We start from the raw sequence: 57,671 nt of genomic DNA, 5'->3' as shown, positions 1-57,671 counted from the left end.
GATTGCAACCCGGACATTGGCGTCCTGGGCATCATAGCCAAGCCGGAGCGCGACCAGGTCGGGTCGGCGATCGGCCAATGTTGTCAGATCGACACGGATCGTGGCGGGATTGAACGGAGGCAGATCGATCGTGGCCTCCAGCGGAACAACGGCATCGGGCACGAGGCCGAGCAGTGCATTGAGCTGATGCCGGAGCGAGAGTTGCCGCTGATCGAGCGTTTGCAAGGCGGTCCGCGCCGATTGCAAGGCGACGAGTGTGGGTGCCGCCGTGACCAGAGTGACGTTGCCGGCAGCGAGCGCTTGCTGGAGAACGGCATTGCGGCGGGAGAGCAGGTCGAAAGCCTCGGTCAACATGGGCCGACTTTGCTCACCTGCGATTAACTCTACCGCGAGTTGCCGCGCCTGCCCGGCGATCTGCCATTCCTGCCAGATGATTTCGGCATCGATTTGTTGGGCAGCAAAGCCGGCAGCCCGCCGCCGCGCCCGGTAGGTGATGAGCGATTTGATATCCTGGGTCAGGCCGACATTCCACGCCGTCACGGTGCCGGCTCCCGAGATCAGCGGGAGTAACGCGCCGGCAAACGAAGGGTTCGGCAGGATGCCGGATTGCAGGAGTTGTGCTTGCGCGAGGCCGTGCCGTGCGCGCGCTGCGCGCAGATCAGGATTGTTTTGAAGCGCGAGCGCGGTGACTTTAGCGACACTAAGCGGCGCTCCCGGCACGAAACCGGGGAGCGCCGCTACCGAAGGCGCCAGAGGGGGCGTCTGCACCAACGGGAGGGAGGAATAATGCGCGCAGCCCGCCACCACCAATGGGGCAAATACTAGCAGGGAGCGCGCTAGAGCGGCCCGGTTCGTCGGCAGTGGCAGTGACATTGGTCCTCCCGTTCAGCGCCGTGCCTTCGACCCGGGCCTCGCAGCGTGCAATGCTGCGATCAGCTATAAGGTGTGCTCATTCGGGGTGCGCACCTTCGGCCTGGTTCTCCAGGACCCTGCCGGTTGTCGCATCGACGCCGACTTCATAGGTCTTGCCATGGCTCACCACATCGAAGGAGTAACGCAGACCCGTGCCGCCCGCTTCCTTTTCCAGCTCCTGGTCCGTGATCCTGCCGGGCCGCGCGTGGAGCGCTGTTGCCCGCGCCGTCGCCAAGGACACCTTCGCCGTCGACATAAGCTCGGACCCTGCCATGTGCCTGGGCGCCGCCTGCGCGCCGCTCGCAACCAGCGTGGTAGCGGCCAGCGCGATGAGATAGTTACGCATCGTCATTCTCCTGAGGCTTCATTGCCTCTGTGATCCGGACTACACCCTTCTACATTCGCGGAAGCTCAATTGGACATTAGGAATTCCTAACTTGTGCGGCGAAGATTCATTAGCACCATAGGCGCACTCGCTTAAGGAAGGCGGCCCTGACGATGAAGCTGCTGTTACTCGAGGATGACGATGCGACACGTTCGCATATTGAGAAGGCTCTGACCGCGGCCGGCCATGTCGTCGATATATGTTTGACCGGACTGGATGCAGTATTTCTTGCGAGTAGCAACGAATACTCGGTCATCATTCTTGACCGCATGGTGCCAGAACTTGATGGCCTCTCCGCGTTGAAGCAGCTGCGCGCTCAAGGCGTCTCCACGCCTGCCATCCTGCTGACCGGAATGGACGGCATCAGGGATCGGGTCGAAGGCCTCGAGGGCGGAGCTGATGATTATCTGGTGAAGCCCTTTGCGACCACCGAACTTGTCGCCCGCGTGGCGGCGCTCGCCCGGCGCCCGCCCTCTGTCGATGCCATCACGATGCTGAGGGTGGGAGACCTGGAGCTGGACCTCCTGAAAAGGACGGTAAGCCGCGCGGGACGCCGCATCGAGTTACAGGCCCAGGAGATGAAGCTCCTCGAATATCTCTTACGCCACAAGGGCGAAGTCGTGACCCGAACGATGATGCTTGAAAATGTGTGGTCGTTTCACTTCGACCCACAGACGAATCTTATCGAGAGCCACATGAGCCGTTTGCGGGCGAAGATCGATCGCGGGTTTGGCGCGGACCTCATTCACACGGTTCGCGGCTCCGGTTACCGGATCGAAGCGTCGCCGCCATGAAAAAATCAAGCTCCTTCAACAGCGCCGCTTTTCGCTTTGCTTTGCTGATTGCAGGCCTGTTCGCTGTGGGGTCGATCGTCTTGCTGACGATCGTCGAACATTCGCTTCGCGCCTATGCGGCCGAGGCGACGGCAGTTGGGCTTCGATCTGAAACAGCCATTCTGACCGAGGATTGGCCAGATGGTGGCAAGCAGGAGGTGATCGATAGCATCCGCCGTCGCCAGCGATCAGCTTTCGAGCAACCGTTTCACTTTCTGCTTCTAGACGCGGGCAACAAGCATCTGGCGGGGGATTTGCCTTTGACGGCCGCCCGGAAGGGTTGGGGGCAGGTGACTTTTGTGGACGACAAGCCTCAACCTGGTGAGTCGGGCGATCCCGAGACGTTCCAGACCCTAGGGACGCGGCTGTCGGACGGTTCGCTGCTGGTGGTGGCAACCGATACATTCGACGTACAGCGGGTTCGGCAGCGCCTTGTTGCATTCACGATCGGATCGAGCATCGCCTTGACCGTCCTGGCGCTGATCGGCGGCTATTTTATCGGGCTGATGTTCCTGCGCCGGCTTGATCGCGTTAACGGCGCGGTGGCCCGGATCATGTCGGGAGACATGGCCGAACGCTTGCCCGCGATCGGCATGAGTGCCGAGTTCGATCACTTGTCCACGAACCTCAATGCGATGCTGGACCGGATCGCCGCGTTGATGGAAGGGCTTCAGCAGGTATCGACTGATGTCGCCCATGACCTGCGGACGCCGCTTACCCGCCTTCAACAGCGCCTGGAGGCGATGCAGGGCAATAATTCCGAGGCTGCCTACGAGGCTGGCATCGCGGGGGCTTTAGCTCAGATCGACGAGATACATGTCATATTCAGGGCCTTGCTTCGAATTGGCCAGATTGAAGGCGGTGAGCGACGCGACCTTGCTCATATTGATCTTTCCGAATTGTTGGGTCGAATATCTGAAGCGTACCAGCCCGTCGCCGAGGACGCAGGCAAGTCGTTGCGAGCCTCGATTGATGAGGGTGTTGCGGTCCTCGGTGACGCCGAATTGCTTGCCCAGCTGCTCACCAACCTGATCGACAACGCGCTTGTCCACACGCCCCAAGGCACGAATATCACGATCGCTCTTCACCAGGAGGCTGCGTGTGCGGTTGTTACCGTCGCGGACAATGGGCCGGGCGTACCTGCCGATCAGCGTGGCAAGATTCTCCGGCGATTCTATCGCCTCGACCAAAGCAGGCATACGCCTGGCGCGGGCCTGGGACTGGCGTTGGTCGCTTCAATCGCCGCGTTGCACGGCGCAGAGCTGATGATCGAGGACAACGAACCCGGGTTGCGGGTTCGGCTACGGTTCGCCGCCGTCGCGTGACCATACAAGTAAATTCGACTGTCAGGGTACAAGGAGCCATTGCGTGAAATCTTCGATCATCGCCGTCGTGTTTGCCGCAACCGCGCTGGCTGGGGCCGCCCATGCCGATGCGGTTTTGGACTATTCGTTGACGAACAGCATCGCGCTCGGGTCTCCAGACCGGTGGGATTATGCCGTGTTCGATGGTCCTACGAAGCGGGTCTACGTGGCGCACGGCGATTGGCTCACCGTTCTCGATGCGCAGACAGGAGTGGTTATCGGACAGGTTGAGGGGATAGCGGGCGGCACCCATGGCACCGCTATATCGGCGCGCGATGGCTTCGGCTTTACGGACGACGGCGAGAAGGGGGAGGCTGTCGCGTTCAACCTCAAAACGTTGAAGGTAATTGGCCGTATCCCCGCGGGGGCGGATGCCGATGGCATGGTCCGTGATCCCGCTACCGGGCATATATTCGTGATCGAGGGCGACCCAGGTACCGTAACCGTGATCGATCCGGTGCAGCAGAAAGCGATTGCGACGATTAACGCAGGCGAAAAGATGGAATATGCCGCTGCGGACGATCAAGGTCACGTCTTCGTGGCGGGCGAAGCCAACAGCGACGTTCTTGAGATTGATGCGCGCACCAATAAGATCGCGGCGCGCTGGCCGACGCCGAATTGCAAGAGCCCGCATGGTCTTGCGCTGGACAAGGCAGGGCAGCGCCTGTTCATGGGGTGCGCTAACGCCCGGATGATGGTGGTCGATGCGCATACCGGGCATGTCGTTGCGGATCTTGCTATTGGCGCAGGAAGCGACGCGGTTGCCTTCGATCCCGTACGGATGCGGGTGTTCAGTTCAAACGGACGCGATGGGACGGTCACTATCTACCAGCAAACCTCCGCTGACGAATATACTGCGCGCGCGCCGATACATACGGCAGTGAGCGGCAGGACGATGACCCTCGACCCGGCGACAGGACGGCTGTTCGTTATCGCCGCCGAGACCGATCCCAGCGCGACACCGGGTGGCCGCCCGCATGTGCGGCCGGGAACCGTTCGCGCGCTCATCTATGATCCAGTTAAGTAAGCATGGATCAGCCTGCCACGAAGGAGCCACATGGCATGGCGAACCAAACCGACGCGCAAATTGCCTTGAGCAAGGTACCAGAAGTCACACTGACTTTCTGGATGATCAAAATCTTGGCAACGACGCTTGGTGAGACCGGCGGCGACACGGTGAGCATGACCATGAAGCTCGGCTATCTGGTCGGGACTGCGATATTCGCGACGCTTTTGGTTGTCTTTGTCGTGTGGCAGATCAAGGCGACACGTTTCCATCCCGCTCTTTATTGGGCGACCATCATAACCTCCACCACTGCGGGAACGACGATGGCCGACTTTGCCGATCGGTCTCTGGGCATCGGCTATCCCGGTGGTGCGACTCTGCTCCTCATCTGTGTGTTGGGCTCGCTCGCGGTCTGGCATTTCACGCTCGGATCGGTCTCGGTGGACACGGTTCGGACGCCGAAGGCGGAGATTTTCTACTGGGTCACCATCACCTTCTCCCAGACGCTCGGCACCGCTCTGGGCGACTGGATCGCTGACGCCGGGCTCGGTTACGAGGGTGGGGCGGTGGTGTTTGCCGCCGGGCTGCTGCTGCTCGTTGCCGCCAATTATTGGACAACCGTGTCTCGGGTTTTTCTCTTCTGGGCAGCGTTCATTCTTACCCGGCCGCTTGGCGCGACCGTGGGTGATTTGCTCGATAAGCCCCTCAACCAAGGCGGGCTTGCGTTCAGTCGTCCGCTCGCGTCAGCTGTCCTCGCCATTGTCATTGTCGGGTGTATCCTGCTGCTCCCGCAAAGGGCGGGGCGCCACCCCGGCGAAGAGCGAAAGACAGGCTCGTAAGCACTTCGCTGCCCAGTCCATCGGTGGCAACACTTGGCCTGGAAGCTCACCTTCAAGAGGCGGTGTCGTTTCCCATAGTGCTGGCGCTATTGCTCCCAATTGGAGTTCTAATCATGATCAGGCCGTACGAAATTCGAGACTTTTTTGTGATTTCAATACTTGCGATGACTCTTACAGGGTGCGTTACAGCAGCGGCTCATGATGACGCCATCCGGTTGGTATCAAATGCAGATATAGTAGTCGTGCGCGCGACCGCTCACCGCAAAAAGGACGGCATTCTAATTGGCGGAGACGTGCGCAGGACAAATGGTTATGCGGGAGCGGTGCCCGGTCATCTTGAAGTAATAGCACGTGACCGATCCGGGAGCATCATCGCGGCCGTGAAAGCGACTTGGGGAGAATTCATGACCCGCCGTTTTCGGTTGGCATATTTCTCGGCGTTTTTGAGAGTCAGTGATCCATCGGCAATAGCGACAATCAGCATCGAGCCTGTCACAGCGCGACCTGAATGACAGGGGCCCCTGGTGCGGGGCGCTACTGGACAAATCCTGGTGGTGTTTGGGCACGCATCCCAGCGTGGGTGCCCGCTCTCCGGTGTACGCCATCCGACGATGCTGAAGTCGCCGTGGTACGATGTCCCTCCTCATTCTCAAGCATGCGCATGACCGGCAGATCACAGGGAATCGGTTTCCGTTGCCATGTGCGAGTTCACGCAGTGGTGCGGGTGGGAGGTAGCGCTTTCATTCTGCGATCCGCAGCACCACTGGCAGGATGCCATGCATATTGGAGGCTGCAGTGACACTTAGGCCGCGGTCAAAGCGATATTAAAGCATCCTTTTGTTCGTGGTATAGATAGGGTAGGTAGGTATCCTATGGGACATCTGGTAACTAGCAATGACGAACTTCTGAAGCGGGTCCGCCGGATCGCAGGCCAGGTCAAAGCGATCGAGAAAGCGCTGGCGGCAGGCACGGATTGCTCGACGACGCTGCATCTCGTCGCAGCGACACGGGGCGCCATGAACGGTCTCATGGACGAGATTATTGAAGAGCATGTCCGAGCTCATGTAGCGGACCCTGACCTCTCTCCCGAGGATCGCTCTGCCGGCGCAGAAGAATTGATCGCGGTCATACGCCGCTACGCCAAATAAGGCTCAGATATTGACGACGACCCGCGACATTGATGCCTTTACGCACGACCATGGGGTCGGTACATAGAACAGACCCAAATATACGCTAAGCGCCGACAGCCCCGCTCCGGGTGTCGGGAAACACCCGTTTGTCGCGCATCTGCGATGGCGATAGGGTTTTCCGTCATCCCTGGTGCCTAGCGACGACTTTTGGGACAAAGCCGTCGTAGCAAGCTCAGCCACATTGAGTCGATCTACGGGAAAGGCTGTCTTGCACTCGGCGCCTCTTGCGCGACGGCATGGCGATCGCTCCCCCCGTCTAGAAAGGGATAGGCTATCGAAAGAGTCTGGGTGACATCGTCCAGCCAAACGATCAATTTCGCTATTGATTTCATCATGGTAGGCCGCTTGCATGACCGCATCCGATCGCGCCGAACAGAATCTAATCCTCCGCTGTCCGGAGCCGCTCAATGCGGAAACGCCTCCGGATAAACTGATCACGTCCTTCCTGACGCCGCAGGCGAATTTCTACATCCGCAGTCACGGACCTACGCCGGAGCTGGCCGACGATCATCGTATAGCGCTGGACGGCTTGGTCGACCGCCCGCGCTCCTACACGGTCGCCGAACTTCAAACGGCATTTGCGACCCGGACAGTGACCGCGACCATGCAGTGCGCCGGCAATCGTCGGGCACATCTTCAAGACGTGGAAAAGACTTCGGGCGATCCCTGGGACGTGGGCGCGATCGGCAATGCGGCTTGGACCGGCGTCGCACTGTGCGACGTACTCGCCGCGGCCGGCATCCAAGATGGCGCGTCGTTCGTCGGCACTACGGGGGCCGACGACGTGGATGTCGATGGTGAGACGGCGCCGTTCGGTGCCTCGATCTCGATCGCCAAGGCGCTAGAGCCGGACGTGCTCATCGCCTGGGGCATGAACGGCGAGGTGCTGGCCCCCGAACATGGCGCACCGCTGCGGCTCGTCGTGCCGGGCTATGCGGGCGTTCGTAGCGCCAAGTGGCTGACGCGCATCGAGGTGCGCGATCGCCCGTCCGATGCGCCGATCCAGGCCAAGGACTACAAGCTCTTTCCGGCGTCGGTAGCGAAGGAGGACGCGGATTGGGACCGGGGCCTGACGATCGAGGAGATGCCGCTCAACGCTGCGATCTGCGCCCCCGTGGACGGCGCGCATATCGGCGCCGGCGCATGCGAAATCGCGGGCTATGCGGTCGCCTTCGGCCGAGCGGTCTCGCGCGTCGAGGTCTCCGTCAATGACGGCACCGACTGGCTGCAGGCGGAACTGACCAGCCAACCGGATTCACCCTGGAGCTGGACGCAGTGGCACGTCACGGTCGATCTCTCGCCCGGGCTCCACGTCCTGGTCGTGCGCGCCGTCGACGGTGCCGGGCAGATGCAGCCCGAACGGCCCGAAGCGATCTGGAACTTCGCCGGCTATCTCTCGACGGCTTGGCATCGCATCACCGTCACCGCCGGCTGATGGACGCGCCGCACGACGCCGATCGGGCCCATGCGAAGCTGGCGGAGAGCGCGAGCACGCTGAAGGACAGCGCAGTCCAGCAGGTGGACAGCGCTGATCGTCGCACGGAGCTTGCCGCAGACCGCACAATCCTCGCCGGTGAACGCACCTATGCCGCCTGGGTGCGTACCGGACTGGCGGCGCTCGCTTCCGGGATCGGCGCGCGCGCGCTGCTCAAGGACGTCGTGTTCCCGTGGCTGGCGACGGCGACCGGGACCATGCTGATCCTGTTCAGCGCCTTTTGCTTTGTCGCCGCGGTGTGGCGCGAGATGGGTGCCGGCGCCCCGCCGCCACGACCCGACATCAAGCGCCTGCCAGCGGCGTTGCTCCTGGTAATGAACGGGTTTCTTATGCTCGTGTCGCTGGCCGCGCTCGTCGGCATCTGGACGGCGCGCTCGTAGCGCAGCAGCGCTAACCACGCTACGGGCCGATCAGACCCGGCAGCGCATCGGCGGCTTTCGTGCGGTATCGCCCCTTGTGACGCAGCCCGAAAACGACGCGCGGGTCGAAACCGATCGGTCCCGCATGTAGCGTACCCGGGTCGGTCCATATAACGGGCTCAGATAGACCCTGGCGACTGACAGGTCCGAGCATTTGCCCGACCAACATGCCCATTGACGGTTGGGGCCAACGTCTCATACATCGACCTCGGCAATGGATTTCTGCCGGGCAATTTGGCCGAACCGCTCTGACATGAGCTGATGATTCCTACTTGGCGCCGTCAGGCAGCAAGGAGGAATTGTGCGCGCTACCTTTCGCAATCTGGTCGACACGCTGAACGTTGCGGCATTTGTGCGCGATCGTCACGACCATGCGATCTCTGTCCTGCGCTGGGCGCTGATCCTGCTGCCCATGGCGGCACTCGTCGGGACGCTATGTGCGGCGTTCCTGTTGAGCCTCGATACCGTTACGCGACTGCGGTTCGCATCGCCCTGGCTGCTCTATCTGCTGCCGGTGGGCGGGTTCGTGGTCGGATTGCTCTACCATCTCACCGGGCGCTCGGTGGAGGGCGGCAACAACCTGATCGTCGAGCAGATCCACGAGCCGGGCGGCGGTGTGCCGCTGCGGATGGCGCCGCTCATCTTCTTCGGCACAGTGGTGACGCATCTTTTCGGTGGCTCGGCCGGACGTGAAGGCACCGCCGTCCAATTAGGCGGAAGCCTTGCCAGCGGTTTCGGCCGCGCGCTCCACCTCGATGCGGGCGGCACGCGCATCCTGTTGAAGACGGGGATCGCAGCCGGGTTCGGCGCGGTCTTCGGCACGCCGATCGCAGGAGCGGTCTTCGCGCTCGAAGTGCTGGCGATCGGCCGCGTTGAATATTCCGCGCTGGTGCCTTGCCTTGTTGCAGCGCTGGTCGGCGATTGGACGTGCCTCGCCTGGGGTATCCATCACGGTGTCTACCCGATCGGTGCGTTGATACCCGTCGATGCGCTGCTCGTGACGAAGGCAGGTGTTGCGGGGATCATATTCGGACTGGTCGGTCTGGCCTTCGCCGAAGCCAACCACGTGGTCGGGGGATGGCTCAAGCGGATCGTTCCCTATGGTCCACTACGTCCAGTGATCGGCGGGGCCGTCGTTATCGCGCTCGTCTTCCTATTCGGCACGCGCGACTATCTGGGCCTGGGTGTCCTGGCAGCGGGGCCCGACAGCCTTACCATCGCCAGCTTCTTCGGACCGGACACGCATCCGTGGAGTTGGGCGATCAAGCTGCTGTTTACCGTCGTCACGCTCGGCGCGGGTTTCAAAGGCGGTGAAGTCACGCCGTTGTTCTTCATCGGCGCAGCGCTCGGTAACGCGCTGGCGCCTTTCTTGGGCGTGCCGACGGGCCTGTTCGCCGCGATCGGCTTTGTCGCGGTGTTTGCCGGGGCCGCCAATACCCCGCTCGCCTGCACCTTCATGGGAATCGAACTGTTCGGCGCCGCCTATGCGGTGCCGATCGCCGTCGCCTGTTTCGTGGCCTATCTCTGCTCGGGCCACAACGGCATCTACCTGTCGCAGCGCGTTGCGATACCCAAGGTGCCGGCAGACGGTCTGGCGCCCGATGCGACACTGCGCGAGACACGTACACGCCGCACAGCACTTCGCGCGCAAAACCGCGTGTCGTGAGTTGATGGCTTAACCTGATCCTCCAGATACGTCGGGCGCAGCCTTCGGATCGGGGTCCTGTGCCTTGCCCTTCGCGGCGCCCGGCTGCTTCGTGCTCATGGCAGTCAGATAGGCGACGATCGCCGGTACGTCGGCTGCGGCGACGGGTGCCTTGTAGACCTCGCGCATCTTGGTGACCTCCGCGGTCCACTGGTCGCCAGAGAGTGGTGGCTGGTTCAGCGCCATGCTCGCCGAATGACACGACGTGCAGTTGGCATTGATGACATCGGCATGCGGGCCGGCGGGATATTGACCTTCGTCGGTCGGAAGATCGACCGAGGTGGACGCCAGCGAAAAGCCGCGCGCCGAGACGCTTGGCGGCGGTGGTGCAGTCGGGGCCGCAGGCGGCGGGGCGACACGGCTGTTCGGGGAACCGATCGCAAGCAGCAGAACGACGGTCGCGCCGACGAACCCGAACGACAGCGTGCCGATGGAAGGCGTTTTCACAGGCGTTGCTCCTCAGCCGACGACGATGTTGGTGGTTTCGATGTTGCCGCGCATGAAACCGCCCGGGTTCCAGATCGGCGTCATCGGCTGCGCGAGGCCGGCGGTGTTCCAGCAGCGCGACATCAGCCTGGTCGGGCCCGCATGGGTGAGCGGAACCTGCGCATCCCAGCGGCGGAAACTGTATTTGCCGTGATCGGGGCCGAGCGTCGTCTTGTACCAGGTCTTGCCGTTGTCGGTCGACACATCGACCTTGGCGACGCCGCAATCGCCCCCCATCGCAATGCCGCCCAGCGGGATCGAGCGGTCGAACGCGATCGCCTGCCCTTCGTCGAGGCTCGTGACCCAACTGCGCGGGATCATCTTGTTGATCGGAACGGCCGGGAAATCCTTCTGGCCCGGCCGCACGTTCGCGCCTGGAGTGTCAGGGATTTTGTAAGCCTTGGCCATCCAGTAACCGTCGTCGGGTGCGGCGAGCACCTCGATGTCGTTCAGCATCTTGACCCAATAGGTCGAATACCAGCCGGGTACGATCAGCCGGACCGGGAAGCCATTGAGGAGCGGCATCTGCTCGCCGTTCATTCCGAACGCCAGCATCACTTCGCCGTCGCGTGCGTGGTCGATCGACAGCGACTTGGCGAAATCCGGTGCGCCCGTGACCACCGGCTGGTCGAGCGCACCGAACCGTACCGCGACCGCGCCCGGCTTCACGCCGGCGATGTCGAGCACGTCGCGTAAGCGAACGCCGAGCCATTTGGCGTTGCCCATCGCCCCGTGACGCCACTGCGCACCCGCCACCGGAGGCTGGAACAACGCCCGCGAATTGCCCGAGCATTGGTTGATTGCCGCCAACTCGACGCGCGGCAGCTTCAGCAGTTGCGCGAGCGAGATCGACAGCGGACGCGTGACCGCGCCGTACACCTTGATCCGGAACGCCTCGACATCGATCGCGGTCGGGATGTCGGCCCAGTGCCAGCGGACGAAGAACTGGTCGTTCGGCGTGAAGACGTCGCCATTGAACACGCTCATCGGCGTTTCCAGCAACGGCGGGTGGATACGCTGGAGGATCATGTTGCCCTTGCCGGGGAACGCGTTGGTCATGGGCCGTTCCGATGGGCCACCTGGCAGATGCAGATCGACCATGCTCTGCGCCAGCGCGGGTGCGGCGATCAGCGCGCCGCTACCGATCGCGGCTTCTGAGAGAAAGCGACGGCGGTTCATCGCCTGCGCCAATTTCATATCCAGGCTGTCCACCAGCATTCTCCCTTCGATGTCATGCTTTTATGCGCGACCCGTCCGCCGGTCTACCCGGTACGGGTCGATCGGATGCGACGGTTCGATCCGACAGGACGATCAGTTCGGCCCATCAATTGGCTTGGGCGATGCAGGGCGACACGAACAGGTTCCCGCGCCAGCCGCCCGCGACCGTCTTGGCGCCGACCAGCAGCCACATTGCTGCGAGCGCCACTGTGAGGACAGTGCCGACGATCCCGAAAAAGCCGAGCTGAAGCGTCGTGCCGAGCTTGAAGGTGGCGACCGTGTAGACGCCAAGCGGGAAGGTATAGCCCCACCAGCCGAGGTTGAACGGAATGCCCGCGCGCCAGTAGCGGATCGTGATCAGCGTCGCGAGCGCCAGCCACCACAGACCGAAACCCCAGAGCAGCAGCCCGGCAATCGTGCCAATCCCCTGCGCTACCGCGCCGATCTGCCCCAGGCCGTTGGCGGCGAGGATCGCGGGCGCGTTGCTGCCGAGCACCAGCATCCCAAGCGCGCCGGTGCCAATCGGACCGAGCGCGAGCCAGCTCGAGGCGGCCATGCTCTCGTGCGGCAGCTTGTGCAGTGCCATCCGCAGGATCAGGATCGCGAGGATGCCGAACGCGACCGGCACTGAATAAGCCCAGAGCACATACGACGTTGCGAGCACGACGAACTGGTGATGCGCGTCCGCCAGATGCGGGGCGAGCAGGCCGCCGCTCGCACCTGCGACCTCCGCCGCGACCACCGGCAGCAGCCACACCGCGGTCATGCCGTCGAGCGAATGTTCGTGCCGCGTGAACATGAGGTAGGGGATCGCCACACCGCAGGCGAGCGACATCGCGACGTCGATCCACCACAATGTCTCGGCGATCGGGATCACGCCGGCGCCGAACCGCGGCAGGCCGAACGCCAGGAACCCGTTGATGATCGTCGCGAGGCCCATCGGGATCGTACCGATGAACATCGATACGGTGTTGTGCCCGAAGATCCGCCGCGCCTCGTGCCCGAAAATCGTCCAGCGCGCGGTGTAGAGCCCGGCGAACAGCGTGAAGAGCGCGATGTTGAAATACCACAACACCTCGCCGACCGGGTGCAGCGATGCGCCGACGCCCGGCACCTGCGGCAAGGCGAGCGCGAGAATGCCGGTGCCCATCGTAGCGGCGAACCAGTTGGGGGTGAACTGCCGGATCATCTCGCGCGGGGAGTCGAGCCGGCTGAGGGGCTTCAGGCCATCGAAAACGGGTTTCAGATCGGCGGTCACTTGCCAGTCTCCTTGATGAGATCGGTCAGCGCATCGGCCGCCCGCGTTCGATACCGCTCTTTATGGCGCAGCGCGTAGAACGGACGCCGCGGCAGACCGAGCGGTAGATCGTGCAACGTGCCGGCCGCGATTGCAGGTGCGACGACATGCTGCGACAGCACCGCGACGCCCGCCCCGGCCTCGACCGCGCTACGTACCGCCTCGTTCGATGGTAGCATCAGCGCCACGGTGAGGTCCGACGGATCGACGCCGCGCTGGCGCAGCACCTCCTCGAACGACCAGCGCGTGCCCGATCCCTGCTCGCGGACGATCCAGCGTGCGGCGCGGATCCAGTCCTCGTCGATCGTGTCGGCTGCGCGGTCGCTTACCAGCACCATGCGGTCGTTCGCGACCGTCCAATGCGCGAGCGCGGGCTCGTCGATCACACCCTCGACGAAGCCGAGCTCGACCGCACCGTCGAGCACGCGCGCCGCGGCCCCCTCGGTGTTGTCGATCGCCAGTTCGATTGAGATCGCGGGGTAGCGCGCATGGAACGCGGCCAGCTGGCGGGGCAGCCAATAGCCCGCGATCGTCTGGCTTGCGACTAGCCGCAGAGTGCCGCGCTCCAGTCCTGCATATTCGGCCAGTGCAAGTTCCGCGCTGGCGGCACGGCCAAGCACTGCGCGTGCGTCGACCAGAAACATGCGGCCCGCTTCGGACAGTTCGATCCCACGGCCGACCCGGTGGAACAGCGGCACGCCGTGCCGGGCTTCCAGCGCGGCGATGGCAGCGCTTGCGGCTGACTGCGTCACATTGAGCGCTTCGGCCGCGCGCGTCATGTGCTCGCGCTCAGCGACACCGACGAAAATCCTGAGTTGTTCCAGGGTCATGCCCGATCTCCTTGCCCCAATGATAGGGAAAGGAGATCAATCGCACCAACCAAAGATTACGGTCATTCCAATCAGATATACCGATCGGTCATTTCAGAATGTCGATAACCGCCTCACGTTCATCGACCAGTTCGGCAATCGTGCGATCAAGCATCGTTCGCTGGAATGGATCGAGGATCAGTCCTTCGATACGCGCATACCCACCGCTTTTGCAGTGCACCGGCACGCCGCACACCAGCCCTTGCGGGATACCGTAGGAGCCATCTGACACCACGCCCATCGACACCCAATTGTCGCCTGCGCCGTGCACCCAATCGCGCAGATGGTCGATCGCCGCATTTGCTGCCGACGCGGCCGAGGACGCACCCCGTGCTTCGATGATCGCGGTTCCGCGCTGCGCAACGGTGGGGATCAGGGTCTCGCGGTACCAGGCCTCGTTTCCGATACGGTCGGCAAGCTTTTGGCCATCGAGTTCGGCATTCCCCCAGTCGGCAAACATCGTCGGCGAATGGTTTCCCCAGACGACGAGCTTTGTAATCGCATCGACACCGACACCCGCCTTGGCCGCAAGCTGTCCCTGCGCGCGGTTGTGATCGAGGCGGATCATCGACGTGATGTTTTCGGCAGGGAAACCCGGTGCGCTTTGCGCAATGATCCAGGCATTTGTGTTGGCGGGATTACCGACGACCAGGATCTTGGCGTCGCGTTTGGCCACTGCGTCCAGCGCTGCGCCCTGCGTCTTGAAGATCGCTGCGTTGGCAGCGAGCAAATCACGGCGCTCCATGCCCTTCGAGCGGGGACGAGACCCGACCAGCATGGCCGCATCGATGTCCTTGAAAGCCACCATCGGATCATCAGTAATGATCACATCTGCCAGCAGCGGGAACGCGCAATCCTCCAGTTCCATGACCACGCCGCGTACTGCGTCCAGCGCCTGCGGCACGTCGAGCAGTTGAAGGATAACGGGCTGGTCCGGTCCGAACACGTCACCCTGCGCGACCCGGAAGAGCAGCGAATAGCAAATTTGTCCTGCGGCACCGCTGATCGCGATCCTGACGGGGGGCTTGGTCATTTTGGAAAGGGCTTTCGTTGGGAGATTACAGACGGTGTGAGACCGATCAACGCGCCGTCAGGGCAAGCGCCGCATCGCGCCCGGATGGCACCAGATTGGCGAGACCTTTTCCTGATCTTACGGCACCAGGAACGTAGATCAGGCTCTGCGCATCCGTACTGATCGGGATCGTCGACACGGTGGTGTACGTCAGCGTGTCGATCCCAGCGACCTTGTTGGTTCCGGCCAGGCTGGCATAGATCCTCGTACCATCGCCCGACGGCCAAACCGCACTCGGAGCCGCTTGTAGCGGGACGGTTGCCACAGCCTCCAGGCTGTCGGTTCTATAGACCTTGATTGCAGGTTGATCGCCGCCAACGCTGACATAGGCAAAGGAATCGTCTGCGCGCTGGGCGAAGTTGACCGCGCCCGTTGCTGGACCAGTGTTTATCACTTCGCGTACCGCAAACGGCGGTTTGGCAGCAAAGACCGTGGTCGTGCCGCTCTCGCGGCGTGTTGCCCAGATCTGTTTGCCATCTGGCGAGACCGCGATTGCTCCCGCACCTGCACCGTTGCTGGCAACGTGTCCGACGACGCGCCGATGCTCGACGTCGACAACCAGGATGGACGGCCTTTCAGTAAGCGATACAAAGGCATAGCGTCCGTTTGGCGACAGGATGGTCGCGCCCGCTCCGCCACTTGCTGGTACGCGGGTGATCTCCCGCGCTGTCTTAGGATCCACGACCGCGATGGCATGTTCATCGCCGAGCGAAACCCAGAGTTCGTGCCCATTGGGCGTAAACGCGACGGCGGTAGGCGACGTCTGGAACACGGTCCGGCCTCGTTCCGTGTTCGTGGCCAGATCTACGAGCGTCACACTGTGCTGCGCTAATGCCGATACCGCCAGGGTCCGCCCGTCACGCGTTGCAGCCAGGTGCTGGACTTTGGGGCTGGAAAAGCTGGGCTCAGCTATCGCGCTTTTGGCGAGGTCGATCCGTCCCAGTTCGTTGCCCGCTGCAGGATCGATGACAACGATCTTCGTCGATGTAGGGTCAGACACATAGATCCGGTCATGATGGCTGAGGTCGATATCAGCCTTCGACCACGGTGCCTGAACCGCCTTGATATCGTAGGGAAAGTCGTCCGCCGCAGGTGCAGCCCAATAGGCCTGAGCGATCGCCGGGACTGGCGCTACGGAGGCCAACATCGCGGCAACCAGAACGATCGCAGCTTTCATCGTTTGATCCTTATCACGGACCCGGCGGGTGATCGTGCCGGTCCGATGCCGCTAGATCGACCGATATGTCCCTCGCGTCCAACGCATGGTCGCGATGATTTCAATACGAAAACGCGATTATAGATCGCCGACCGTTCCTGTTAAATGATTGGAATGACCGTGGTTATGCGTTGGACCGACCGCCCCGCCGCAATCATCTATCCTGTCACGCTCGGCATTCATCGAGACGCGCGGAGACTTCCTCATGGCAACACAGCCGATCTACGATCTCGCTACCGAGACACTCGTTGCTCCTAAGCCTGTGCGTCGACATCTCGCAATCGTGCCGGATGCAGGCAATTATGACGAGCTGGAAAGAACGGCTCCAGGCATCGCATCGCGCGGCGTCCATCCTGCCACGTTGGGCTTGCTCGTCGGCGTGTATGCAGCAATGTTGCTGACTTTCTGGACCTTCTTCGCACGTGATGCAGCTACTGCGCTCGTCCTGACGGTCGTGTCGGTCTTCATGATCCTGTATTTCGGTCTGATTGCTGGCGGCATCGTACTCAGCGATACTCCCGCCCCCGGCGAACCCCTCCGTTCGTTCTCGGAGTTCATCAAGGGCCCGGTCGATATCTTGACGGGCACGATCACAGGGCGCGAAGCGGCTATACAGATGCTCTTTCTCCCGGCCTGCATGGCCGTGCTAGCAACGATTATCGGCATCATCGCTCGCGTGTCGTAAACAGGAAAACTAGGGACAGGACGATGAGATCACGCATGACCTTGCTGATGGCGATAGGCTTGTCCGTATCGACCGCTGCTATCGCGCAAACGGACGGCTTCGCGTCCGCGATGGATGCGGCGATGACGCGGATGCACGGCGCGATGATGACCGGCTATTCAAACGATCCCGATCGCGACTTCGCAAGGATGATGATCCCGCATCATCAAGGTGCGATCGACATGGCTGAGATCGAGCTGCGTTACGGCAAGGACGAACGCCTGCGCCGGCTTGCGCAAGGGATCATCGTCGAACAGCGTCAGGAAATCGCGGTGATGCAGGGCATCCTATCCGAAGGCGGCGCGTTGCCACGTCACACCGGACCGACCGCGACTGGTCACCCCCATCACGGAGACCGTCCATGAAGCGTTTCACCCTAACCGCCTGCACCGCCTTGTGCTTTTCAGGCCCTGCGTTTGCCCAGCAAGTGCCCAATGCGACCCCCGACATCCCTGTCAGCGCGCAGGACCGGTTCTACACGTCGGACCAGTTCTCCAACACCGTGTCGGTGATCGACCCATCAACCAACACGCTGCTCGGCGTCATCAAGCTCGGCGACCAGACCCCCGCCAACCTCAGCCCGCTCTACAAGGGGCAGCTGCTTGTCCACGGCATGGGCTTCTCGCCCGATCGTAAGACGCTGGCGGCGATCTCGATCGGTTCGAACTCGGTGACGTTCATCGATACCGCGACCAATGCCGTGAAGCACACGACCTATGTCGGGCGCTCGCCGCATGAGGCGTTTTTCCGCCCCGACGGTCGCGAAGTCTGGGTCGCGGTGCGCGGCGAGGATTATATCCAGGTGCTCGACGGCAAGACCTTCGCGCCGACCACGCGCATCCCCGTCCCCAACGGCCCCGGCATGACGATTTTCTCGCCGAACGGGAAATACGGCTATGTCTGTTCGAGCTTCTCACCCGAGACCGTGGTGATCGACACCGCCTCGAAGAAGATCGTCGGTCGCGTCAAGCAGGCAAGCCCGTTCTGCCCCGACATCGCCGCGACGCCCGACGGCAAGCAGGTCTGGCTGACGCTGAAGGACGTCGGCAAGGTCATGGTGTTCGACGCCAAGCCACCCTTCGCAGTGCTGAAGACGTTCGACACCGGCGCGATCACCAACCACGTCAACATCGCCCGCACCAAGGCCGGCCAGTTCGCCTATGTGACGGTCGGCACCGAGAATGTCGTGAAGGTGTTCCGCACCACCGACTTCGTGCAGGTCGCGAGCATCCCGGTCGGCGCGCTGCCGCACGGTCTGTGGCCGTCGGGCGACGGCTCGCGGATCTATGTCGGGCTGGAGAACGCCGACGCTGTTGCGGCGATCGACACCGCCAGCAACACCGTCATCGCGACGATTCCGATCGGTCAGGGGCCGCAAGGCGTGGCCTATGTTCCCGGCGCGGTGCCGGTAGGCGAAGGCCGTGCAAACCTGATACCGCTCGCACAGGCCGGCATGAAGATCCAGCTGACCCTCGCCGGGACTGGCCGCAGCCAGGTCACGCTGTTCGATCAAGGCCAAGTCCAGATCCTGCAGGCGGCGGTTGCGGGCCTCAGCCCAAAGATGCCCTATGTCCTTGGGCTATCCTCCCGCGCTGATGGTGGCGGCGTGATCCAGCCTCTGGCAAAGTTCATGACCAATCCGGCTGGCGGCGCGATCGTCAACACGCTCGGACCGCTCCGCCAGATCGTCAGCGACGCGAAGGGCGACATGCGCCGGTACCTCGTCATTGCGTCAGGCGACCCGATGATGCCGAGCGCTGTCGTTCAGGTGCAGAAATGAGGGTTCAGGTGAACCCTGCGATCTCCTGTCCGTATCCAGTATCTTGGTCATGACGCCGGTATAGGTTGCCGCAGCGTCTTGAGACTGTCGGAAAACACATGTTTTCGGACACCCTTGGGTGATCCCTCGGCTTTGGTCGGCAATCCTGCGCCTGAATAGTCGACAAACCCTGTCGCTTTGATGTAGTGTACGACAAAGTGGTTTTGAGGGTTTGTCGTACATGCTGGTCGGATATATGCGGGTGTCATCGGCCGATGATCGCCAAACTGTCGATCTTCAGCGCGACGCTCTGGTCGCGGCGGGTGTCGATCCGCGTAATTTGCATACTGATAAGGCATCGGGAGCACGCGACGATCGACCGGGCCTGAAGGACTGCCTCGATTATCTGAGTGCGGGCGATACGCTGATCGTGTGGAAACTCGATCGGCTTGGGCGATCGTTGCCGCATTTGCTGGCGATCGTCACTGACCTGAAGGCGCGTGGCATCGCGTTCCGTTCGCTGACTGAGCAGATGGATACGAACACGCCGCACGGCGAACTGCTATTTTCGCTGTTCGGCGCGCTGGCGCAATATGAGCGCGCGCTGACGCGCGAGCGGGTGATGGCGGGACTGGCGGCTGCAAAGCGTCGAGGGCGCCAGGGTGGACGGCCTCCCATGATCGACACTGAGACCCTTGAACGGATTACTGCCGCGCTTGATGGCGGAGCAAGCAAGGCATCCGTCTGTCGCACCTTCAAGGTGCCGCGTTCGACCTTGATTGGCACTCTTGCCCGGATCGGTTGGGCGCCGCCCGCCAAAGCCTAACCCAATGCCTCGTCGCGCCGTGCTGTCGGACGAGCAACGCATGGCGTTGCTCGCACTTCCCGATGATGAAACCACGCTCGTTCAGCACTGGACGTTGAGTGAGGATGACCTGGCTATCATCGTGCGCCGCAGGCGACCGCATAATCGTCTGGGTTTCGCGATCCAGCTATGCGCGCTGCGCTATCCCGGCCGTTTGCTGCGCCCGGGCGAATTGATCCCCGATACGCCGCTCGCGTTCGTCGCCGAGCAATTGCAGATCGCGCCCGAGGTGCTGGCCGATTATGCGACGCGCGGCCCGACCCGGTACGAACAGCTCGATGCGCTGCGCGAGGGCTTTGGGTTCACACAGTTCAGCCGGCCATTGCGAGCGGCGTTGCAGGAATGGCTGCTGCCGATTGCGCTGACGACGACCAGCGGGGCTGGGCTGGCACGGTCGCTACTAGGCGAGTGCCGACGACGGCGCATCATCGTACCTGGCATCAGTTCGGTCGAACGGATGGTTGCGCAGGCGCTGCTCGACGCCGAGCGCCATGTCGCCGAGCATCTGACCCGAGGGCTGGAGACTGGGCAACGCCGTCTGCTTGATGCCCTTCTTCTGCCTCACGCCGGCACGAACCTCAGCGGCCTCGGATGGGTGCGGCAGCCGCCCGGCAAGCCCGGTCGCAAGACGTTCGCCGTCATCATCCGGCGGCTAGCTCTGCTGCGCGATATTGGGATCGATCCCGATATCGCGGCAGGCATACATCCTGAACGCCTGCGACGCCTCTGTCAGGAAGGGGCTCGGCTGACGGCGCAACATGTCCGAACGCTGCAAGCAACGCGGCGCCGTGCGACGCTGGCGGCAACCGTACTCGAAACCATCGTCACGCTCACCGACGATGCGGTGCTGATGTTCGACCGCCTGCTGGGTCAGATGTTTCGGCGCGAGCAGAACAGCGCAGACACAGCGCTCAAGCGCGACCGGCGCAACATCAACGGTAAGATCCGGCTACTTGCCCGGCTCGGCGATGCCCTGCTCACTGCCAAGGTGTCGGGCGGCGACATCGGCGCCGCGGTCGAGGCCGCAGTTGGATGGGATGATCTTGGCCGTGAAGTCGATGAAGCCCGCAAGCTGATCCGCCCCGATGCCGTCGATCCCGTTACCGTCGCCGCAACCAACTACCCCGTTCTCCGACAGGTCGGTCCCTTGTTCATCGCCTCGTTCACGTTCGGAGCGGTCCCGGCCTGCCATACGCTCGCGCGAGCAGTCGCTATCATGCGCGACCTTCATCTAGGTCGCCTGAAAAAACTGCCGCCGGATACACCAGTTGCCTTCATTCGGCAGGCCTGGCGTCGCGCGATCGGCCCCGGCATTCCCGATCGCAGAGTTTATGAATTTTGCGTCCTAGTCGAGCTTCGTGACAGGCTTCGTGCCGGCGACATGTGGGTCGAGGGAAGCAGACGCTATCGTGCCGTCGAGCAACAGCTTATTCCAAGTCCGGTATTTGCCACCATGCGCGCAGCCGGCCCTTTGCCGATCCCGGCACCCGATACGGCCAGTGCCTGGCTGGACGAACGGCGTACCCGTCTCGCCCGGAGATTGGCAGAGGTCGAGCGGAAGGCGGAGACGGACGCGCTGGAAGACGTACAACTCAGCCTTGGCAAGCTGCGGATTTCGCCGTTGAAGGCGGTCACGCCGGATGAAGCGGATAGCGCCCTTGCGCCGCTCTACGCCCATCTGCCCGCGATCCGCATCACCGATCTCCTTGCTGAAGTCGATCGATGGACCGGTTTCAGCCAGTGCTTCACGCATCTGCAAAGCGGTCGGGTTGCCGATGAACCCCGCGCTATCCTGACGGCGGTGCTCGCCGATGCGACCAATCTTGGCCATAAGCGCATGGCAGAAGCCTGCGATCTCGTGACCCAACGCCAACTCAGTTGGCTCGCCTCATGGCATTTACGCGAGGAAACCTACGGTAGGGCTCTCGCCCGGTTGGTCAATGCCCAGCACACCGCGCCGCTCGCCGCCCTGTTTGGGTCCGGGACCTCGTCCAGTTCGGACGGTCAGAACTTCCTGCTTGATCGCCGTGCTCAGGCGACCGGCGCAGTCAATCCGCACAAGGGGGCGGAGCCTGCTGTCTCCTTCTACAGCCATGTCTCGGATCGCTACGCGCCGTTTCATTCCACCGTCATCTCCGCATCCGCAAGCGAGGCGGCGCAGGTGCTGGACGGGCTGCTCCATCATGGTGCCGATCTGCACATTGAGGAGCATCACGTCGATGGTGGGGGCGTTTCCGACCATGTGTTTGCGCTATGCCATCTACTTGGATTCCGGTTCGCGCCGCGCATCCCTAACATCGCCGCGCGCCGGCTTCACCTGTTCAACGGAATCGAACCTGGCCCAGATATCGCGCCGCTGGTCGCGGGCAGGATCGACGAGGCCCTGATCGCCGCACACTGGGACGACGTGCTGCGCTTGGGCACCTCGATCCGCACCGGCGTCGTGAGTGCATCGATCATGCTGGAACGGCTCGGCTCCTATCCACGGGCCAATGGCCTGGCCTTGGCACTGCGCGAGATCGGCCGCGTCGAGCGCACCCTGTTTACACTCGACTGGATCGAGCAGCCCGAACAGCGGCGCCGCGCAACCCGCGAACTCAACAAGGGTGAGGCCGAAAATGCTCTGAAACGCGCCATCTTCTTCCACCGGATCGGCCGCATCCGTGATCACGCCCTGCAAGCCCAGACCCATCGGGCGAGCGCGCTCAACCTCGTCGCCGGTGCTATCGTCCTGTGGAACACGACCTACCTGCAAGCCGCCCGCATGCATCTTGCCAGTCTCGGCCGGTCGGTCCCGCCGGACCTGTTGCAACACCTTTCGCCGCTCGGATGGCAGCACATCAACCTCACCGGCGATTATCTTTGGACCGACCCCGATGCGCCATCGTCCGCCCTCAGGCCGCTTCGCCAGATGCACGCCGTCGAAGGTCCGGCGAAACCTTAGCGTATATCTGGGTCCGTTCTATGTACCGACCCCAGGTTGACGCTTCCCGCACCATTGGACGGGGCCTTGCATCGGCTGTGGGGTTTTGCTTCCGAACAGGGGCGGCATATCCAAGAAGGCCGCGAACCCCGTTTCGAGGAGGCAGAACTTGTCGTAACCGTTGCGTCTGCGGTTTGCGTGTATTTGCTGCGCGCCGACACCGCTGCACGCCATCAGCCCTGATTGCCGGGTTTTGGCCCAACGGCATCGGCCAGTCCGCTGACGTGGATTTTACGCTGCCATTTCCGTTGCCGTCGCTGCGGTTTGTTTGGACAAACTGTCCGCCGGGAGGGGATTAGCCCTTCCAACCTTTCGAAAGTGCTTTTTCAAGCGTTTCTAGCGCGTCGACGACGCGCGGCACCGCATATTTGTAATGTGGCGTGTCATACCGCGCTCCCCGAGCGGTGATCGCTTTGACCATCTTTGCAAGCTGCGAAAGCTTGGCCTGCTCGCCACGGGCGATGCTGATCTTGAAACCGCCCCTCGCAAACGGCTCGCCATGTTCGGCAAGCCAGGTACGAACGGGGTCGCTTTCAGGGATATTGAGCACAGTCAGGAAGACTTCCTCGGGCATTTTTACCTCAAGGAACATTGAGCAGAACCAGCCATAGACATTGCGATCTGCGGCGATGTCGTTCGTCGTCCGCTTGTCGACAATGAAGCGATCACCCACGTCGATGTTCTTGATACGCCCGTCTGCGAAACCACCGTAGGCGTCCAGCAGCGCCTGTTTGAGCTTTCGAAGTTGCTCGACTGACATTGGGGCACCCCTGTGCTTGATCTAAACCCATCGATAGGCGCGAGCCTGTCACCGCATTAATCGCCTCTCGCCGAAGAGGGATCAATCATGTCGATGAAGTAATTCAGGAAGCGGTCGTGCTGGACACCGAGACGTTTGAATTCCTCGCGCTTAACCTTGTCGAGTCCGAGACGTTTTCCATCGAGGACGATCTCGACCGCGAGATCATTGCCCGGCCGGAGGTCGGGAGCATAGAGCGCTAAACGCTCCTGCAGATAGACGATGCCGTCTGCGCCCATGACAGCAAGCGGACGATATTCGGCGACCGGCGCGACACCGTCAACGTACAGCATCGTCTCATCGAAAAGGCGAACGATGATCTCACAAGCCTTGCCGGCCGGAAGGATGAGCAGCTTGGGAACGCGTAAACCGACCCACGGGCTATGGCCGTAACGCGCCCTGATCTGCTGGAAACCCATATGTTCCCAGAACGGAAGAGACGTAGGCGGCGCGCATTCCCCCTCAATCACGGCGATGTCAGCTTCGGCGGCTCGGCCGATGCAATGTTGCGCAAGCATGCGACCCACACCGGTTCGCCTAAACGCTGGCTTCGTTTCGAATATATCGATCACACCGGGCGCTCCGAGCGCGAACGCACCAATCTCGCCGCCGACCTTGAGCACGATCAGTTCGCCGGCTTCGTGACCCGCCGCAATCATATTCCGGTTGGGATGAAAGGTGGTCTCCCCCGCGACATCCTCCGCTTGCAGCCAAGCCAGAATCTCTTCGAGATCGTCGTCCGTCGAATTCGCGATCGTCACGGGATAAACATCCTTCCGGCCCATCTTTGGTCGCGGGGAGCAAGCATTACGCTTCTGCCGGCAGTGGGTCAGCGGGCAAAGCGATGACATTGGCGTCGCCGAATAATTCGGTCACTTTGGCCATAGCCGCGGCGCTCAATACCTGGGTGAACAGCAGCGCGAGCCGTCGCTTTGGTCGGGAACACGCGACGTAAAACAGATTTCGGTTGCTCTCGAAGGATTCGACCTTGTCCGCGGGTGGACCGGGATCGAGGCGTTCGAGCATCTGTGCAAAATTGTAGATGTTCCACCCGCGGCCGATGATGACCAGCACGTTTTCGAATTCGGCTCCCTTCACACCATGCTTCGTTGCAAAGGGCGTGTGTCCGTCGATAAAAGCATCCATCGCCATCAGTTCGGCGTAGGCGACGCCGCGCAATTGGCGCAGCTGCGTCACTCTGCTGGACTCGCCTTCAATCGGCTCCGGCCCAACGTCTGCGAGCCGTTGTTCGCGTTCCAGCACCGCTTCGGGCAAGTGCAGGTGAGGCTGGCCCCTGATAAAATCGATCACCTCGCCGATCGCGCCAGACGTTCGCAGTCCGACGAGCTGCTCTAAGGATTGCGTCCATGCTACCTTGTCTTGATGTTGTCGAATGCTCGGCCTGCCAGCGCCCAAGGCCTCGAACATCTCACCGTAGCGTTGCGCCTGAAAGGCTGCGACGGCGGGCTCGAGTTGGTCAGCCAAGAATTTGATATGGGGATCCTCCTTCTTGAGCCACGCGCCGTTGAACCGACCGTAGATGCTCTGAATCGTGGAATAGCCCTGCTCCTTCGCAAGCACGCTGTGACTGAGCATAAGGATTTTGGTGCGTTCGACGGCAAAATCCCAACCTTCGTCTCCCAGGCGCCGCTTCAGATGGTCGGCATATGCACGGGCGGCTTCCGGTGACGTATCACCGGCCCAATGTCCGCCCGTCCGGCGCTGCCCCGGCCAAGCATTAGTGTGGAAGACGCGTGCCTCGCCTTGCGCATCCGGATCACTTGCTATCTGGTCCAGCCCCGGACGCATCCGGTTGAGCACGGCGACGATCGGCTCGGCCGAGCGAAAATTGGCGTTCTTGTCGATGGCCTCGAGCGCAGCATGTTCAACCGCGCCGCAGCCCTCGCCGTAGATTTTCTGCCAGTGATCTCCAAACAAGCCGATGACCGGACCGGTGCCGGTATCTAGGAAATGCTGTTTGAGGGCATCGACGAAGCCTGCATCTGTGTCCTGATACTCATCTATCAGGAGCACCGGATAGCGGGTCGAAAGCACCTGGCGAAATTTGGGACGAGTGAGCAGTTCGATCATCACCAAGAGCACGTCCTCATGCTTCAGCGAAACTTCGTCTGGCGTCACGCGCGGATAACCAAGATCATATTTTACGGTGCGGCTACCAAGCGCCTCAACACCCGCTTCCGCGAGACGGTCGGCCCATCCCGGCAGGGCAGGCACAACCGTGCGCAGATCCGACTGAAAGTCCTGGAGCACCGACCAGCAGAAACCATGAATTGTTTCGGGCCGAACCGCAGGATGCGCCTGAACGCGGGCGATGATCTCGTCCTTCGCGACGTTCGTGAAGGTAATGCAGCCGACCTGCTGCCGCTTGCGCACGAGATCCGTGCCGCGCAGCGCAATCAGGCGCCGGAGTGCCTTTTCCAGCGAATAGGTCTTGCCGGCTCCCGCACCGGCTTCGAGGCGAAAGCTCTGTCCGGCGTCGAGGCAAGCATACACGCGTTCGAGCGCGACGCGACCGGCGATATCAGCGGCGCTTTCTTCGTCAGCCATTGGCTTGGCCACCGTCGACCGCCTCGATGACCTCTGCAACCAGCTCGGCGGCCAGCGCCGCCGGCGCCAGGGTCGGAGCTGGATTGCCCTGTGCCAGCCACCGCAGCCCTTCCGCGATATAGCGCGGGGTTTGCCACTCAGTGTTCACGATTGCATGCTCGAGCGCGAAGCTTGATTTCTTCTGCTCGGCCGCACGCTCATAGGCCAACGTCGCGATGTCACCCTCGCCGAGGTCGAAAAGGTCCGGGTTGGCGAGAATGAAGGCATCTTCGAAGCTGCGGGCGCAAGGTCCGCCGTCTTGTTCAGGGACCTGGTAAGCGAGGCGCCGCCCTCCACCGGTTTTCTCCTCGACCGTCTTGGCCAGGAGTTGCATTGGACTCACATCTGGCTCGAACCAGCTTTTGATACAGGCGTTGCTGGTGAACGTACCGGATGCGACCTGGACCGCGACGCGCTTGTTCTTCGTGCCTGGGGCAACAGTATCGATATCGGTGATGATCAACGTCCGGAGCTCAAGGAAGGCGAGCAACTCGAAGAAGCGGTGGGCATAGGCACCGCCTACCTCCATAACCGTCAGATACTGGCTACTCAATTGCGGCTCGCCGACCGCGGCGGCATCGGTCTTCCGGATCATCGCGGGGAGCAACAATCTCTCTGCAGTTCCTTCAATCAAGACAGCTTTGTCGGCAAAAAACAGATCGCAGCGGGACAGGGTGAGATATTGGTGGAGGAAATTGCGATCCTCGACAGGCGTCCCACCCATGCCCTGCCGCAAATCTTTAACGATGGAGCGACGCAACACCAGGCCGTCCGGGATCGACAGGAAATAGCGCAAGCTCTCGAAGCGTGCTTCGTTGGCCATGTGCGGCGAATGCGTCGTGACGACGAACTGGACCGGCCAAGGGCGATCGGCGTTTAGCTGCGCGACGAACGCGTTGGAAATGTGTTCGAGCTGCCGGATGAAGACTTCTTGCATCTGAGGATGCAGGTGCGCTTCGGGCTCCTCAATGAAGATCAGATGTACGCCAGCTGCGGTCGGCGTGCCCTGGAATTCGCGGAAAAAGCGGAGCAGCTGTAAAAGCATGTAGACGAGGTTGCGCGCACCAAGCCCGTTGTATGTCTCGGGCAGCGTTACGCCGTTCACACCGCGGTAGCGCAGGCGTGTGTGATTGCTCAGCAGCTTGTCAACGTCGAAGCTCGTTTCCGTGACAAGGCCCGGATCGATGAGGCCGGGATATCCGAAGAGGTCGAAGGTCGGCAGCAGAGACGTCAGTTTGGCGTTGAAACCGGTGTGGAGGTCGCCCTGGATTTGGTCGACGGCCTCTTTGAGCTGCTCGGCGGTGGTGCGCCGCTCGGGATCAAGGTCATCGTTCAGTGCTGACTGGAACAGCACTTCGACGACCTTCCCGAGCACGTCGCGCTCGCGGAAAGTATCATCATCGAGCCCGCGCTGGGCGTTGATGAACCCGCCGCCTACAAGCACCTGAAGGAGCTTGGGCTCGAGCATCTTGCGGTTGGTCGCGTCGTTCGGATCGACGGCTTCGAGCGACCCCGCATAGGCGCTCGCGATGCGATCTCCGAGCGCACGGAAGAGTCGCGCGCGATCCGCTTCCTGGTTTTCGAGCGGCTGCTCGAAATCCGCGAACAACGCCTGCAGAGCGGTGGCCTTTGGCGCGAAACGGAACTCGAGACGTGCCTCGTGACAATCGGGGTTCAGATCGATGACGCACTCGCTGAGCGGCCCGAGGTCGGCGGCATCGACGTCGTAACCGATATCCAGAACGAGCTTGATCGCAGGCAGCTGATCCAGCGTTTCCGAGGCTCCAGGTTGCGCGCGATATGCAATCAGCGCGGTCCAGAAACATTCGTGGCAACCGAGCGAGAAATCCTCGAGCCGAAAGCTCAAAGCGCGGTCGGACAGCAATCGCCGGAAGAGTTCGGCGATGGACGTCTTGCCGCTGTTGTTGCGGCCGACGATGAGTGTGGTGCGTTCCTCGAAGCCGATCTCGACGTCGCGAAGCAGCCGGAAATTCTCAATCTTGGCCCGGTTTATACGCATGTGGCTAAGCCCCCTCAGTCCTTGTTAACGGATCGGGAGGAGACTGTCCCCGCCGGCAGTGTCCTTCCTCAAGGTAGCGGCTCATCAATCGCTTGGCATTAGACGATCCGCTCCTCGATCCGGCTGCCGCTCGGCGTCTTCACAACGCTGAACCCGTTGGGCACCGCCTGTTGCACGAGCGGAACGTGGGAGATCAGACCGACCGCTCTACGCTGGCCCACCATGTCTTGCAGAACCTGCAGCACCTGGTCCAACGTCCCGCCATCGCTGTCGCTGTCGAGACTGCCGAATCCCTCATCGATGAAGATCGTATCGAGGCGAATCGCACCATGACTCATCTCAACGATGTCCGAGAGACCGAGCGCAAGCGAGAGGGCTGCGATGAAGGTTTCCCCGCCAGATAGTGTGCTAACCTCACGCGCGCGACCGGTCTGAACGTCGTGCACGCGGATATCGAGACCGCGCTTGCGACGGCCTCCTACTGTCTGGACATCGCGCTCCAGTCGATATCGCCCCTGGCTCATCGGGTCGAAGCGAAGGTTGGCGGCTTCCAGTACCTGATCGAACATCGCGCCGACGGCGTAAGTCTCCAGAGTGATATTCATCGAGTTGCGGCCTTCGAACGCGTCCGCCAGCGCGCGCAAAGGGCCGGATTGTTCGTTCAACAGCGCGAGGCGCTCCATCTGCTCGCGCAGGCTTTCGAGCAATTGGGTCAGCTGGTTGCAACCCGCTCGCGCGTCGGCGGCAGCGCGGGTGGCGGTCGCGGCAGCTGCCTGCGCAGCATCCCGGTCGGCGCGAAGAAGCTCGAGATTTGGGCGCTCGCGATCCGCGATCGCCGCGCTCGTATCCTCGACCCGACTCTGCGCACGCGTCAGGTTTTCGCGAAAGGTGTCGAGTTGTTCGAGCATGGTCGCGATGTTCGCAATATCGGCTTTCGCCACCCGATACCGCTCATCGGTCAGGCCGAGCTCGGCTCGCCGTGTCGCGTAAGCGGTACGCGCTTCGGCAAGGTCCTGGTCGCATTCAGCGATACGCTTTCCCGCACCCGTTCGGTCGCTTTCCGCGGCGGCGCGATCAGCGCTGCTCTGCGTGCAAGCGTCCTGCGCCGTCTGGATTTCCTGCTGACGCTGGTCGATCTGCGTGCTGACGGTACGTCGCCGAAGCGCGATCGCGGCGGCATCGCGAAGCGATTCAGGAACTGCGGCGATATGGTCATTATATGACTGCCGTGCGAGCGCGGCCGCTGTCTCCGCCGACTGCTCTGCTTCGGCCTTCGTCGAGCGTTCGGCGTCCGCCGTGGTGACGTTGCCCTCAAGCGTCCCGGTCTGTCCGACGAGGGACGCAACATCGACAGCAGCGCCCAGCGCCTCGATCGCCTTGCTCATCCGCAGGGCCTCACCCTCGAGATCCGCGGCACTGCCTTCGGGCGCGTCCAGCGCCTCCAGGGCAGTCTTTCGTTCATCCCGAACGCTGCGTGCAGCGCTGAAAGCTGATTCCGCCGTCTGTGCATCCGTTGCGGCGCTGTCGAAAGCGACCTGCGCCTCACGCCATGCGGCCTCCAATCCGGCGGCGGGCTCGCCACCATGGGCCGGCCGGGGATGGTCTGCGCTGCCACAGACGGGGCAGGGGCTGCCGCTCTCAAGGCTCTCGGCGAGCAGCCTCGCCTGGCCGGCGATAAATTCCGCCTGCCGCTCACGGACCGCGCTCTCAAGGCCGCTACGGTGCAACCGTGCGTCCGCCACGGTGGTCTGCGCTTTCGTCAGAAGCCCTTCGGCGGTCTCCAGGGCCGTTCGAGCCCGCTCCACCTCGCGTGCGTGGCGCGCTAGCCGCTGAACGCGGTCGCGATCTGCGGTGAGGCGCACCCGTTCATTCTGGTTGGCATGCGCCCGATCGACATTTGTACGGTGGGTCATGAGCGCTTGCGTTGCACGATCGGCCTGTTGCCGAGCCGTCGCGGCCGCGGTCCGCGCGCTTGCGAGCAGGCTCTGGGCATTCTCGGCCTGCACCTTCAAATCGGCGGCATCGGTTAGGACCGTGGCGTAGCGATCGAAATCGGAAAGTTGCCGCTTCAAGGCGTCGATTTCACCGACCTTGGCTTTCAGATCTTCCAGTGTCCGCTGCGCTGTCGCCTCTGCCGCCACGGTTTCGGTCACGCGCTGCGAGGCGATCGTCTCCGCGTCCTTGGCCGCAGCCAAGGCTGTGACCGCGCGCGTGACGCTGTCATCACGATCGACCAGCTGCGCCGCGCATCCGGCCGCCGTATGGCGCTCGCGAAGGGCGTCCATATCGGTCTGGCGTCCTTGAAGGGCCGCGAGAGCTGTCGCCGCAGCGCTGGCTTCATCGAAACATTTCTGCAGGGCCTCACCATTGCCAAGCGTGGCGGCGGCGGCAGCACGGGTCGCGTCGGCCGTGGCGGCGCCGACATCGAGTTCGGCGCAGCGTCCTTCCGCTGCATCGATCGCGCTGGTCAGATCATCGGTGCTGGCGAACCCGGCGTTGGTCAGTTGCTGAACGTGCAGCGACATGCCCTGTTGGTAGGTCGTGCGGGCTTCGGCGGCACGCTCCTTCAGGCGCTCGGTCATCCGCTCGTAGAGCGAGACGTCGAACAGGCCGCGCAATATCTCCAGACGCGCCTTGCTGTCCGACGCGAGGAAGCGCTCGAATTGCCCCTGAGGCAGAAGGACGATCTGGCGGAATTGCTCGACGTCGTAGCCAAGCAATTCGCGAATGCGTTCGTTGACCACGCCGACCCGCTTCTCGGCCAGCACCGTTCCGCAATTGTCGACCGAGACATCATCGACCTCGACATCGGTCACATCGAACAGATAGGCGGTGTGGACATGGTCGGTCTCGCCATCGCCGCGGAATCTCGGCCGCTTCTGCTCGGGCTGCCGCCGCACGAAGTATCGCTTGCCGCCGAGCTCGAACAGGAAAGCCACCTCTGTGAGGGTCTGCGCGGCGGCATGGCCTGACCGCATGCTGGTCGTCGGCTGCTCGTGTCTCGCACCTTCGCCAAAGAGCGCGAACGCCATCGCGCTGAAGATCGAGGATTTGCCCGATCCGGTGGGCCCGTAGATCCCGAACAGGCCTGCATCGACGGCGCGGCGGAAATCGACGACCTCGGTCGCGGCATAGGGCCCGAAGGCGGTTATGAAGAGCTTGAGCGGTTTCACGCCTCGATCTCCTGACGTGCTTCGTGGATCAGCGTGTTCACGAGCTGGGTGTCGATCTCGCCCGGTGCCTCCCCGCGAACGAATTCTATGAAGTCGGAGACGAGGGTCTCAGGATCGTCAATCGCGGCGCGCCCTTCACCCAGCTTCTCCTCCAGCGTGCGTTCAGCGCGTTCGTAACTGAGCTGGACAGCATTGGGGTAGAGCACACGGATGCGCTTCATCGGATCGATTTGGGGCGTCTCATCGGTGAGGACCACGCGGATGAAATCTTCCGAGCCAACGGGCGCTGCGACGAGCTCCTCGAGCGTCCCCCGGATCGTCCGGGCCGGCCGTCGGGGCTTTAGCGGTATGGCCATTGTCTCGATGGAGCCATCGGCCGCCATGTCGATCAGCGTCAGCGATTTCTCCTGACCTTCCTCGTCGAAGCCGAAGGCGAGCGGCGAGCCGGAATAGCGAATGTGCGGTGCTCCCACCGATTGCGCCCGATGGAGATGGCCAAGCGCGACATAGTGGGCGCCGTCGAAGATCTCCGCGCTGATCGTTTCGATTCCGCCGACGGTGCGTGACAGCGACCGTTCGCTGTCCGTCGGGGCGGCGCCTTCGACGAAGCTGTGGGCGACCACGATCCATCGAGCGCCGGCCGGGACACGGTCACGTGCGGCGTTGACCTGGGCGGCGATGACGTCGGCCGGGCAGCTGATATCCTCTGCGTCAAAGCAGGCTCGCGCGGCGAACTCATAGGAAAAGGGAAGGGCAGAGACAGCAACCGACCCGTGCTCGTCTTCGAGCATCATCGGCAGATCGTCGGCATCGAGCGGTCCACGGATCAGCGCCTTTTCGATCGGCGCGAGGACGCCGAGCATGCCGATCTGGGCGGCCGCATCGTGATTGCCGGCAATGATGACGATGGCGAGTCCTGGTTTGGCCGTCGCCCGAACCAGAAAGTCGCGAAGGCGCGTGAGCGCGGTTTGCGGCGGCCCGGCGCGGTCAAAGATATCGCCGGCAATGATGAGCACGTCGGGGGAATGCTCGAGGATGGCCGAATCGATCTGGGCGAGGATCGCATCGTGATCCTCGTCGAGCGGTAACTGGAAGAACTGGCGGCCGAGATGCCAGTCGCTCGTGTGCAAAATCCGCATGGCCCTGATTCCATCTATTTTCTATGCGTGTAGAAACTAGATGGATTCTACACGAAGAGTCAACTAAGGTCGGCACCATGACCGACGGCGAGCTCAAGCCCGCGCAGCGTGCGAGGCTACATTATCTGGACCAATGCCTCACCTGGCTGGGGCAGGCGAACAGGCGCGACCTGATCGAAAGGTTCGGCATCTCCAACGCGCAAGCGGCGGTCGACTTTCGAATTTACATGGAGCGCGTGCGCCCGCCCGCACCGTCATATGACCCTGTTCGCAAAACCTATGTGGCGGACCGGGCGCATCGCGGACTCGAAGATACGACCGAGTCGCCTTCGCTTGAAGCGATATATGCACAGGCCCACCCGGATTTTGCGCGGCTTCCCGGACCGACCCGGCAATGCCCGGCGCCGGTGATGCGTGAGCTCAACCAGGCGATCGAAAGGCGCTGCTTTGTCGAGATCGATTATGTGTCGATGTCGTCCGGCCGCCGCGATCGCCAGTGGATCGCCCCCGCGCATATCGCGAGCGACGGCGAGCGATTGCATGTCCGGGCCTGGAGCCCAGATCGCAACGAGTGGCGCGACTTCCTCCCCGTGCGGGTGTCGGACGGCAGCAGTTTCAATATGCGCCCGATCGAGGAGACGCTACCGCCGGACGAAGACTGGGACATGATTGTGGAGGTCCGCTTGCGGCCCAGAGCGGATTTGACTGCGGAGCAGAAGCGGGCGGTTCGGCTCGAATATGGCTTCGAGGGCAACGATCTTCGCTTCGAGACGCGGCGAGCGCTCGAATTCTACATTGAGCGGCGTTGGGGGCTTGATCGCCCCGGCGCCCGTCTCGAGCGGTATTGACCGCGCGATGGGCGGCAACGTCACCATCGATCCCCGCGAGCGGGCAACCCCGGTCGATGATCCCGCGATCATCGAAGCGCGCAGTCGGCGCACCGGACGGCTGCTCGACGCCAAGCGCCTGATCGGCTCTTTCGATTATGCCTCAGCCATTCGCCTGAGGGGCGTCCTGAAGAACGCGGCCAGTCGTGGGCGGCCGCGTCTGGTCTGCCCGATGTGCGGCGTCACGCTGTTTCTGGCGAGCAGCATGCGCAAGAATTTTTACCTCCGGCACCGTTCGGAGGACGGGTCCTGTCCGGCCGTCACTCATAGCGGTCTGACCGAGGCGGAGATGCGCGCCATGAAATATCGCGGCGCACAGGAGAGCGACGCACATCTGCGCACCAAAGAGCTGCTGGTGCGCAGCCTCGCGGCAGACCCCGGTTTCTCAGATGTGCGGGTGGAGGCGACCTGGCGCGCAAGCGAGGGGCTGATTGGGCTGCGGCGTCCCGACGTGTCGGCCCGGTGCGGCGATCTCCGAGCCGCGTTCGAGGTGCAGCTCAGCACGACCTTCCTTGATGTGGTGCTCGGGCGAAAGCGCTTCTACCGCGACGAGGGCGCAGCGCTCGTTTGGATCCTGCCGAGTTTCGACCCGAGCTACCGGCGAATGACGACCGACGACATCCTGTTCGGCAACAATTCGAACATCCTTGTCGTCGACGAGGCGACGGTCGCGGCGTCCATCGCGGCGAGCCAGCTGATCGTGCGCGCGTGGCACAGACAGCCGCGGATCGAGGGCGAGCATATCGTCGACGACTGGGTCGCGCGCCTCGTTGCGTGGAGCGATCTGCTTATCGATGTCGATCGCCAGACCGTCTGCGCGTTCGATTTCGCAGCGGCCGAGAGCGCGGCAATATCGGAGCTTGCGCAGCTGCGGGAGCAACAGAAGGCGGCAAAAGAGGCGATGTGGCGCGCCGCTGCGGTGGCGGCCGAGCAGGAGTTGCGAACAGAGATTTTTGAGTGGGCCTTGGCCGAAGACCGGGTTGACGACCTGGTCGGCTATTATCGTCGTTGGCCCGAGCTAAACTATGATCTGGCCGCCTATTGCGCAAACCTTCTTGGCACGCCTTCGGACGTGCGCGTGCCTATCCGGATGGTGAAGGTGATCGAGACAGCAAAAGCGGGAAAGCCCGTGGGATTTGGGTACGACACACTCGTGGAGGTGGCGCACCATCTTTTCCATCAACGTCCGGAGCTGCTCATGGGCTTTGGCCACCTGCTGCGCGCTTACGGACATCACCACCTTCTTGCCGAACAGGATTCCAGCGGGAAGTGGGCGGGCAAAGTCTCCGCCAACCGTGAAGCGATGCGGCGCGATCCGCACTTCCGACTGGCCGATGACGAGCAGCGCCTTTTCGACTTTCTTTCAGAGGATCTTTGCCGGAAACCGGCGGCGGGGGAGGGTGGCAAATGACGGAAGCACGTCTGTTCGATCTCAACATCGAGAAGATCCTCGAAGCCTGGGAAAGCGCCCATGCGGTTCGGGAGCTGATCGCCAACGCAATCGACGAGCAGCAGCTCAGCGACACCAATGACATCGAGGTATTCAAGGCGGACGATGGCAGCTGGGTCATCCGCGATTATGGTCGCGGGCTGCGCTACGAGCATTTCACGCAGAACGAGAATGCCGAGAAGCTTCAGAATTCCGGCAAGGTGATCGGCAAGTTCGGTGTCGGCCTGAAGGATGCGATGGCGACGCTCCATCGTAACGGTGTCCAGGTCGAGATCCGCTCGGCGCATGGTGAGATCACGCTCGCACAGGTGGCCAAGCGCGATTTCGCCGATGTCGTCACCCTGCACGCGGCGGTGCAGCCACCTTCCGATCCAACGATGACCGGCACGATGATTGTGTTGCGCCGGTTGAGCGACGAGCAGATGGACAAGGCCAAGGGCTTTTTCCTCCGCTTCTCCGACGAGGACCTTCTGGAGAGCACCAAGATCGGTGACATCCTGCGCCGCAAGCCGGGCGCGGTGGCGAGGATCTATGTCACCGGTCTGCTGGTCGCCGAGGAGGAGAACTTCGCCTTCTCCTACAATATCACCGCGCTTACTGAGCCGATGCGCAAGGCGCTCAACCGCGAACGGACCAATGTCGGCCGCACCGCCTATACCGATCGCGTAAAGCAGATGCTGCTCAGCGCCACGGCAAGCGACGTCGCCGAAGAGCTGGCGCGCCAGCTCCAAGCGATGCAGTCCGGTGAAGGGAGCGACGAGGTTCGGTGGAAGGAGGTCGCGATCCATGCGGTACGGATCCTCAGCGTCAGCGGCGACTATCTGTTTGTGACCGCAGACCAGCTGATGAGTAATTCGTCAGCCGTCGACCATGCCCGTGGTGACGGTATCCGCATCATCACGATCCCGGATACGATCCAGCAGGAAGTGTCGGGGATGACCGATCTGTCAGGCGCGCCGATCCGCGACCTCGGCCAATATCAGTCGGAATGGAATAATAGCTTCGTGTTCGATTTTGTTGAGCCGAATGCACTAGCACCCGGCGAGCGGGCGGTATTCGGCCAGGCGCAGGCGATCGTCGATCTGGTGGGCGGACTCCCCGCCCGCGTGCACGCGGTTCGAGTCAGCAATACCATGCGCGTCGATTTCGAGACCGGGAGCGATGCTCTCGGCCTGTGGGATGGCGCGACCAATTCAATCGTGATCCGACGCGACCAGCTGTCTTCCATACCGGATTTCGCCGGCACGCTGCTTCATGAGGTAGTCCATGCTCGGTCTGGCTATGACGACGTGACCCGCGATTTCGAGAGCGCACTCACCGAGGTGATTGGGGCGACAGCTGCGGCGGCGCTGGCGACGAATGCGGTCCCGCCTGCGGCCGTCGAAGCGAAGTTCAGTCTGCGTAGAATGCTCGGTCGCTGAGAGCCTAGCGTGAAGGAATAGACCTGCTGGTGAGCAAACTTAATGGACCAACAGGTCAACGTGGCCCTCAACTGCGCCACTTGCGAGGCGCGGTCGCGAACCTCGTGGGCAGCTCCGGAGGAGGCACATGCTTTTTTCGATCTGCTGCGTTGGTACTTGATGTTCCAGGCACCGAGCTGTGCTTCGGCGTTTTGGCGGGAGCAACTGACGAAGAACGCGCCGCGAATCCGGAGGCGTCGCCCACCCGGTTTATCCATAGCTGGGTAGAGCGAGGTGCTACGGTTTACTCGCCGACTCAGATTGAACGAGAAGGCGAGCTGATTCCCTGGCCGAAAGCGTTCTATTATGAAACCAACGGGGTCAACGACGCGCGTACGATCAAGCGCCCTGCGCTTCTAAAGATTTCGGAAGAGATCGGCTTGTCGGCACACTTGCGCCTCGGTCGACCGCTGAAAACCGATGCATCATTCGTGTTTCGTCTGCTTGATACGGCGGGGCTGCCTTATGCAATCTCTCAAGACGGCGGGTTGGTGCCGCCGGAGTTTGGCGGGACCTAACAGGGCTTACCCCAGATCTCCATATCTGAGGTTCGCGTCTAACACTTTATCAGAGGGTGTTTCGGTAAAGTAGACCCTTGAATGCTGCGTCCGGCGCCGGTGTGGCGGCGGCCGGAGCGTATTCGGCGATACGCTTAACAGCGCGCAGCAGCGCCTGCTTATAGATCGACGACTTGCCGTCTGACAGCACGAGGGGAAGCGCACCGGGACGCGACGGAAATGCGTGTCCGGCAGGGTCGTGCCCGCACCTCTATCGTCAGATCAGGCCCAGATTGCTTCCTGATCCCAGCCCGGCAGAAAGCCTCCTTGGACTAGATTTGCGAACGGCATGGCGGGGAAGGTGAGCCAATGCGTCTTCATGCGGCCTCCCCAGGTGGTGCCAGCATTGATCCGCTTGACTAGATAGCTCGCGACGGCCGCTGCGCCATAAACACGGCTGCGGCGCACCACATCGGACCCGATATGGACCATCTGCGGTGCTTCGAATTGCTTAGGCACCTGCGGCTGATTGATGATGCCAGCGTTCCAGAGACGGGCGTGATGCGCGCTGATGTTACGCACGAAGGCGAGCGACCTGATCCAACTTACCAGAGTATCGGGGAGCAGGCCGTAGCGCTTGGCGATCGCGAAGCGATCATTGGGATGCGCCATCTCGAGCAGCCAGGACAGCGTCCCGAAATCCCACGCCTCGACGGCCATCCAGATCGGCGCCGGCGAACTGTAGGTGGCGAAAAACTCCATCACCCAATCGTCTTTCGAGCGGGTGATGGACTGATCCGCCTTGGTTAGCCAGCCTTGGTGGCGGGTGCTGCCTTGGAGCTGCTGGTTCGCGCGATAGGTGTCGAGAAAAGCCGGGGAGCGATGCGCCCACGGATCGCGCTTGCCGAGCGCGTGCGCGAGATCCACGCGCAGCGCGACCTCGATGCGCTCGATCGCATCGAGGAACAGAAGGCGAAGCTGCTTGTCAAAGAGGTAGAGGTCGACGGCGTGGCGGAACTCGGCGCCTGGCCGGAACTGATCGCTGCGGACGGTCCGCGTCGCATCCGCGGGATCAGGGACGATCTGCTGGAACGGTTGCCAATAGGGCGTGAGGCGCCCGTAGCCGATCCGCTGAAGATGGTGGGTGGCCTTGGCCTGGTCGGTGACGCCCAAGCCGCGTTGCATGAGGAGCGCGAGCTGGTCGGCAAAACTGAGATGGGGTTTGGTATAGGGCGGAAGCATTCGCCCTGATATGAAGAAGGCCGCCCCTTGATGCCAGAAGCAACAGCGGGGACGGCCATGTTGAGACCGATATATGCGCGTGCGCATTAGGATTCAATGAAAAATTGAAACTGGCTAAACCTCGGCGTGTCACCCTAGCCGCGCTCCACCCAAGCGGATCAGCTACGGCGACGCTCCGGTCACCGTAGCCAGCTATCCATATATCGTCTATGCTGGATATATGGATAGCGAATCAGCAATTTCCGCCTTAGGTGCACTGGCACAAGGAACGCGCCTCGATGTGTTCCGGCTGCTGGTGAAGTACGAACCGGATGGTCTTGCTGCCGGCGAAATCGCCCGCCAACTCGACGTGCCGCAAAACACAATGTCAGCGCATCTCGGCATCCTTGCTCGCGGCGGTATCGTGCGATCCGAACGGCATAGCCGCTCGATCATTTATCGCGCCGACCTCGACGCGCTGCGGTCCCTTACCTTGTTCTTGGTCAAAGATTGCTGCGGCGGGCGTGCGGAGCTGTGCGCGCCGCTCGTCGCCGAACTGGCGCCTTGCTGCTGATGGAGTCCGCCATGTCCGATCGCACGTTTAACGTCCTATTCCTGTGCACGGGCAATTCCGCCCGCTCGATCCTCGCCGAAAGCGCGCTTACGAAGCGCGGGGGTCAGTTCCGTGCCTTCTCGGCTGGAAGCCATCCCAAGGGAGCGGTGAACCCTGACGCCCTCGCGCTCCTTGCGGATATTGAATACCCGATTGAAGGGCTGCGCTCGAAAAGCTGGGATGAGTTTGCGGTGCCCGGCGCGCCTGTCATGGATTTCGTTTTTACCGTCTGCGACGATGCTGCCGGCGAGGCATGCCCGGTTTGGCTGGGGCATCCGGTTACGGCTCATTGGGGGATCGAAGACCCCTCTTCGGTGCAAGGCAGCGATATGGAACGTCGGCGCGCATTCGTCACGGCGCTGCGATACCTCGAAAACCGGATCGCGCTGTTTGCGGCCCTGCCGATCGAGAAGCTGGAAGCCTCCGCGCTGCGCGCCAAGGTGCGCGAGATAGGGCAGGGGGAAGGCGCATCCTCACCCCGTTCGGACGTCGCGTGATGGCAACCGATATCGTCATCTATCACAACCCCGAATGCGGAACGTCGCGCAACTCCCTCGGTCTGATCCGAAACGCCGGCATTGAGCCGCATGTCATTGAATATCTGAAAACCCCACCCTCGCGCCCGCTGCTAGTCGAGTTGATCGATCGCGCCGGCATTACACCCCGCGAGCTGCTGCGCGAGAAGGGGACACCCTATGCAGAGCTTGGTCTGGGCGACACGTCGCTTTCTGACGACGCGCTGGTGGATGCGATGATGGCGCACCCGATCCTCATCAACCGGCCCTTGGTCGTCTCGCCGCTAGGCGTGAAGCTCTGTCGCCCTTCCGAAGCCGTGCTCGATCTGCTTACAAGCGACCAACTCGGTGCGTTCGCGAAGGAAGACGGGCAACAGGTAGTTGATGATTCGGGTCAGCGCGTCGCCTGATGCTCCTTGCCGTACTGATCTTCGTCGCGACGATCGCGCTCGTCATTTGGCAACCCAAGGGCCTTGGCATCGGATGGAGCGCAATGGGCGGGGCTGTCGTGGCGTTGCTCGCGGGCGTCGTTACGCTGTCCGACGTGCCGGTGGTGTGGGGCATCGTCTGGAACGCGACAGCCGCGTTCGTCGCGATTATCGTCATAAGCCTGCTGCTCGATGAGGCCGGGTTCTTCGAATGGGCGGCGCTGCATGTCGCCCGCTGGGGCAGGGGGCATGGTCGTCGGCTGTTCGTCCTGATCGTTCTGCTGGGTGCGGCGGTGTCTGCGTTGTTCGCAAATGATGGCGCTGCGCTGATTCTGACGCCAATCGTCATTGCCATGCTGCGGGCGCTGGGCTTCAAGGACAAGGCAACGCTGGCGTTCGTCATGGCGGCGGGGTTCATCGCCGATACGGCCAGCCTGCCGCTCGTCGTCTCGAACCTCGTCAACATCGTGTCGGCCGACTTCTTCAAGGTCGGCTTCGGCGAATATGCGTCCGTGATGGTGCCGGTCGATCTGGTGTCGATCGCCGCCACGCTGGGCGCGCTGCTGTTATTCTTCCAGCGCGACATTCCGCAAGCCTATGACGTGGCGGCGCTACGCGCCCCCCGTGAAGCCATCCGTGACGCCGCGACCTTCCGTGCCGGGTGGATCGTCCTCGGGTTGCTGCTTGCTGGTTTCTTCCTGCTTGAACCGCTTGGCGTGCCGGTCAGCGCCGTTGCCGCTGCCGGCGCGATCCTGCTGCTGGTGATCGCGGGCCGTGGCCGCGTGATCCAGACCGGCAAGGTGCTGCGCGGTGCGCCGTGGCAGGTCGTGATCTTCTCCCTCGGCATGTACCTTGTCGTCTATGGCCTGCGGAATGCTGGCCTGACTGACCATCTGGCGGCGCTGCTCGATCGCACCGCACAAGGGGGCGTGTGGGGAGCGGCCCTGGGAACAGGCGTCATCGCGGCTGTCCTGTCTTCCGTGATGAACAACATGCCGACGGTGCTGGTGGGGGCGTTGTCGATTGACGCCGCGCACGCCACGGGCGCGGTCAAGGAAGCCATGATCTACGCGAACGTGATCGGCTGCGATCTCGGCCCCAAGCTGACGCCGATCGGTTCACTCGCGACGCTTTTGTGGCTCCACGTTCTCGGCCAGAAGGGCATTCGGATCGGATGGGGGTATTACTTCCGTGTCGGGGTTACGATCACGGTGCCGGTGCTGCTCGTCACGCTCGCCGCGCTTGCCATCAGGATCAGCATTGCATGACAGGGTTGCTCCTTACCGCGCTATGCCCGGCCTCGGGCCGCTATTTCGTGAAAGCGCTCTGATGCCGCTCCGTTACCTTCCCGAGCCCGACAATCTGCCCGCGCTTGATCGGCGCTATGCGATCCAACGGCCCGCACTCGGCCTCGGTGCGGGTGATCCGGCGCCGCGAATCCTGCTGCTCTACGGCTCCCTGCGCGAGCGATCATTCTCACGGCTGTGCGTCGAGGAAGCGGCCCGCCTGCTGCAATTCTTCGGGTGCGAGACGCGCATTTTCGACCCTTCCACGCTGCCGTTGCCCGATCAACATGCCGGCGATGATCATCCGGCTGTCCACGACCTACGCGAACTGTCGATGTGGTCAGAAGGGCATGTATGGTGCAGCCCCGAACGTCATGGCCAGATTACCGGGATCATGAAGCTGCAAGTCGATCACCTTCCACTGTCGATGGGCGGGATGCGCCCGACCCAAGGGCGCACGCTCGCGGTCATGCAGGTGTCGGCCGGGTCGCAGTCATTCAACAGCGTCAACACGCTGCGCGTTCTCGGCCGCTGGATGCGGATGGTGACGATCCCAAATCAGTCGAGTGTCGCCAAGGCGTTCAACGAGTTTGACGACGCCGGTCGCATGAAGCCCTCCAGCTATTACGACCGGATCGTAGACGTGATGGAGGAATTGGTGCGGTTCACGGTGCTGCTGCGCCCGCACAGCGCTCAGCTCGTCGATCGCTACTCGGAACGCAAGGATGCCGGCGTGCTCATCAATACGGCAACCGATCTGTCGAGTATCGCCACTGCTCCCCAGCAATAGCGTCTGGCCCGCGTCGTCTGGGAATGCGCCGATCGATGTTTGCTTGGCTTCAATCGGGGGAGAGGTTAGCGCCAGGAGGACAGGGCCACATACCGCTTAAGTCCGAAAGTCAGGCGTGATGCACCATATTCAGTTTGCCGATCTCGGCCTCACCCCAGTTGCGCTGTCCCTTGGCCCGCTCGACCTGCGCTGGTATTCGCTCGCCTATATCGCGGGCATCGTTATCGGTTGGTGGTATTTGCTGCGACTCCTCGCACAACCCGTCGCTGCGATGATCCGCACGCAAGCCGACGATCTGGTGTTCTATGCAACGCTCGGCGTGATCCTGGGCGGGCGGCTCGGATATGTGATCTTCTACGGTCCCGAGATGATCCTCCATCCCCTGCAGATCTTGAAGCTGTGGGATGGCGGCATGTCGTTTCACGGGGGCGCTGCCGGTGTCTCGCTCGCGCTGATCCTCTTCGCGCGTCGGCACGGCTTAGATTGGTTGCGTGTCCACGATTATGTCGCCTGCACGGTGCCGATCGGCTTGCTATTCGGCCGCCTCGCCAACTTCGTGAATGGTGAGCTGTGGGGAAGGCCGTCCGATCTGCCGTGGGCGATCGTATTCCCGGGAAGCCATGACGGCCTCGCCCGGCATCCAAGTCAACTCTATGAGGCCGGACTTGAAGGGTTGGCACTGTTTGCCGTGCTCGCCTGCTTGTTTTGGTTCACGAATGCCCGCCGTCGGCCCGGTATGCTGGTCGGGGTGTTCCTCATCGGCTATGGACTGGCCCGGTTCACGGTAGAGTTTTTCCGCGAGCCTGATGCCCAGCTCGTCGGTTTCGCGGCGCGAACCGGCCTCCACATGGGTCAGTGGCTCACCTTGCCGATGTTCGTCGGCGGATTTTACCTGATTGCCACATCTGCGGGCCGCATGCGTCGCTTGGATTCAGCGACCACCGTCTCGCAAATATGACCGACCCACGTCGCATCATAGTCGCGCAAATCATCACTCGCAGGCGCGCCCGCCTGCTAGCGCGAGACTTTCGGGGGTGGCTGCGCGCCAGCGAAGCATCGTTCATCGTGCTGGCAATCGGCATTGGCGGGGCTGCAGGCCTGCTTAGCGTGGTGCTGGGCGCGCTCGCGCGGACTCTGCAGCACTTGTTATTCGCGCTACCCCCGAACACGCGATTAAGCGGCGTCGCGGCTCTCGGACTGCCGAGCCTAATCGTTCTGCCGCTAGGTGGCCTTGTCTTCACAGCGTTCGGATACGCGACCCGTGCTCGCAAGCGCCGCCTGGTGGACGCGGTCGAGGCTAATGCCCTGCACGGCGGGCGCATGTCGCTCCCGGATAGCCTTGTCATTTCAGGGCAAACGGTTCTCTCGAATGGCTTTGGAGCGTCGGTCGGCCTCGAAGCCGCCTATGCGCAAATGGGCGGGGCCGTAGCATCGGTGCTCGGCGGTTGGTTGAAGCTGCGTCGTGCCGATCAACGAACGCTGGTCGGGGCCGGGACGGGCGCGGCTATCGCCGCCGCGTTCGGCGCTCCTCTAGCGGGGGCATTCTACGCATTCGAGATCGTTATCGGGGCTTACACGCCGTCGGCGATTGCACCCGTGGCCGCTGCAGCTCTGGCCGGTGCGCTCGTCGCGCAGACTTTCGGGCAGCAACCCTATCTGATCGACGCTGCCTCAAGCGTCTCAGTCGAGACGCACCATTACCTGATCTACGCGGGGTTGGGCGCTATCTGTGCGCTGCTTGGGATCGTACTGATGCGCGCCGTGGCGCTGGTCGAGCATGGAACGCGACGAACGGGGATGCCGGAATGGGCGCGCCCCGTGCTAGGCGGCCTGTTGTTGATCCCGATCGCGATAGTGTCGCCACAGTCCCTCTCGGCCGGGCACGATGCGCTTCACGCTGATCTGGCGCTCGGCGCCTCGCTCGGTTTCATCCTGATCGTGCTGTTCGCCAAAAGCGCCGCGTCGATCGTATCGCTCGGATTTGGATTTCGGGGCGGGCTGTTCTTTGCGTCGCTGTTCCTAGGAACGCTGATCGGTCACCTCTTCGCCGAAAGTCTGACATTGATGGTCGGACATCCCGTGGTTGATCCGCGCAATGCCGCGCTAGTGGGGATGGCGGCGTTCGCCGTCGCGGTCGTGGGCGGGCCGATGACGATGGCAATGCTTGTCCTGCAAGCGACGCATGATTTTTCTCTGACGGGGGCGGTCATCGCTGCGTCCTTGGTGTCCTCAACCATCGTGCGCGAGCTGTTCGGCTATTCGTTTTCGACGTGGCGACTTCATCTGCGCGGCGAAACTATCAAGAGCGCGCGCGATGTGGGATGGGTGAAGACCCTCACCGCAGGGCGGATGATGCGAAAGGAAACCAAGCCTACGCCCGCCTCCATGTCGATCGCGGAGTTTCGGCGTACCTTCCCGCTCGGATCGACCAGCAGGGTTGTCTTGGCCAACGCGCAAGATGTCTATGCCGGTATCGTAGTCGTACCGGCCGCCTATGCGGAAGGGCTCGATCCGAACGCCAGCGTCGCCACACTCGCCTCAGGGCACGACGTGGCGCTGACGCCGGATATGGACATAGCCGCAGTGATGACGAATTTCGATGAAGCACGCACCGATGAACTTGCCGTGTTGTCGGCCGATCGTCATGTGCTCGGCCTCGTCTCGGAAACCTATGTCCGGCGGCGCTATACTGAAGAGTTGGAAAAGGCACAGCGCGAGCTTTTCGGCGAGCGCTGAACTCCACGAGCGCCGCCCGAGCCCGTCACCAAAGGTTGTCATGCAGGCATATATAGGGTAGGGGGGTATGATATGGCTCACTTGTCCGAAACGAATGCTGATCTGGTGGCGCGCGTGCGCCGAATTGCGGGACAGGTCGGGGCGGTCGAGCGCGCACTACAATCGGATTCCTCCTGTTCCGACGTGCTGCACCTGGTCGCGGCGGTGCGTGGTGCGGTGAATGGCCTCATGTACGAAATCATTGCCGAGCATCTGGAAGCGCATGTGTCCCGCGCAGGGCTCGATGACGCCGAGCGGGCGGCCGGCGCCAAAGAATTGCTGGCGGTGATCCGCCGCTACTCCAAATAGGACTTCCTCATGGCGACATTGCCCGAAATCGAAGCCGTTGCGCACGATCATGTATTCCTGGGTGCGGCGCACGACGACAACGCGCGCCGCACCTTGTGGGTCGTGGCGCTCACCGCCGGGATGATGGTGGTCGAAATTGTCGCCGGATACCTGACCGGCTCAATGGCGCTGCTCGCCGATGGCTTTCACATGGCGACGCACGCGGGCGCGCTCGGGGTTGCCGCGGCTGCCTATGCCTATGCCAAGCGCCATGCCTCCAACCGGGCCTACAGCTTCGGCACGGGCAAGGTCGGCGATCTGGCCGGGTTCGCGTCGGCGATGGTGTTGGGGCTGATAGCGCTCGGGATCGGCGTCGAGTCCATCCTTCGTCTGTTTCAGCCGATCACGGTAGCATTCGGGGAGGCGACGATCATCGCGGTGGTCGGCCTGGGAGTGAATATCGCCAGTGCCTTCCTGCTTTCGGGCGGGCACCATCACGGGCACGATCATCATGGGCACGACCACGGCCATGCTCACGACAAGCATGGCGGCGACAACAACATGCGCTCGGCTTATATTCACGTCCTCGCCGACGCGCTCACCTCTGTCCTCGCCATCGCCGCGCTGCTGGCGGGTCGTTATCTCGGGTGGGTCTGGATGGACCCAGTGATGGGGATTGTCGGCGCGGTCGTGATCGCGCGATGGTCATGGTCGCTGATGCGCGACACGGCCTCTGTGTTGCTCGATGCGACCGATCATCATGTCGAGGAGGAAGTGCGCGAGCTGGTCGAAACGCCCGGCGACGCGCGCATCACCGACCTTCATGTCTGGCGTGTCGGTCCCGAAGCGCACGCTGCGATCGTCAGCGTCGTGGCTGGGCGGGGCGTCACCGGCGACGAGATCCGCGCCCGGCTCGCGCCCGTCCACGAACTCGCGCACCTCACGGTCGAGTGTCGCTAGAACCGCGCGGAACCCAACGAAAGGAAGACGCCGTGTTGGACTCAACGAAGCGGGAACTAGTGAGCAAGGTGCCCGCTGTGACGCTGGGCTTCTGGCTCATCAAGATCCTCGCGACCACGCTCGGCGAAACGGGCGGCGATACCGTCTCGATGACGATGAACCTCGGCTATCTGGTCGGCACCGCGATCTTCCTGACGGTGCTGGTCGCCCTGGTGTGGTGGCAAGTGGCGGCGCCGCGCTTTCACCCGTTCCTCTATTGGGCGACGATCATCGCCTCGACGACGGCGGGAACGACGATGGCGGACTTCGCCACCCGCTCGCTCGGTATCGGCTATACCGGAGGATCGGCACTGCTGCTCGGCTGCGTGCTGGCCTCGCTGATCGTCTGGTATCGGACACTCGGATCGATTTCGGTCGATACCGTGCGCGAGCCGAGGGCTGAGTTGTTCTACTGGATCACAATTACATTCTCGCAAACATTGGGCACTGCGCTCGGCGACTGGACGGCCGATACCGGCAACCTCGGCTATATCGGCGCCGCGATCATATTCGCGGGGCTGCTTGCCGTACTGGCGCTGCTATTTTACACGACAAACGCTAGTCGGGTGCTGCTGTTCTGGGCGGCGTTCATTATGACGCGCCCCCTCGGGGCTGCAGTCGGCGATTTCCTTGACAAACCGCTGGATCACGGCGGGTTGTCATTTAGCCGGCCGTTGGCGTCCGCCGTTCTGACCGCTGCCATCGTGCTTCTTATCATTGTTCTGCCGCAACGCGCCGGGCAGCATCCCAAGCACGTGGTCCTCGACTGAGCGCGCATCGCTCTGGATCGAACGCTGTCGAGACTGGGGCAGTCTTCTTGCGATGCCTTGCTGTATGCCGACATAGCGTGGCTAACGAATCTTGGTACTGCAGCGTGCAACTCTCATCGAGTTCACGGTCACCAAGGGCTGAACTTGCGTCTCTCGGCCGTTAGCAGACCTGTAGGATCGGCTCAGGAGGCCAGACGCGCGAGTATCGGACATTCGGGTCGCTCATTGCCGTGGCAGCCTTTTGCCAAGTCGAGCAACGCTTCCCGCATGGCGTTGAGCGCATCCGCCTTCCGCCCAAGGTCGGCGGCGCGCGATTCCGCCAACATCTTGACCTCCGAACTGGCGCGATCGCGATCGGACCACAGACAAAGCAGCTGTCGGATTTCTTCGATCGGAAAGCCGAGATCGCGGGCATTTGCAATAAAACGAAGCCGATGGACGTCGGCTTCGCTGTAGTCGCGATAGCCACTATCCCGCCGCGCGGCCGACGGGATGAGGCCGATCTTCTCATAGTGGCGGATCATCCGCTGCGAGACCCCGCTCGCGCCCGACGCGCCACCTATGTTCACAACGTCACCCGATTAAGGCGGAGCGCGTTGGTGACCACGCTGGCCGAGGACAATGCCATCGCCGCTGCCGCGATGATCGGGGAGAGGAGGATGCCGAAGATCGGATAGAGCAGCCCCGCTGCGATCGGGATACCTGCGGCGTTGTAGATGAAAGCGAAGAACAGGTTCTGACGGATATTGGACATCGTCGCCTCGCTCAACCGGCGCGCACGGACAATGCCGTTCAGGTCACCCTTCAGCAGCGTCACGCCCGCGCTTTCAATCGCGACATCGGTGCCGGAGCCCATCGCGATGCCGACATCAGCCGCCGCGAGCGCAGGCGCGTCATTGACCCCGTCGCCGGCCATGGCGACGATACGGCCCTCAGCCTTCAGTCGCGCGACTACTGCGCTCTTTTGATCCGGCAGCACTTCGGCTTCGACATCGTCGATCCCGAGCTTCCGCCCAACCGCTTGCGCCGTAGTGCGATTGTCGCCCGTCAGCATCACAACCCTTATGCCCTCCTTGCGAAGCGCCGCGATGGCCTCGGCTGTCGTCGCCTTGATCGCATCGGCAATGGCAAGAATTCCGGCCGCCTGCCCGTCGATGCCGAGGAAGATGGCGGTCGCACCATCCTGGCGCAGTTCGTCCGCCTGCCGCTCGAGTGCGCTGACGTCGATCCCGCTTTCTGACAGGAAACGGGCGTTGCCGAGCGTGATGCGCTTGCCATCCACCGTGCCGATCGCGCCCTTGCCGGTCGGTGAATCAAAGTCGGTGACCTCGGGAAGCGCAATCCCCCTATCCTTGGCGGCGGCGACCACGGCCAGTGCCAGCGGATGTTCGGACGCCCGCTCGACGCCGGCGGCGAGCCGCAGCACCTCGGTCTCCTGATAGCCTGCCGCGGGAATGATGCGGGTGACCGATGGCCGTCCCTCGGTCAGCGTGCCTGTCTTGTCGACGACCAGCGTGTCGACTTTCTCCATCCGCTCCAGAGCTTCGGCATTCTTGATCAGCACGCCGAGCCCAGCGCCCCGGCCGATGCCGACCATGATCGACATCGGCGTCGCCAGCCCCAAGGCGCAGGGGCAGGCGATGATGAGGACGGCGACGGCGGCGATCAGGCCATGGGCGAGGCGCGGCTCCGGCCCCCAGATACCCCATACTCCAAAGGCAATGAGCGCGATCAGCAGAACGGCGGGCACGAACCATCCCGCGACCTGATCGGCCAGTCGCTGGATAGGTGCCCGCGAACGCTGCGCGTCAGCGACCATCTGGACGATGCGCGCGAGCATCGTGTCGCGGCCGACCTTCTCGGCGCGGATGACGAGCGCGCCGCTCTGATTGATCGTTCCGCCGATGACCACGTCGCCGAGCGCCTTCGTGACCGGCATCGATTCTCCCGTCACCATTGACTCATCGAGCGAGGATCGGCCCTCCTCGACCTTCCCATCGACCGGCACCTTTTCACCCGGTCGAACGCGGAGACGATCGCCGACAGCGACCTGGTCGAGCGACACCTCCTCGTCATCCCCGTTCGCGCCAATGCGGCGCGCGGTCTTGGGCGAGAGGTTGAGCAGCGCCTTGATCGCGCCTGAGGTCCGTTCTCGGGCACGTAGCTCGAGCACCTGTCCCAGCAGCACGAGAACGGTGATGACGGCGGCGGCCTCGAAATAGATTGCGACTGTGCCGTCCATCATCCGAAACGCTGCGGGAAAGATCCTCGGAGCGAAGGTTGCGACCACGCTATAGGCCCAGGCCACGCCCGTCCCCATTGCGATGAGCGTGAACATGTTGAGGTTGCGCGTCCGGATGGACACCCAACCGCGTTCAAAGAATGGCCAGCCTGCCCAGAGTACGACCGGGGTTGCCAGCGCGAATTGCAACCATCCCGATAGACGGGCCGGCACAAGATCGTGCAGCGCCGGGAACAGGTGGCTGCCCATCTCCAGGACAAAGACCGGGATCGTGAGCAACAGCGCGATCCAGAAACGCCGGGACATATCCAGCAGTTCGCCGCTTGGCCCGGTGTCTGCCGTCACGAGGTCCGGCTCGAGCGCCATGCCGCAGATCGGGCATGGCCCGGGATGGTCTTGGCGGATCTCCGGGTGCATCGGGCAGGTCCAGATCGCGCCTGGTTGGGCGACCGCCGCCTCTGTGTCACCCGCGGACAAGTAGTGCACCGGGTCGGCGGCAAACTTCGTGCGGCAGCCGGCGCTGCAGAAATGATAGTCCTCGCCGTCATGCGAGGCATGATGTGGCGTTGCCGTGGGATCGACCATCATGCCGCAAACCGGATCCTTGGCCGTCTTCGCGTCGGCGTCGCCGCCGTGTTTGCCCGCGCAGCAGCCGTGCGCACCAGAATTGCTCGCTGGAAGAGGATCAGTCACAGGCTCGTCTCCTTATCGACGAAGGTCAATCTGGGGTCTGACATCATGTCAGGGTCAAGCCCGGCCCACATTTATTTTTGCGCGCGTACCTTGGCGCGTTCCCACGTCAGCCGGACAATAGATTGTGGATGGCCGTCGCGGCCTTGGCCGCCTGACCTGCCGCGACCGCAATTTGATCCAGCCCTTCAACCATGTCGCCGGCAGCAAATAGGCCGCCGACCGTCGTTTGCTGATGCTCGTCAACCACGATGCAACCTGCCGGGCTCAGTTCAGCGCCAGCCATTCGCGCCAGTTCCGAGCGAGGAGAGGTTCCAAGGGCAACATATAGGGTGTCGAACGGGAGCAATTGGCCATCAGTCAAATGGGCGAGCAAATTCTCACCATCGATCGACAAGTCCCGGATTGGCGCGCGTTCGACCGCAATACCGCCTCGAGCCAGATCTGCCTCTTCGGCGTCCGACAGTTGCGAGCCGTCTTGGGCGAGTAAGGTCACGGTGTCGCTGTAGTGGCGAACGAACAGAGCCTCGGCCGCACCATGGTCGGAGCAGCCCAGCACGGCCACTCGCTTGCCGCGGACCTCATAGCCGTCGCAGATCGGGCAATAGCGTATCAGCCCTTGGGCAACGGCTCGATCATGCGGCTCCTGCGCCATTCGCGGTCGATGATTTGTCACGCCTTGGGCAAGTAATATTGTTCGCGCACCGAAGATTTCCGCTTTCGTTTCGACGACGAAACCCTTCTCGACGCGGTCGATGCGCTCGACCTCTCCGGTGACCAATTCGGCACCGTAGCGGGTTGCATGTTGATGCATGCGAACAAGCAGATTCCTGCCAGAGATACCGTCTGGAAAACCGAGGAGGTTATGTGTCGTCGGGATGGAGGACGCCCTGCCATCGCCAGCATCGATGACCAGCGTAGAACGCAGAAACCGGCCTAGATAGGTTGCGGCTGTAAGCCCCGCAGGGCCGCCGCCTATGATCACGCAGTCGTACATGCCTGCCTTTCGCTGACCTCGGTCGTCAATGGTATTACGCGGCACGCCGCTCCTTCCCTCGAAGGCGTGCGCGTTCCGCGAAAAAAAAGCAGTAGCCCGTGAGGGGTAAGCCCCGTTGCTGCGTAAATTGAGATGAAGCCCATCGCCAACTGGATGGACAGCTCAGGTGCCCACGGGTCGCAGCGTGGCGCGGGGGCGAGCGGACGTGGCGAAGACGGATTGGAATTACCGATCGCGCTCCATTGTCGCTCGCCCCGCAACAACCACAGGTCGCAGCGTCAGGGCGACGACACCATCATCGACGGGGGAAGTTGGAGACCTACAGCCCTTTTTCGGTCTCGATGGGCCACGCGCTTTGGGTGATCATGGTTGTCGCTGGTCTCGCGCTGATACTCATGTTGGTGGTCGGGCTCATTATCTCGCGGACTTGGAAATCGCCTATCTCCCTTGTGGCGAGCTCGACCGGCACAAAGAGGCGATTTCCCGTGCCCTGCCGTAAAGACCATTACATCCCGGATGCAGGCGGGGCCAACAGGCCCAACCAGGCAACGAGGGCAAGAATAGCGAGGGCGCATCCGGTCTCGATGGCGAGGCTGCGGCGGAGTGACCCTATCGCCAAAGATGCGTTGCCGGTTTCAATGGCCGCAGCAAGGGAGGGCGTCAGGAAGAAGCGATTGGCGGCGGCCAGCATCAGCATGACGCCGAAAAGTATCAGCTTTCCGGCCAACAGTAGACCGTAGAGACTGGTAAAAAGTGATCCGAGCCTGGACGGTCCGATCAGAATCCAACTGTTGATGAGGCCCGACAGAATAAGCAGCGCCACGACAGCCGATCCGATCTTTGCAAAGCCATCCAGCGCACGGTGGGAGAGGTGGATATGATCTATCGCCATGCGGGCGCTAGGGCGGAAAATGAGAAGGCAAAGGGCGAAGAGGGCTCCTGTCCATATACCCGCGGCCCACAGATGGGTGATGTCGGCGCCAAGATGGATCCATCCCCGCAAGCCTTCATCGGCCGCGCCGTGACCGGTCCAGGCCAAGGTTGCGAGAGCGAGAGCGGCGGTGGTCGACAACGACCACAGCGCGAAAGCCGGGCGACGCCATCCGACGATGGAAAAATACAGCACGAGCAGGAGGGCCGCGACCCGCACTTGCCATACCGTGCCGATCGCCGTGCCCGATATCAAAAGAGAGACCGTGGCCCGGTCAACCTGATTGAGCGGGACGCCTGCCATCGAGGCCGCCAGCACCATCATGCCCAGGATCGATAGTCCGATGCCGGCCAGTGCTATCGTCGCCAAGACCGAGCGGAAGCGCAGGACCGAGCCGGATGCTCGCTCGGCCCCGCGCAACGTATAGAGGCCGAACATCGGCATCCCGAAGAGGAGCATGAGATCGAGGTAAAGCCCTAGCCTGACCGTGATCGCTATGATGTCCGGCACGCTCTTACTGGACCTTGAAGGTATAGCTCCCCTGGATGCGATGGGTGTCGGCAGAGACGACGTGATAGTCGACCTTGTAGGTTCCAACCGGCAACGGCTTGGCAAGCGCGGCCACGAGCGTCTTGCCATCGGCAGCCACGGTCGCCGTGACGCCGTTCATCTTCATCGGCCCCATCTTCATGCCGGGCATTTCGGTCATCGTCAGGTCGATCCCGGAGAATTGTGCGACCAGTGCTTCGGAAAAGACGAGCTGGATCCTGGTCGGGGCCGTGGTGACGGCATTCGCCGCGGGGGTTGCGCTATTGAGCTTGGGGTGTGCCTGAACAGCGGTAGCGGCGAAGACAGACGCCGCCATGGCGACGGTAAAAGTTGTTTTACGAAACATCGATTTCTCCATGGGCGGCGAGACTGCCGACAAAGCGATTTACGCACCGTGCGGCGTGACCCCTCACTTTGCCTGCAAGATTTCTTCAATGTTGGGGCGCCAACGGGTTCGCGCCGTTGATCTGCGCGGCGGATGAGGGATGAGCGCTCGCCGTGCGTATGGTCAATTGGATGGGTGTGAGGATCACTGAACATCCAGGGACGCTTCTGCTCGGGAGGACGTGGTGGAACATTCGAGGACGGCATGGCGGCGGAAGCATTTTCCGAGCATGGGCTTCATTGCTGTGACGGCGCTGGTCGGCGGTGCACTGGCTGGGATCGTCGTATATGTGGGCGCCTATGACATCGGGGCGGATTCGCCGCACACCAGACCGGTCTATTGGCTGATAGAGCAGCTTCGTGATCGATCGATCGCCGTCCGGTCTCGCAACGTGAGCGTCCCGGCCAACTTAGCGGACGTGAAACGGCTGCAGAGCGGCGCAGGACTTTACACCGAGATGTGCAGCGGCTGCCATCTCGGGCCGGGTTTGGAAAAGTCGGAGGTCAGCCAAGGTCTCTATCCCAGGGCTCCGGAGCTTTTCCGGGAACAGCAGCGATCGGCAAAGGCGCAATTCTGGATCATCAAGCATGGGGTCAAGCTGACTGCGATGCCGGCCTGGGGTAAAACGCATAGCGACGAATTGATCTGGGACATGGTGGCTTTCGTGCGGCAACTGCCCAAGATGACGCCCGCGCAATATCAGGCAGCAATTGCCAGTGCGCCCGAAGACCATGATGCGATGATGAAGGATATGCCTGGCATGAAAAAGATGATGCCGTGACAATGTGTCAGCCTGCCGACAAGTCATCCTTCAGCCAGGCCGACCGCTCGGGTGCGATATGGCTAAGGGCCGATCGAGCGAACGGCGGAGCGGGCGGCCTCGTGCCAGCGCGCTGACCAGATAGAGATTAGGATTTTGCGATGAAAACAGACTTGGATGGGCTTTTGATCCGCTTGCGCAATGAACCGGAGCATCCGGGCCTGATCGGTCTGGAAGAGGCCGTGTTCAGGCGTATTGCCGCATTGCCGCAGGTTTCGACCGGTTCTCAACTCAGGCTCGGCGCGGTCGCGGCTTTTGGTGCGGTGCTGCTCGGTATCGCCAGCAACGGGTTCACGCCGCGTGCCGAGGCATCGGTAACACTTTCGCCTTTCGGGCCATCCAATCCGCTTGCTCCCTCGACCCTGCTGGCGGGCCCTCAATGAGGGCAAAATTGCTTGTTCTGGTAGCAGTCGTCGCCTTTGTCGCAGCCGTTGCGGGCGTGTTCCTCGGCCGTCACTTCTTCCCCCAGCCCAAGGCAGCCGGTGTCGAACTCCACGACGTGTTGCACAGCAAGCTCGACCTGAACGACCGTCAGAAGGCTCAGATCGAACTGCTTGAGCAGCGCTTTGCCGTGCGCCGACGCGCACTGGAGCTGGAACTGAGAGCGGACAACGCGCGTCTCGCGGCCGCGATCGAAGCCGAACATGGCAACGGACCGGGTGTCACGGCGGCCGTTGATCAGTCGCATCAGGCGATGGGCGAGCTGCAGAAGGAAACGCTTGGCCATATCTTCGCCATGCGCCAGATATTGCGCCCTGATCAGGCCAAGACCTTCGATCAGGCGGTGGTACATGCGCTCACCGACGATGCTCGGTGAGTCTGGATCTCCAGGCGTGCTCGGACGGTGAACTTGCGACGCTGACGCTCGCGGGTCGGCAAGCTGCCTTTGCGGAAATAATGCATCGGCACCAAACCGCTATCTTCCGCCTGGTTCGCGGTATGATTGGCAATGCCGAAGAGTCGCTGGACCTTACCCAAGACTGCTTCGTCTCGGCGTTCGGCCATTTGCGGAAATATGATGGCGCCCGGCCGCTGCGTGCATGGTTGTCGCGGATCGCGATCAACAAGTGCCGTGACTGGCGCCGCCGCCAGAAGGTGCGGCAGCTCTTTACGTTCAGCTCAACGACGTACGCCGATGAAATCGAACAGGTGCCGGACGAGGCACCTTCGGCCCATGCCAGCGCTGCGTCGAAATTGGAACTTAAGCAGTTGGCCGCCGCAATCGGCACGTTGCCCGCTTCGTTGCGGGAGGTTCTACTGCTTCGCACCGTCGAAGGGCTGAGCCAGTCGGAAGCCGCCACCGCGCTTTCAATTAGTGGAAAGGCCGTTGAAACGCGCCTGTACCGCGCGCGGGCGCGCCTCGCGGAAATCTTGGCCGAGGAATGAGGGGTGCGCCTCGCTGGCGCGTAAGGAGAGAGAGATACCGCGCTCGAGCGTCTTTGCGGACCCAGAGTGCTGCACGTTGAACAAGGAGATATTATGCCCCCGGTATTGAACCGCCGCGACCTCTTCCGCGGCGCCGCTCTGACCGGCGGTGGCCTGGCACTGTCGGCCTGGATGCCGGCCTGGGCCCAGCCCGTTTCAGCCGGGATCGCCAAGCCGCTCCCGACAGTGACCGGCAACGATATCACTCTCAAAATCGCTCATCAGATGATGATGATCGATGGCCGCGCAAGCCATGCCATTGGCATCAACGGTACGGTGCCCGCGCCCCTTATCCGATTGCGCCAGGGCCAGACGGCGCGCCTGTCGGTGATCAACGATCTCGACGAAGATAGCTCGATCCACTGGCATGGCTTACTCGTACCATTCCAGTTCGATGGCGTGCCCGGGATCAGCTTTCCCGGCATCAAGCCCAAGTCGACCTTCGTCTATGAGTTCCCCATCGTTCAGGCCGGAACCTACTGGTATCATAGCCATTCGGGGTTGCAGGAGCAGATGGGCCATTATGGGCCGATCGTCATCGATCCGGAAGGCGAGGACCCGATCCGCTCGGATCGCGAACATGTCGTCGTGCTTTCCGACCACAGTCAGATGCACCCACACGCCATTTTCCGGAAGCTCAAGCAGGTCGGCGGGGGCTATTTCAACTATCAGCGTCAGACGCTTGCCGGTCTCTTGGCTGGGAAGGATCAACCGCTCAAGGAACGCCTGGACTGGGGCAAAATGCGAATGGACCCCACCGACGTCTCCGATGTCACCGGTTCAACCTACACCTACCTTGTAAATGGGCATGGTCCTCAGGACAATTGGACCGCGCTTTTCAGGCCGGGCGAGCGGGTTCGACTGCGTTTCGTCAACGCCTCCGCCATGACGACATTCAATGTCCGGATTCCCGGCCTCAAACTTACGGTCGTTCAGGCCGACGGTCTCAATGTGAGGCCCGTCGAGGTTGATGAGTTCCAGATCGCGGTAGCCGAGACCTATGATGTCATTGTCACGCCAGCGGATGACCGCGCCTACACGCTGGTTGGCGAATCCGTCGATCGGTCGGGCATGGCGCGCGCCACCCTGGCCCCGCGCGAAGGCATGACAGCCGAAGTCCCTCCGCTTCGCAAACGGCCCCTCGCCAATATGAAGGACATGGGCATGGGGGACATGGACATGAGCGGCATGTCCGGCATGGACCACGCAGCGGTGGGACACGACATGGCAGTCGGCGGAGCCGCCGCGGGCGGTATGGCGGGCATGGACATGGGGTCCGGTGCATCGATGCAAGGCATGGATAAGACGGCGGGTGGTTCCATGGCCAATATGCCTGGAATGGGCGCCCCTGCCGGTGATGCGATGGGCGGCATGGCGATGGGCGGAATGGGCGGCATGAATATGCGCGACGCCAGCAAAGCCCCGCAGGTGAAGATGGGGCCTGGCGTGCAGACAATTTCGCCGATGCCGATGGACCGCACGGGTGAACCTGGGCAGGGCCTCGAAGATGTAGGGCACCGTGTCCTTGTTTACCGCGATCTCATGGCGGTGGACCGCAATCCCGACGTGCGGGCACCCGACCGAGCGATGGAGATTCATCTCACCGGAAATATGGAACGCTATATGTGGTCGTTCGACGGCGTTAAGTTGAGCGACAAGCGCGAGCCAATCCCATTCCTCGAAAATGAACGTGTGCGTGTCACGCTGGTGAACGACACGATGATGTCGCACCCGATCCATCTCCACGGGCATTTTTTCGAGTTGGTTACCGGGCATGGCGAATATTCACCGCGCAAGCATACGGTCAATGTCGCGCCGGGGGGCAAGGTAAGTTTCGATGTCACCGCCAATGCGATCGGCGACTGGGCCTTCCACTGCCATATGCTCTATCACATGCACGCCGGGATGATGCGCGTCGTCTCTGTCCGGCCGCGGGGAGAAGCCGCATGAAGTCGCTTCTTTTCCTGATGGGCGCGGCACCGCTGGCCCTCGCCGTACCAGCTACCGCACAATCGATGCAAAACATGCCCGGTATGAACATGCCGATGTCTCAGCCGCCAGCAAAGAAGAAGCCAGCGGCCCGGCCGGCACGTCAGGCCAAACGCGCAACCGCCGTGAAGTCGGCTGCCAGACCCGCGCCCGCAAGGCGTAGGGCGCCCGCTGCGAAACCCAAGCCCGCTATGCAAGGCATGTCGGGAATGGACGATATGCCCGGTATGACCATGCCAGTCAGCAAGACGCCCCCGTCGACCGATGCCCATGCCGGACATGATATGTCGAGCATGCCGGGCATGGCGATGCCCGCGCCCGCAGGCGGTGCGATGAACCACGATATGCCGGGCATGAATATGCCTGGCGGCGCAGGCGGTCAGCCGATGGAGCATGACATGTCGTCCATGCCCGGGAGGGCGATGGACGGGCAGATGGCGGGTCATGGGGCAGGGGGCACGAGCCTTGCGCCGGGTGACGCGCCGGCGCCCGCCCCTCCGAAAGATCACTACGCCGATCGGATCTATCAGAACGGCGCAATGGCCGATTCACGCTCCATGCTGCACAACGAACATGGCGGAAGCTCATCCTCGATGATCCTGTTCAACCTGGCGGAATATCAGATCCGGAACGGCCGCGACGGCTATCGTTGGGATGGCGAGGCGTGGTTCGGCAAGGATCTCGATCGGCTCGTGCTCAAAACCGAAGGCGACGGAGCGCTTCGTGAAGGGGTCGATAGTGCCGAAATCCAGGCGCTCTACAGCCGTGCGCTCGATCCCTATTGGAACGTGCAGGCCGGCGTCCGGTATGATTTCAAACCCAACCCGTCCCGAACATATGCGACGATCGGAATCGAGGGGGTGGCACCTTACTGGTTCGAAACGGAAGCCGCCTTGTTTCTGTCGAACAAGGGCGAGGTGCTGGGGCGGATCGAGGGCTATTATGATCAGCGCATCACCCAGCGCCTGATCTTGCAGCCCCGCGTCGAATTGAACCTTTCGGCTCAAAATGTCCCTGAGACACGGATCGGATCGGGGCTGTCCAATGCCGAGCTGGGGTTGCGCCTGCGCTACGAGGTCCGCCGCGAATTCGCTCCCTATATCGGTGTTTCCTACGACCGTAAGTTTGGGCGGACGGCGGACTATGCGCGGGCCGATGGGAAGGACGTCAAGGCGACGAGCTTCGTCATTGGCGTGCGGACCTGGTTCTGAGAAGTATCCGGCTCCGCTCTCACGTCGGGGCTAGCCGCGTCCATCGCTGGCTGGCCCTGACTATCGGCGTCCAACTAC

The 57,671-nt window shown here is 62.3% G+C and carries 55 protein-coding genes and 1 riboswitch (2 of these 56 cut by a window edge); of the genes, 35 read left to right on the top strand and 20 right to left on the bottom strand.

What is annotated here, in order from left to right:
- Both NL2_RS11725 and NL2_RS11720 read right to left on the bottom strand, forming a co-directional pair.
- Window positions 1-873, bottom strand: partial view of a TolC family protein gene (locus NL2_RS11725; RefSeq protein ID WP_084356049.1) — the 5' portion only. 492 nt of this gene lie to the left of the window's left edge; only the first 873 of its 1,365 coding nucleotides appear in the window; it begins with the start codon at window positions 871-873; the stop codon falls past the left edge of the window.
- Between the two features lie 76 nt (window positions 874-949).
- Window positions 950-1,258: a PepSY domain-containing protein gene (locus tag NL2_RS11720; protein WP_245647665.1), complete on the bottom strand. Its 309-nt coding sequence runs from the start codon at window positions 1,256-1,258 to the stop codon at window positions 950-952.
- A 152-nt stretch (window positions 1,259-1,410) separates the two neighbouring features.
- Here NL2_RS11720 and NL2_RS11715 point away from each other — a divergent pair, with 152 nt between their 5' ends.
- The 9 genes from NL2_RS11715 (at window position 1,411) to NL2_RS11680 (ending at window position 10,109) form a co-directional block, all read left to right on the top strand.
- On the top strand, window positions 1,411-2,091 hold the full coding sequence (locus NL2_RS11715) for a winged helix-turn-helix domain-containing protein (protein ID WP_068075265.1): 681 nt from the start codon (window positions 1,411-1,413) through the stop codon (window positions 2,089-2,091).
- The gene (locus NL2_RS11710; RefSeq protein ID WP_068075262.1) at window positions 2,088-3,455 is read left to right on the top strand and encodes a sensor histidine kinase; all 1,368 of its coding nucleotides are present in this window, start codon (window positions 2,088-2,090) and stop codon (window positions 3,453-3,455) included. The genes NL2_RS11715 and NL2_RS11710 overlap by 4 nt, the downstream gene beginning before the upstream one ends.
- A gap of 43 nt (window positions 3,456-3,498) precedes the next feature.
- Window positions 3,499-4,521: a YncE family protein gene (locus NL2_RS11705; protein ID WP_068075258.1), complete on the top strand. Its 1,023-nt coding sequence runs from the start codon at window positions 3,499-3,501 to the stop codon at window positions 4,519-4,521.
- A gap of 35 nt (window positions 4,522-4,556) precedes the next feature.
- A complete protein-coding gene (locus NL2_RS11700; RefSeq protein WP_068075395.1) occupies window positions 4,557-5,339 on the top strand; it encodes a COG4705 family protein in 783 nt (260 codons plus the stop codon).
- A 113-nt stretch (window positions 5,340-5,452) separates the two neighbouring features.
- Window positions 5,453-5,851, top strand: coding sequence for a hypothetical protein (locus NL2_RS21185; RefSeq protein WP_133722806.1), 399 nt, complete (start codon window positions 5,453-5,455; stop codon window positions 5,849-5,851).
- A 360-nt stretch (window positions 5,852-6,211) separates the two neighbouring features.
- Window positions 6,212-6,487, top strand: coding sequence for a metal/formaldehyde-sensitive transcriptional repressor (locus NL2_RS11695; RefSeq protein ID WP_068075255.1), 276 nt, complete (start codon window positions 6,212-6,214; stop codon window positions 6,485-6,487).
- A gap of 391 nt (window positions 6,488-6,878) precedes the next feature.
- The gene (locus NL2_RS11690; protein ID WP_043150693.1) at window positions 6,879-7,964 is read left to right on the top strand and encodes a sulfite oxidase; all 1,086 of its coding nucleotides are present in this window, start codon (window positions 6,879-6,881) and stop codon (window positions 7,962-7,964) included.
- Window positions 7,964-8,404 (top strand): YidH family protein, encoded by a 441-nt coding sequence (locus NL2_RS11685; RefSeq protein WP_068075252.1) that lies wholly within the window; start codon window positions 7,964-7,966, stop codon window positions 8,402-8,404. Before NL2_RS11690 ends, NL2_RS11685 begins: the two co-directional genes overlap by 1 nt.
- 240 nt (window positions 8,405-8,644) lie before the next feature.
- Window positions 8,645-8,721: riboswitch (Fluoride riboswitch) on the top strand.
- Between the two features lie 23 nt (window positions 8,722-8,744).
- Window positions 8,745-10,109, top strand: a complete 1,365-nt coding sequence (locus tag NL2_RS11680) for a voltage-gated chloride channel family protein (RefSeq protein ID WP_043150688.1) — start codon at window positions 8,745-8,747, stop codon at window positions 10,107-10,109.
- 9 nt (window positions 10,110-10,118) lie between these two features.
- On the opposite strand, the gene NL2_RS11675 is transcribed toward NL2_RS11680, so the two are convergent.
- From NL2_RS11675 to NL2_RS11650, 6 genes are all read right to left on the bottom strand, one after another.
- On the bottom strand, window positions 10,119-10,595 hold the full coding sequence (locus NL2_RS11675) for a hypothetical protein (protein ID WP_019054680.1): 477 nt from the start codon (window positions 10,593-10,595) through the stop codon (window positions 10,119-10,121).
- 12 nt (window positions 10,596-10,607) lie between these two features.
- Window positions 10,608-11,852 carry a molybdopterin-dependent oxidoreductase gene (locus NL2_RS11670; protein ID WP_200866904.1) on the bottom strand — a complete coding sequence of 415 codons (1,245 nt, stop codon included), beginning with the start codon at window positions 11,850-11,852 and terminating at the stop codon, window positions 10,608-10,610.
- A 106-nt stretch (window positions 11,853-11,958) separates the two neighbouring features.
- A complete protein-coding gene (locus NL2_RS11665; protein ID WP_043150685.1) occupies window positions 11,959-13,110 on the bottom strand; it encodes a TDT family transporter in 1,152 nt (383 codons plus the stop codon).
- Window positions 13,107-13,979 carry a LysR family transcriptional regulator gene (locus tag NL2_RS11660; protein ID WP_068075249.1) on the bottom strand — a complete coding sequence of 291 codons (873 nt, stop codon included), beginning with the start codon at window positions 13,977-13,979 and terminating at the stop codon, window positions 13,107-13,109. The genes NL2_RS11665 and NL2_RS11660 overlap by 4 nt, the downstream gene beginning before the upstream one ends.
- Window positions 13,980-14,067: 88 nt before the next feature.
- A complete protein-coding gene (locus NL2_RS11655) occupies window positions 14,068-15,051 on the bottom strand; it encodes a malate dehydrogenase (RefSeq protein WP_037535050.1) in 984 nt (327 codons plus the stop codon).
- 46 nt (window positions 15,052-15,097) lie between these two features.
- Entirely contained in the window at window positions 15,098-16,267 is a 1,170-nt protein-coding gene (locus NL2_RS11650; protein WP_068075246.1) for a YncE family protein, read from the bottom strand.
- A gap of 244 nt (window positions 16,268-16,511) precedes the next feature.
- On the opposite strand from NL2_RS11650, the gene NL2_RS11645 reads away from it, so the two are divergent.
- The 5 genes from NL2_RS11645 to NL2_RS11625 all read left to right on the top strand — a co-directional run bounded on the left by NL2_RS11645 (window position 16,512) and on the right by NL2_RS11625 (window position 22,598).
- On the top strand, window positions 16,512-16,991 hold the full coding sequence (locus tag NL2_RS11645; RefSeq protein WP_043150680.1) for a hypothetical protein: 480 nt from the start codon (window positions 16,512-16,514) through the stop codon (window positions 16,989-16,991).
- Between the two features lie 23 nt (window positions 16,992-17,014).
- Window positions 17,015-17,395, top strand: coding sequence for a CopM family metallochaperone (gene copM, locus NL2_RS11640; protein ID WP_051211422.1), 381 nt, complete (start codon window positions 17,015-17,017; stop codon window positions 17,393-17,395).
- Window positions 17,392-18,810, top strand: a complete 1,419-nt coding sequence (locus NL2_RS11635; RefSeq protein WP_037535052.1) for a YncE family protein — start codon at window positions 17,392-17,394, stop codon at window positions 18,808-18,810. Before copM ends, NL2_RS11635 begins: the two co-directional genes overlap by 4 nt.
- Before the next feature lie 220 nt (window positions 18,811-19,030).
- Window positions 19,031-19,615, top strand: a complete 585-nt coding sequence (locus NL2_RS11630) for a recombinase family protein (RefSeq protein WP_066659028.1) — start codon at window positions 19,031-19,033, stop codon at window positions 19,613-19,615.
- A 4-nt stretch (window positions 19,616-19,619) separates the two neighbouring features.
- A complete protein-coding gene (locus NL2_RS11625) occupies window positions 19,620-22,598 on the top strand; it encodes a Tn3 family transposase (protein ID WP_068075240.1) in 2,979 nt (992 codons plus the stop codon).
- 334 nt (window positions 22,599-22,932) lie between these two features.
- On the opposite strand, the gene NL2_RS11620 is transcribed toward NL2_RS11625, so the two are convergent.
- The 6 genes from NL2_RS11620 to NL2_RS11595 all read right to left on the bottom strand — a co-directional run bounded on the left by NL2_RS11620 (window position 22,933) and on the right by NL2_RS11595 (window position 32,375).
- Entirely contained in the window at window positions 22,933-23,397 is a 465-nt protein-coding gene (locus NL2_RS11620) for a hypothetical protein (protein WP_068075237.1), read from the bottom strand.
- 56 nt (window positions 23,398-23,453) lie between these two features.
- Window positions 23,454-24,197: a GNAT family N-acetyltransferase gene (locus tag NL2_RS11615; RefSeq protein WP_245647664.1), complete on the bottom strand. Its 744-nt coding sequence runs from the start codon at window positions 24,195-24,197 to the stop codon at window positions 23,454-23,456.
- A 46-nt stretch (window positions 24,198-24,243) separates the two neighbouring features.
- The gene (locus tag NL2_RS11610) at window positions 24,244-26,004 is read right to left on the bottom strand and encodes a UvrD-helicase domain-containing protein (protein ID WP_068075232.1); all 1,761 of its coding nucleotides are present in this window, start codon (window positions 26,002-26,004) and stop codon (window positions 24,244-24,246) included.
- Window positions 25,997-28,063, bottom strand: coding sequence for an ATP-dependent nuclease (locus NL2_RS11605; protein WP_068075229.1), 2,067 nt, complete (start codon window positions 28,061-28,063; stop codon window positions 25,997-25,999). Before NL2_RS11605 ends, NL2_RS11610 begins: the two co-directional genes overlap by 8 nt.
- Before the next feature lie 98 nt (window positions 28,064-28,161).
- The gene (locus tag NL2_RS11600) at window positions 28,162-31,236 is read right to left on the bottom strand and encodes an AAA family ATPase (protein WP_068075226.1); all 3,075 of its coding nucleotides are present in this window, start codon (window positions 31,234-31,236) and stop codon (window positions 28,162-28,164) included.
- Window positions 31,233-32,375: an exonuclease SbcCD subunit D gene (locus tag NL2_RS11595; protein ID WP_068075223.1), complete on the bottom strand. Its 1,143-nt coding sequence runs from the start codon at window positions 32,373-32,375 to the stop codon at window positions 31,233-31,235. The genes NL2_RS11600 and NL2_RS11595 overlap by 4 nt, the downstream gene beginning before the upstream one ends.
- Window positions 32,376-32,452: 77 nt before the next feature.
- Here NL2_RS11595 and NL2_RS11590 point away from each other — a divergent pair, with 77 nt between their 5' ends.
- From NL2_RS11590 to NL2_RS21180, 4 genes are read left to right on the top strand one after another with little or no spacing between them, the layout of a single operon-like run.
- Window positions 32,453-33,223 (top strand): BrxR family transcriptional regulator, encoded by a 771-nt coding sequence (locus NL2_RS11590; protein WP_068075218.1) that lies wholly within the window; start codon window positions 32,453-32,455, stop codon window positions 33,221-33,223.
- Entirely contained in the window at window positions 33,189-34,673 is a 1,485-nt protein-coding gene (locus NL2_RS11585; protein ID WP_218006111.1) for a DUF6035 family protein, read from the top strand. Before NL2_RS11590 ends, NL2_RS11585 begins: the two co-directional genes overlap by 35 nt.
- A complete protein-coding gene (locus NL2_RS11580) occupies window positions 34,670-36,133 on the top strand; it encodes an ATP-binding protein (protein WP_068075212.1) in 1,464 nt (487 codons plus the stop codon). Before NL2_RS11585 ends, NL2_RS11580 begins: the two co-directional genes overlap by 4 nt.
- A gap of 29 nt (window positions 36,134-36,162) precedes the next feature.
- Window positions 36,163-36,690 carry a hypothetical protein gene (locus NL2_RS21180; RefSeq protein ID WP_157083142.1) on the top strand — a complete coding sequence of 176 codons (528 nt, stop codon included), beginning with the start codon at window positions 36,163-36,165 and terminating at the stop codon, window positions 36,688-36,690.
- 261 nt (window positions 36,691-36,951) lie between these two features.
- Here the strand turns inward: NL2_RS21180 and NL2_RS11575 are convergent, their stop codons facing one another.
- Window positions 36,952-37,911 carry an Abi family protein gene (locus tag NL2_RS11575; protein WP_068075209.1) on the bottom strand — a complete coding sequence of 320 codons (960 nt, stop codon included), beginning with the start codon at window positions 37,909-37,911 and terminating at the stop codon, window positions 36,952-36,954.
- A gap of 220 nt (window positions 37,912-38,131) precedes the next feature.
- Between NL2_RS11575 and NL2_RS11570 the strand changes: the two genes are divergently transcribed.
- The 10 genes from NL2_RS11570 to NL2_RS11525 all read left to right on the top strand — a co-directional run bounded on the left by NL2_RS11570 (window position 38,132) and on the right by NL2_RS11525 (window position 46,354).
- A complete protein-coding gene (locus NL2_RS11570; RefSeq protein WP_068075206.1) occupies window positions 38,132-38,464 on the top strand; it encodes an ArsR/SmtB family transcription factor in 333 nt (110 codons plus the stop codon).
- An 11-nt stretch (window positions 38,465-38,475) separates the two neighbouring features.
- Window positions 38,476-39,000 carry an arsenate reductase ArsC gene (locus NL2_RS11565; protein WP_068075392.1) on the top strand — a complete coding sequence of 175 codons (525 nt, stop codon included), beginning with the start codon at window positions 38,476-38,478 and terminating at the stop codon, window positions 38,998-39,000.
- A complete protein-coding gene (gene arsC / locus NL2_RS11560) occupies window positions 39,000-39,428 on the top strand; it encodes an arsenate reductase (glutaredoxin) (RefSeq protein WP_068075203.1) in 429 nt (142 codons plus the stop codon). Before NL2_RS11565 ends, arsC begins: the two co-directional genes overlap by 1 nt.
- Window positions 39,428-40,714 (top strand): arsenic transporter, encoded by a 1,287-nt coding sequence (locus NL2_RS11555; RefSeq protein WP_068075201.1) that lies wholly within the window; start codon window positions 39,428-39,430, stop codon window positions 40,712-40,714. Before arsC ends, NL2_RS11555 begins: the two co-directional genes overlap by 1 nt.
- A 61-nt stretch (window positions 40,715-40,775) precedes the next feature.
- Window positions 40,776-41,522: an arsenical resistance protein ArsH gene (gene arsH, locus NL2_RS11550; protein WP_068075389.1), complete on the top strand. Its 747-nt coding sequence runs from the start codon at window positions 40,776-40,778 to the stop codon at window positions 41,520-41,522.
- 118 nt (window positions 41,523-41,640) lie between these two features.
- Window positions 41,641-42,480: a prolipoprotein diacylglyceryl transferase gene (lgt, locus tag NL2_RS11545; protein WP_068075197.1), complete on the top strand. Its 840-nt coding sequence runs from the start codon at window positions 41,641-41,643 to the stop codon at window positions 42,478-42,480.
- Window positions 42,477-44,258, top strand: a complete 1,782-nt coding sequence (locus NL2_RS11540) for a chloride channel protein (RefSeq protein ID WP_084356047.1) — start codon at window positions 42,477-42,479, stop codon at window positions 44,256-44,258. Before lgt ends, NL2_RS11540 begins: the two co-directional genes overlap by 4 nt.
- Before the next feature lie 72 nt (window positions 44,259-44,330).
- Window positions 44,331-44,606: a metal/formaldehyde-sensitive transcriptional repressor gene (locus NL2_RS11535; protein WP_068075194.1), complete on the top strand. Its 276-nt coding sequence runs from the start codon at window positions 44,331-44,333 to the stop codon at window positions 44,604-44,606.
- Between the two features lie 9 nt (window positions 44,607-44,615).
- The gene (gene dmeF, locus NL2_RS11530; protein ID WP_068075191.1) at window positions 44,616-45,545 is read left to right on the top strand and encodes a CDF family Co(II)/Ni(II) efflux transporter DmeF; all 930 of its coding nucleotides are present in this window, start codon (window positions 44,616-44,618) and stop codon (window positions 45,543-45,545) included.
- Between the two features lie 59 nt (window positions 45,546-45,604).
- Window positions 45,605-46,354 (top strand): COG4705 family protein, encoded by a 750-nt coding sequence (locus tag NL2_RS11525; RefSeq protein WP_245647663.1) that lies wholly within the window; start codon window positions 45,605-45,607, stop codon window positions 46,352-46,354.
- A gap of 182 nt (window positions 46,355-46,536) precedes the next feature.
- On the opposite strand, the gene NL2_RS11520 is transcribed toward NL2_RS11525, so the two are convergent.
- The 5 genes from NL2_RS11520 to copC form a co-directional block, all read right to left on the bottom strand.
- Window positions 46,537-46,923 carry a Cu(I)-responsive transcriptional regulator gene (locus NL2_RS11520; RefSeq protein WP_068075188.1) on the bottom strand — a complete coding sequence of 129 codons (387 nt, stop codon included), beginning with the start codon at window positions 46,921-46,923 and terminating at the stop codon, window positions 46,537-46,539.
- The gene (locus tag NL2_RS11515) at window positions 46,920-49,184 is read right to left on the bottom strand and encodes a heavy metal translocating P-type ATPase (RefSeq protein ID WP_245647668.1); all 2,265 of its coding nucleotides are present in this window, start codon (window positions 49,182-49,184) and stop codon (window positions 46,920-46,922) included. The genes NL2_RS11520 and NL2_RS11515 overlap by 4 nt, the downstream gene beginning before the upstream one ends.
- 211 nt (window positions 49,185-49,395) lie before the next feature.
- The gene (locus tag NL2_RS11510; protein WP_068075182.1) at window positions 49,396-50,283 is read right to left on the bottom strand and encodes an NAD(P)/FAD-dependent oxidoreductase; all 888 of its coding nucleotides are present in this window, start codon (window positions 50,281-50,283) and stop codon (window positions 49,396-49,398) included.
- 505 nt (window positions 50,284-50,788) lie between these two features.
- A complete protein-coding gene (gene copD, locus NL2_RS11505; RefSeq protein WP_068075179.1) occupies window positions 50,789-51,724 on the bottom strand; it encodes a copper homeostasis membrane protein CopD in 936 nt (311 codons plus the stop codon).
- Window positions 51,725-51,728: 4 nt separating this feature from the next.
- Window positions 51,729-52,109 carry a copper homeostasis periplasmic binding protein CopC gene (gene copC / locus NL2_RS11500; RefSeq protein ID WP_068075381.1) on the bottom strand — a complete coding sequence of 127 codons (381 nt, stop codon included), beginning with the start codon at window positions 52,107-52,109 and terminating at the stop codon, window positions 51,729-51,731.
- A gap of 268 nt (window positions 52,110-52,377) precedes the next feature.
- Here copC and NL2_RS11495 point away from each other — a divergent pair, with 268 nt between their 5' ends.
- The 7 genes from NL2_RS11495 to NL2_RS11465 all read left to right on the top strand — a co-directional run.
- Window positions 52,378-52,929: a c-type cytochrome gene (locus NL2_RS11495; protein WP_068075176.1), complete on the top strand. Its 552-nt coding sequence runs from the start codon at window positions 52,378-52,380 to the stop codon at window positions 52,927-52,929.
- Between the two features lie 140 nt (window positions 52,930-53,069).
- A complete protein-coding gene (locus NL2_RS11490) occupies window positions 53,070-53,351 on the top strand; it encodes a hypothetical protein (RefSeq protein WP_068075173.1) in 282 nt (93 codons plus the stop codon).
- Complete coding sequence (locus tag NL2_RS20785) at window positions 53,348-53,785, top strand: periplasmic heavy metal sensor (RefSeq protein WP_084356046.1); 438 nt, start codon at window positions 53,348-53,350, stop codon at window positions 53,783-53,785. Before NL2_RS11490 ends, NL2_RS20785 begins: the two co-directional genes overlap by 4 nt.
- Window positions 53,782-54,354, top strand: a complete 573-nt coding sequence (locus NL2_RS11480) for an RNA polymerase sigma factor (RefSeq protein WP_068075166.1) — start codon at window positions 53,782-53,784, stop codon at window positions 54,352-54,354. Before NL2_RS20785 ends, NL2_RS11480 begins: the two co-directional genes overlap by 4 nt.
- Window positions 54,355-54,447: 93 nt before the next feature.
- Entirely contained in the window at window positions 54,448-56,343 is a 1,896-nt protein-coding gene (locus NL2_RS11475) for a copper resistance system multicopper oxidase (protein WP_068075163.1), read from the top strand.
- Window positions 56,340-57,593, top strand: coding sequence for a copper resistance protein B (locus NL2_RS11470; protein WP_068075160.1), 1,254 nt, complete (start codon window positions 56,340-56,342; stop codon window positions 57,591-57,593). Before NL2_RS11475 ends, NL2_RS11470 begins: the two co-directional genes overlap by 4 nt.
- A protein-coding gene (locus tag NL2_RS11465) for a PepSY domain-containing protein (RefSeq protein ID WP_068075157.1) crosses the window boundary here: on the top strand, window positions 57,584-57,671 show its beginning. It continues 638 nt past the right edge of the window; only the first 88 of its 726 coding nucleotides appear in the window; the start codon lies at window positions 57,584-57,586; its stop codon lies off the right edge, out of view. The genes NL2_RS11470 and NL2_RS11465 overlap by 10 nt, the downstream gene beginning before the upstream one ends.

The organism is Novosphingobium lentum NBRC 107847 (assembly GCF_001590965.1).
GTDB lineage: Bacteria > Pseudomonadota > Alphaproteobacteria > Sphingomonadales > Sphingomonadaceae > Novosphingobium > Novosphingobium lentum.
This window is presented reverse-complemented; position numbering and strand designations above follow the sequence as displayed.

Bases quoted from the DNA above. Each gene is read 5' to 3' on its own strand.
- NL2_RS11720 (WP_245647665.1), bottom strand. From the start codon at position 1,258: ATGCGTAACTATCTCATCGCGCTGGCCGCTACCACGCTGGTTGCGAGC.
- NL2_RS11715 (WP_068075265.1), top strand. From the start codon at position 1,411: ATGAAGCTGCTGTTACTCGAGGATGACGATGCGACACGTTCGCATATT.
- NL2_RS11710 (WP_068075262.1), top strand. From the start codon at position 2,088: ATGAAAAAATCAAGCTCCTTCAACAGCGCCGCTTTTCGCTTTGCTTTG.
- NL2_RS11700 (WP_068075395.1), top strand. From the start codon at position 4,557: ATGGCGAACCAAACCGACGCGCAAATTGCCTTGAGCAAGGTACCAGAA.
- NL2_RS21185 (WP_133722806.1), top strand. From the start codon at position 5,453: ATGATCAGGCCGTACGAAATTCGAGACTTTTTTGTGATTTCAATACTT.
- NL2_RS11695 (WP_068075255.1), top strand. From the start codon at position 6,212: ATGGGACATCTGGTAACTAGCAATGACGAACTTCTGAAGCGGGTCCGC.
- NL2_RS11690 (WP_043150693.1), top strand. From the start codon at position 6,879: ATGACCGCATCCGATCGCGCCGAACAGAATCTAATCCTCCGCTGTCCG.
- NL2_RS11685 (WP_068075252.1), top strand. From the start codon at position 7,964: ATGGACGCGCCGCACGACGCCGATCGGGCCCATGCGAAGCTGGCGGAG.
- NL2_RS11670 (WP_200866904.1), bottom strand. From the start codon at position 11,852: ATGCTGGTGGACAGCCTGGATATGAAATTGGCGCAGGCGATGAACCGC.
- NL2_RS11660 (WP_068075249.1), bottom strand. From the start codon at position 13,979: ATGACCCTGGAACAACTCAGGATTTTCGTCGGTGTCGCTGAGCGCGAG.
- NL2_RS11655 (WP_037535050.1), bottom strand. From the start codon at position 15,051: ATGACCAAGCCCCCCGTCAGGATCGCGATCAGCGGTGCCGCAGGACAA.
- NL2_RS11650 (WP_068075246.1), bottom strand. From the start codon at position 16,267: ATGAAAGCTGCGATCGTTCTGGTTGCCGCGATGTTGGCCTCCGTAGCG.
- NL2_RS11645 (WP_043150680.1), top strand. From the start codon at position 16,512: ATGGCAACACAGCCGATCTACGATCTCGCTACCGAGACACTCGTTGCT.
- copM (WP_051211422.1), top strand. From the start codon at position 17,015: ATGAGATCACGCATGACCTTGCTGATGGCGATAGGCTTGTCCGTATCG.
- NL2_RS11635 (WP_037535052.1), top strand. From the start codon at position 17,392: ATGAAGCGTTTCACCCTAACCGCCTGCACCGCCTTGTGCTTTTCAGGC.
- NL2_RS11630 (WP_066659028.1), top strand. From the start codon at position 19,031: ATGCTGGTCGGATATATGCGGGTGTCATCGGCCGATGATCGCCAAACT.
- NL2_RS11625 (WP_068075240.1), top strand. From the start codon at position 19,620: ATGCCTCGTCGCGCCGTGCTGTCGGACGAGCAACGCATGGCGTTGCTC.
- NL2_RS11620 (WP_068075237.1), bottom strand. From the start codon at position 23,397: ATGTCAGTCGAGCAACTTCGAAAGCTCAAACAGGCGCTGCTGGACGCC.
- NL2_RS11610 (WP_068075232.1), bottom strand. From the start codon at position 26,004: ATGGCTGACGAAGAAAGCGCCGCTGATATCGCCGGTCGCGTCGCGCTC.
- NL2_RS11605 (WP_068075229.1), bottom strand. From the start codon at position 28,063: ATGCGTATAAACCGGGCCAAGATTGAGAATTTCCGGCTGCTTCGCGAC.
- NL2_RS11595 (WP_068075223.1), bottom strand. From the start codon at position 32,375: ATGCGGATTTTGCACACGAGCGACTGGCATCTCGGCCGCCAGTTCTTC.
- NL2_RS11590 (WP_068075218.1), top strand. From the start codon at position 32,453: ATGACCGACGGCGAGCTCAAGCCCGCGCAGCGTGCGAGGCTACATTAT.
- NL2_RS11580 (WP_068075212.1), top strand. From the start codon at position 34,670: ATGACGGAAGCACGTCTGTTCGATCTCAACATCGAGAAGATCCTCGAA.
- NL2_RS11575 (WP_068075209.1), bottom strand. From the start codon at position 37,911: ATGCTTCCGCCCTATACCAAACCCCATCTCAGTTTTGCCGACCAGCTC.
- NL2_RS11570 (WP_068075206.1), top strand. From the start codon at position 38,132: ATGGATAGCGAATCAGCAATTTCCGCCTTAGGTGCACTGGCACAAGGA.
- NL2_RS11565 (WP_068075392.1), top strand. From the start codon at position 38,476: ATGTCCGATCGCACGTTTAACGTCCTATTCCTGTGCACGGGCAATTCC.
- arsC (WP_068075203.1), top strand. From the start codon at position 39,000: ATGGCAACCGATATCGTCATCTATCACAACCCCGAATGCGGAACGTCG.
- NL2_RS11555 (WP_068075201.1), top strand. From the start codon at position 39,428: ATGCTCCTTGCCGTACTGATCTTCGTCGCGACGATCGCGCTCGTCATT.
- arsH (WP_068075389.1), top strand. From the start codon at position 40,776: ATGCCGCTCCGTTACCTTCCCGAGCCCGACAATCTGCCCGCGCTTGAT.
- lgt (WP_068075197.1), top strand. From the start codon at position 41,641: ATGCACCATATTCAGTTTGCCGATCTCGGCCTCACCCCAGTTGCGCTG.
- NL2_RS11540 (WP_084356047.1), top strand. From the start codon at position 42,477: ATGACCGACCCACGTCGCATCATAGTCGCGCAAATCATCACTCGCAGG.
- NL2_RS11535 (WP_068075194.1), top strand. From the start codon at position 44,331: ATGGCTCACTTGTCCGAAACGAATGCTGATCTGGTGGCGCGCGTGCGC.
- dmeF (WP_068075191.1), top strand. From the start codon at position 44,616: ATGGCGACATTGCCCGAAATCGAAGCCGTTGCGCACGATCATGTATTC.
- NL2_RS11515 (WP_245647668.1), bottom strand. From the start codon at position 49,184: ATGATGGTCGATCCCACGGCAACGCCACATCATGCCTCGCATGACGGC.
- NL2_RS11510 (WP_068075182.1), bottom strand. From the start codon at position 50,283: ATGTACGACTGCGTGATCATAGGCGGCGGCCCTGCGGGGCTTACAGCC.
- copC (WP_068075381.1), bottom strand. From the start codon at position 52,109: ATGTTTCGTAAAACAACTTTTACCGTCGCCATGGCGGCGTCTGTCTTC.
- NL2_RS11495 (WP_068075176.1), top strand. From the start codon at position 52,378: ATGGGCTTCATTGCTGTGACGGCGCTGGTCGGCGGTGCACTGGCTGGG.
- NL2_RS11490 (WP_068075173.1), top strand. From the start codon at position 53,070: ATGAAAACAGACTTGGATGGGCTTTTGATCCGCTTGCGCAATGAACCG.
- NL2_RS20785 (WP_084356046.1), top strand. From the start codon at position 53,348: ATGAGGGCAAAATTGCTTGTTCTGGTAGCAGTCGTCGCCTTTGTCGCA.
- NL2_RS11475 (WP_068075163.1), top strand. From the start codon at position 54,448: ATGCCCCCGGTATTGAACCGCCGCGACCTCTTCCGCGGCGCCGCTCTG.
- NL2_RS11470 (WP_068075160.1), top strand. From the start codon at position 56,340: ATGAAGTCGCTTCTTTTCCTGATGGGCGCGGCACCGCTGGCCCTCGCC.